The 54981-nt window shown below is 59.2% G+C and carries 58 protein-coding genes (2 of these 58 only partly in view); 27 read left to right on the top strand and 31 right to left on the bottom strand.

The window, feature by feature from the left end; all coding sequences use genetic code 11:
* Both ACCC96_RS01065 and ACCC96_RS01060 read right to left on the bottom strand, forming a co-directional pair.
* Positions 1 to 129 carry the start of a hypothetical protein gene (locus tag ACCC96_RS01065; RefSeq protein WP_007895054.1) on the bottom strand. It extends 192 nt beyond the left edge of the window, so only the first 129 of its 321 coding nucleotides appear in the window; its start codon is at positions 127 to 129; its stop codon lies off the left edge, out of view.
* Between the two features lie 161 nt (positions 130 to 290).
* Positions 291 to 533: a glutaredoxin family protein gene (locus ACCC96_RS01060; protein ID WP_019582515.1), complete on the bottom strand. Its 243-nt coding sequence runs from the start codon at positions 531 to 533 to the stop codon at positions 291 to 293.
* A 198-nt stretch (positions 534 to 731) separates the two neighbouring features.
* Here ACCC96_RS01060 and ACCC96_RS01055 point away from each other — a divergent pair, with 198 nt between their 5' ends.
* Positions 732 to 2444, top strand: coding sequence for a cation:proton antiporter (locus ACCC96_RS01055; protein WP_258672903.1), 1713 nt, complete (start codon positions 732 to 734; stop codon positions 2442 to 2444).
* Position 2445: 1 nt separating this feature from the next.
* On the opposite strand, the gene ACCC96_RS01050 is transcribed toward ACCC96_RS01055, so the two are convergent.
* Entirely contained in the window at positions 2446 to 3654 is a 1209-nt protein-coding gene (locus ACCC96_RS01050; protein WP_230139274.1) for an ammonium transporter, read from the bottom strand.
* 306 nt (positions 3655 to 3960) lie between these two features.
* Here ACCC96_RS01050 and ACCC96_RS01045 point away from each other — a divergent pair, with 306 nt between their 5' ends.
* The 9 genes from ACCC96_RS01045 (at position 3961) to ACCC96_RS01005 (ending at position 15395) form a co-directional block, all read left to right on the top strand.
* Positions 3961 to 4275, top strand: coding sequence for a DUF883 family protein (locus ACCC96_RS01045; protein WP_019650565.1), 315 nt, complete (start codon positions 3961 to 3963; stop codon positions 4273 to 4275).
* Between the two features lies 1 nt (position 4276).
* Complete coding sequence (locus ACCC96_RS01040; protein WP_019650564.1) at positions 4277 to 4666, top strand: phage holin family protein; 390 nt, start codon at positions 4277 to 4279, stop codon at positions 4664 to 4666.
* Positions 4663 to 5004: a hypothetical protein gene (locus ACCC96_RS01035; protein WP_019582519.1), complete on the top strand. Its 342-nt coding sequence runs from the start codon at positions 4663 to 4665 to the stop codon at positions 5002 to 5004. Before ACCC96_RS01040 ends, ACCC96_RS01035 begins: the two co-directional genes overlap by 4 nt.
* A gap of 124 nt (positions 5005 to 5128) precedes the next feature.
* A complete protein-coding gene (locus tag ACCC96_RS01030) occupies positions 5129 to 6292 on the top strand; it encodes an EAL domain-containing protein (protein WP_019582520.1) in 1164 nt (387 codons plus the stop codon).
* Positions 6293 to 6359: 67 nt separating this feature from the next.
* A complete protein-coding gene (locus ACCC96_RS01025; RefSeq protein WP_019650563.1) occupies positions 6360 to 7691 on the top strand; it encodes a deoxyguanosinetriphosphate triphosphohydrolase in 1332 nt (443 codons plus the stop codon).
* Positions 7692 to 7862: 171 nt separating this feature from the next.
* A complete protein-coding gene (locus ACCC96_RS01020) occupies positions 7863 to 8267 on the top strand; it encodes a response regulator (RefSeq protein ID WP_019650562.1) in 405 nt (134 codons plus the stop codon).
* A 254-nt stretch (positions 8268 to 8521) separates the two neighbouring features.
* The gene (locus tag ACCC96_RS01015) at positions 8522 to 9148 is read left to right on the top strand and encodes a response regulator transcription factor (RefSeq protein ID WP_007940027.1); all 627 of its coding nucleotides are present in this window, start codon (positions 8522 to 8524) and stop codon (positions 9146 to 9148) included.
* A gap of 8 nt (positions 9149 to 9156) precedes the next feature.
* The gene (locus ACCC96_RS01010) at positions 9157 to 12417 is read left to right on the top strand and encodes a transporter substrate-binding domain-containing protein (protein WP_413694734.1); all 3261 of its coding nucleotides are present in this window, start codon (positions 9157 to 9159) and stop codon (positions 12415 to 12417) included.
* 32 nt (positions 12418 to 12449) lie between these two features.
* Complete coding sequence (locus ACCC96_RS01005; RefSeq protein WP_413694733.1) at positions 12450 to 15395, top strand: HD domain-containing phosphohydrolase; 2946 nt, start codon at positions 12450 to 12452, stop codon at positions 15393 to 15395.
* Here ACCC96_RS01005 and ACCC96_RS01000 read toward each other — a convergent pair whose 3' ends face one another.
* Both ACCC96_RS01000 and ACCC96_RS00995 read right to left on the bottom strand, forming a co-directional pair.
* A complete protein-coding gene (locus tag ACCC96_RS01000) occupies positions 15396 to 15878 on the bottom strand; it encodes a GAF domain-containing protein (protein WP_019650559.1) in 483 nt (160 codons plus the stop codon).
* On the bottom strand, positions 15875 to 16765 hold the full coding sequence (locus tag ACCC96_RS00995; protein WP_019650558.1) for an ATP-binding protein: 891 nt from the start codon (positions 16763 to 16765) through the stop codon (positions 15875 to 15877). The genes ACCC96_RS01000 and ACCC96_RS00995 overlap by 4 nt, the downstream gene beginning before the upstream one ends.
* Positions 16766 to 16931: 166 nt before the next feature.
* Here ACCC96_RS00995 and ACCC96_RS00990 point away from each other — a divergent pair, with 166 nt between their 5' ends.
* Positions 16932 to 19253, top strand: a complete 2322-nt coding sequence (locus ACCC96_RS00990) for a response regulator (protein WP_019650557.1) — start codon at positions 16932 to 16934, stop codon at positions 19251 to 19253.
* Here ACCC96_RS00990 and ACCC96_RS00985 read toward each other — a convergent pair.
* The 3 genes from ACCC96_RS00985 to msrB all read right to left on the bottom strand — a co-directional run bounded on the left by ACCC96_RS00985 (position 19237) and on the right by msrB (position 20785).
* Positions 19237 to 19698, bottom strand: coding sequence for a MarR family winged helix-turn-helix transcriptional regulator (locus ACCC96_RS00985; protein ID WP_413694732.1), 462 nt, complete (start codon positions 19696 to 19698; stop codon positions 19237 to 19239). The genes ACCC96_RS00990 and ACCC96_RS00985 overlap by 17 nt on opposite strands.
* Positions 19695 to 20180, bottom strand: coding sequence for a glutathione peroxidase (locus ACCC96_RS00980; protein WP_413694731.1), 486 nt, complete (start codon positions 20178 to 20180; stop codon positions 19695 to 19697). Before ACCC96_RS00980 ends, ACCC96_RS00985 begins: the two co-directional genes overlap by 4 nt.
* Before the next feature lie 209 nt (positions 20181 to 20389).
* A complete protein-coding gene (gene msrB, locus ACCC96_RS00975; protein ID WP_007940018.1) occupies positions 20390 to 20785 on the bottom strand; it encodes a peptide-methionine (R)-S-oxide reductase MsrB in 396 nt (131 codons plus the stop codon).
* Positions 20786 to 21011: 226 nt separating this feature from the next.
* Here msrB and ACCC96_RS00970 point away from each other — a divergent pair, with 226 nt between their 5' ends.
* Together ACCC96_RS00970 and htpX are read left to right on the top strand one after the other, a co-directional pair.
* Positions 21012 to 22223 (top strand): pyridoxal phosphate-dependent aminotransferase, encoded by a 1212-nt coding sequence (locus ACCC96_RS00970; protein ID WP_007940017.1) that lies wholly within the window; start codon positions 21012 to 21014, stop codon positions 22221 to 22223.
* A gap of 317 nt (positions 22224 to 22540) precedes the next feature.
* Positions 22541 to 23428: a protease HtpX gene (gene htpX, locus ACCC96_RS00965; protein WP_008075669.1), complete on the top strand. Its 888-nt coding sequence runs from the start codon at positions 22541 to 22543 to the stop codon at positions 23426 to 23428.
* A gap of 106 nt (positions 23429 to 23534) precedes the next feature.
* Here the strand turns inward: htpX and ACCC96_RS00960 are convergent, their stop codons facing one another.
* The gene (locus ACCC96_RS00960) at positions 23535 to 24191 is read right to left on the bottom strand and encodes a thiopurine S-methyltransferase (protein WP_413694730.1); all 657 of its coding nucleotides are present in this window, start codon (positions 24189 to 24191) and stop codon (positions 23535 to 23537) included.
* 103 nt (positions 24192 to 24294) lie between these two features.
* Between ACCC96_RS00960 and ACCC96_RS00955 the strand changes: the two genes are divergently transcribed.
* Positions 24295 to 25062, top strand: a complete 768-nt coding sequence (locus tag ACCC96_RS00955; RefSeq protein WP_413694729.1) for a DODA-type extradiol aromatic ring-opening family dioxygenase — start codon at positions 24295 to 24297, stop codon at positions 25060 to 25062.
* Between the two features lie 183 nt (positions 25063 to 25245).
* On the opposite strand, the gene ACCC96_RS00950 is transcribed toward ACCC96_RS00955, so the two are convergent.
* Positions 25246 to 26919: a DEAD/DEAH box helicase gene (locus ACCC96_RS00950; RefSeq protein WP_007940012.1), complete on the bottom strand. Its 1674-nt coding sequence runs from the start codon at positions 26917 to 26919 to the stop codon at positions 25246 to 25248.
* 421 nt (positions 26920 to 27340) lie between these two features.
* On the opposite strand from ACCC96_RS00950, the gene ACCC96_RS00945 reads away from it, so the two are divergent.
* Entirely contained in the window at positions 27341 to 28132 is a 792-nt protein-coding gene (locus tag ACCC96_RS00945; protein ID WP_413694728.1) for a crotonase/enoyl-CoA hydratase family protein, read from the top strand.
* A 57-nt stretch (positions 28133 to 28189) separates the two neighbouring features.
* On the opposite strand, the gene ACCC96_RS00940 is transcribed toward ACCC96_RS00945, so the two are convergent.
* Entirely contained in the window at positions 28190 to 28945 is a 756-nt protein-coding gene (locus tag ACCC96_RS00940) for a spermidine synthase (protein ID WP_007940010.1), read from the bottom strand.
* A gap of 148 nt (positions 28946 to 29093) precedes the next feature.
* Here ACCC96_RS00940 and ACCC96_RS00935 point away from each other — a divergent pair, with 148 nt between their 5' ends.
* Positions 29094 to 30440 carry a class II 3-deoxy-7-phosphoheptulonate synthase gene (locus ACCC96_RS00935; protein ID WP_007899909.1) on the top strand — a complete coding sequence of 449 codons (1347 nt, stop codon included), beginning with the start codon at positions 29094 to 29096 and terminating at the stop codon, positions 30438 to 30440.
* Between the two features lie 105 nt (positions 30441 to 30545).
* Here the strand turns inward: ACCC96_RS00935 and ACCC96_RS00930 are convergent, their stop codons facing one another.
* Together ACCC96_RS00930 and ACCC96_RS00925 are read right to left on the bottom strand one after the other, a co-directional pair.
* Positions 30546 to 31775 (bottom strand): winged helix-turn-helix domain-containing protein, encoded by a 1230-nt coding sequence (locus ACCC96_RS00930; RefSeq protein ID WP_413694727.1) that lies wholly within the window; start codon positions 31773 to 31775, stop codon positions 30546 to 30548.
* Between the two features lie 64 nt (positions 31776 to 31839).
* Positions 31840 to 32055, bottom strand: coding sequence for a DUF1127 domain-containing protein (locus ACCC96_RS00925; protein ID WP_018930023.1), 216 nt, complete (start codon positions 32053 to 32055; stop codon positions 31840 to 31842).
* 96 nt (positions 32056 to 32151) lie between these two features.
* On the opposite strand from ACCC96_RS00925, the gene ACCC96_RS00920 reads away from it, so the two are divergent.
* The gene (locus ACCC96_RS00920) at positions 32152 to 33006 is read left to right on the top strand and encodes a LysR substrate-binding domain-containing protein (protein WP_019650550.1); all 855 of its coding nucleotides are present in this window, start codon (positions 32152 to 32154) and stop codon (positions 33004 to 33006) included.
* On the opposite strand, the gene ACCC96_RS00915 is transcribed toward ACCC96_RS00920, so the two are convergent.
* The gene (locus ACCC96_RS00915) at positions 32996 to 33730 is read right to left on the bottom strand and encodes a sulfite exporter TauE/SafE family protein (protein ID WP_019650549.1); all 735 of its coding nucleotides are present in this window, start codon (positions 33728 to 33730) and stop codon (positions 32996 to 32998) included. The two genes, ACCC96_RS00920 and ACCC96_RS00915, sit on opposite strands and share 11 nt — an antisense overlap.
* A 125-nt stretch (positions 33731 to 33855) precedes the next feature.
* Here ACCC96_RS00915 and ACCC96_RS00910 point away from each other — a divergent pair, with 125 nt between their 5' ends.
* The 3 genes from ACCC96_RS00910 to ACCC96_RS00900 all read left to right on the top strand — a co-directional run bounded on the left by ACCC96_RS00910 (position 33856) and on the right by ACCC96_RS00900 (position 36029).
* A complete protein-coding gene (locus tag ACCC96_RS00910; RefSeq protein WP_413694726.1) occupies positions 33856 to 34812 on the top strand; it encodes a LysR family transcriptional regulator in 957 nt (318 codons plus the stop codon).
* Between the two features lie 69 nt (positions 34813 to 34881).
* The gene (locus tag ACCC96_RS00905) at positions 34882 to 35343 is read left to right on the top strand and encodes a MarR family winged helix-turn-helix transcriptional regulator (RefSeq protein WP_026286713.1); all 462 of its coding nucleotides are present in this window, start codon (positions 34882 to 34884) and stop codon (positions 35341 to 35343) included.
* Between the two features lie 266 nt (positions 35344 to 35609).
* Positions 35610 to 36029 carry an organic hydroperoxide resistance protein gene (locus ACCC96_RS00900; protein ID WP_018930027.1) on the top strand — a complete coding sequence of 140 codons (420 nt, stop codon included), beginning with the start codon at positions 35610 to 35612 and terminating at the stop codon, positions 36027 to 36029.
* Positions 36030 to 36102: 73 nt separating this feature from the next.
* Here ACCC96_RS00900 and ACCC96_RS00895 read toward each other — a convergent pair whose 3' ends face one another.
* Together ACCC96_RS00895 and earP are read right to left on the bottom strand one after the other, a co-directional pair.
* Positions 36103 to 36672 carry an elongation factor P gene (locus ACCC96_RS00895; protein ID WP_007940000.1) on the bottom strand — a complete coding sequence of 190 codons (570 nt, stop codon included), beginning with the start codon at positions 36670 to 36672 and terminating at the stop codon, positions 36103 to 36105.
* A gap of 48 nt (positions 36673 to 36720) precedes the next feature.
* On the bottom strand, positions 36721 to 37863 hold the full coding sequence (gene earP, locus ACCC96_RS00890; protein ID WP_413694725.1) for an elongation factor P maturation arginine rhamnosyltransferase EarP: 1143 nt from the start codon (positions 37861 to 37863) through the stop codon (positions 36721 to 36723).
* 124 nt (positions 37864 to 37987) lie between these two features.
* On the opposite strand from earP, the gene ACCC96_RS00885 reads away from it, so the two are divergent.
* Positions 37988 to 38386 carry a hypothetical protein gene (locus ACCC96_RS00885; RefSeq protein ID WP_413694724.1) on the top strand — a complete coding sequence of 133 codons (399 nt, stop codon included), beginning with the start codon at positions 37988 to 37990 and terminating at the stop codon, positions 38384 to 38386.
* A gap of 14 nt (positions 38387 to 38400) precedes the next feature.
* Complete coding sequence (locus ACCC96_RS00880; protein ID WP_018929794.1) at positions 38401 to 38883, top strand: GreA/GreB family elongation factor; 483 nt, start codon at positions 38401 to 38403, stop codon at positions 38881 to 38883.
* 13 nt (positions 38884 to 38896) lie between these two features.
* On the opposite strand, the gene cysB is transcribed toward ACCC96_RS00880, so the two are convergent.
* The 5 genes from cysB to ACCC96_RS00855 all read right to left on the bottom strand — a co-directional run bounded on the left by cysB (position 38897) and on the right by ACCC96_RS00855 (position 42853).
* Entirely contained in the window at positions 38897 to 39871 is a 975-nt protein-coding gene (gene cysB / locus ACCC96_RS00875) for an HTH-type transcriptional regulator CysB (RefSeq protein WP_007899921.1), read from the bottom strand.
* A gap of 113 nt (positions 39872 to 39984) precedes the next feature.
* Entirely contained in the window at positions 39985 to 40488 is a 504-nt protein-coding gene (locus ACCC96_RS00870; RefSeq protein ID WP_007939995.1) for a universal stress protein, read from the bottom strand.
* Positions 40489 to 40584: 96 nt separating this feature from the next.
* A complete protein-coding gene (locus ACCC96_RS00865) occupies positions 40585 to 41490 on the bottom strand; it encodes a 5'-nucleotidase (protein ID WP_018929795.1) in 906 nt (301 codons plus the stop codon).
* A gap of 23 nt (positions 41491 to 41513) precedes the next feature.
* A complete protein-coding gene (locus ACCC96_RS00860; protein WP_413694723.1) occupies positions 41514 to 42470 on the bottom strand; it encodes a putative 2-dehydropantoate 2-reductase in 957 nt (318 codons plus the stop codon).
* Positions 42467 to 42853 (bottom strand): thioredoxin family protein, encoded by a 387-nt coding sequence (locus ACCC96_RS00855; protein WP_258672885.1) that lies wholly within the window; start codon positions 42851 to 42853, stop codon positions 42467 to 42469. The genes ACCC96_RS00860 and ACCC96_RS00855 overlap by 4 nt, the downstream gene beginning before the upstream one ends.
* Here ACCC96_RS00855 and ACCC96_RS00850 point away from each other — a divergent pair.
* Both ACCC96_RS00850 and ACCC96_RS00845 read left to right on the top strand, forming a co-directional pair.
* On the top strand, positions 42852 to 43295 hold the full coding sequence (locus tag ACCC96_RS00850; protein ID WP_081628265.1) for a PilZ domain-containing protein: 444 nt from the start codon (positions 42852 to 42854) through the stop codon (positions 43293 to 43295). The genes ACCC96_RS00855 and ACCC96_RS00850 overlap by 2 nt on opposite strands.
* A gap of 188 nt (positions 43296 to 43483) precedes the next feature.
* On the top strand, positions 43484 to 44560 hold the full coding sequence (locus ACCC96_RS00845) for a 3-deoxy-7-phosphoheptulonate synthase (protein ID WP_018929799.1): 1077 nt from the start codon (positions 43484 to 43486) through the stop codon (positions 44558 to 44560).
* Between the two features lie 66 nt (positions 44561 to 44626).
* Here ACCC96_RS00845 and ACCC96_RS00840 read toward each other — a convergent pair whose 3' ends face one another.
* Complete coding sequence (locus ACCC96_RS00840; RefSeq protein ID WP_007939987.1) at positions 44627 to 44908, bottom strand: GNAT family N-acetyltransferase; 282 nt, start codon at positions 44906 to 44908, stop codon at positions 44627 to 44629.
* Positions 44909 to 45537: 629 nt separating this feature from the next.
* Between ACCC96_RS00840 and oprI the strand changes: the two genes are divergently transcribed.
* Positions 45538 to 45789, top strand: a complete 252-nt coding sequence (oprI, locus tag ACCC96_RS00835; RefSeq protein ID WP_003172710.1) for an outer membrane lipoprotei OprI — start codon at positions 45538 to 45540, stop codon at positions 45787 to 45789.
* A 123-nt stretch (positions 45790 to 45912) separates the two neighbouring features.
* On the opposite strand, the gene ACCC96_RS00830 is transcribed toward oprI, so the two are convergent.
* The 3 genes from ACCC96_RS00830 to ACCC96_RS00820 all read right to left on the bottom strand — a co-directional run bounded on the left by ACCC96_RS00830 (position 45913) and on the right by ACCC96_RS00820 (position 47984).
* Positions 45913 to 46884: a L,D-transpeptidase family protein gene (locus ACCC96_RS00830; RefSeq protein WP_019582546.1), complete on the bottom strand. Its 972-nt coding sequence runs from the start codon at positions 46882 to 46884 to the stop codon at positions 45913 to 45915.
* Between the two features lie 144 nt (positions 46885 to 47028).
* Positions 47029 to 47322, bottom strand: a complete 294-nt coding sequence (locus ACCC96_RS00825; protein WP_007899882.1) for a hypothetical protein — start codon at positions 47320 to 47322, stop codon at positions 47029 to 47031.
* A gap of 56 nt (positions 47323 to 47378) precedes the next feature.
* Entirely contained in the window at positions 47379 to 47984 is a 606-nt protein-coding gene (locus ACCC96_RS00820; protein WP_019582548.1) for an arylesterase, read from the bottom strand.
* A gap of 10 nt (positions 47985 to 47994) precedes the next feature.
* On the opposite strand from ACCC96_RS00820, the gene ACCC96_RS00815 reads away from it, so the two are divergent.
* Entirely contained in the window at positions 47995 to 48678 is a 684-nt protein-coding gene (locus ACCC96_RS00815; RefSeq protein WP_007939984.1) for an ABC transporter ATP-binding protein, read from the top strand.
* Positions 48678 to 51182 (top strand): ABC transporter permease, encoded by a 2505-nt coding sequence (locus ACCC96_RS00810; RefSeq protein WP_413694722.1) that lies wholly within the window; start codon positions 48678 to 48680, stop codon positions 51180 to 51182. Before ACCC96_RS00815 ends, ACCC96_RS00810 begins: the two co-directional genes overlap by 1 nt.
* 99 nt (positions 51183 to 51281) lie before the next feature.
* Here the strand turns inward: ACCC96_RS00810 and greB are convergent, their stop codons facing one another.
* From greB to ACCC96_RS00780, 6 genes are all read right to left on the bottom strand, one after another.
* Complete coding sequence (greB, locus tag ACCC96_RS00805) at positions 51282 to 51755, bottom strand: transcription elongation factor GreB (RefSeq protein WP_258672882.1); 474 nt, start codon at positions 51753 to 51755, stop codon at positions 51282 to 51284.
* 13 nt (positions 51756 to 51768) lie between these two features.
* On the bottom strand, positions 51769 to 53058 hold the full coding sequence (locus ACCC96_RS00800) for a type II toxin-antitoxin system HipA family toxin (RefSeq protein WP_413694721.1): 1290 nt from the start codon (positions 53056 to 53058) through the stop codon (positions 51769 to 51771).
* Positions 53055 to 53351, bottom strand: a complete 297-nt coding sequence (locus ACCC96_RS00795) for a helix-turn-helix domain-containing protein (RefSeq protein WP_019650537.1) — start codon at positions 53349 to 53351, stop codon at positions 53055 to 53057. The genes ACCC96_RS00800 and ACCC96_RS00795 overlap by 4 nt, the downstream gene beginning before the upstream one ends.
* A gap of 242 nt (positions 53352 to 53593) precedes the next feature.
* Positions 53594 to 53902 carry a hypothetical protein gene (locus ACCC96_RS00790; protein ID WP_007939981.1) on the bottom strand — a complete coding sequence of 103 codons (309 nt, stop codon included), beginning with the start codon at positions 53900 to 53902 and terminating at the stop codon, positions 53594 to 53596.
* 261 nt (positions 53903 to 54163) lie between these two features.
* The gene (locus tag ACCC96_RS00785) at positions 54164 to 54598 is read right to left on the bottom strand and encodes a DoxX family protein (RefSeq protein WP_018929804.1); all 435 of its coding nucleotides are present in this window, start codon (positions 54596 to 54598) and stop codon (positions 54164 to 54166) included.
* Between the two features lie 103 nt (positions 54599 to 54701).
* A protein-coding gene (locus ACCC96_RS00780; RefSeq protein ID WP_413694720.1) for a transglycosylase SLT domain-containing protein crosses the window boundary here: on the bottom strand, positions 54702 to 54981 show its 3' end. 1142 nt of this gene lie beyond the right edge of the window; only the last 280 of its 1422 coding nucleotides appear in the window; its start codon lies beyond the right edge, outside the window; the stop codon is at positions 54702 to 54704.

Raw genomic sequence — 54981 nt, 5'->3', positions numbered from 1 at the left:
ATGCAGTTTGTTGAAAGGCGTTTTTCCTTCCGTGACCAGACCATCCAGACGCAATTCGAGGACCGCCTCGCGCACCACGTCTGCCGACATCCGGTTCACGCTGTTCTTCAATTGTTCGACATTGACCACATTTCATCCCTCTGACGTCCGGGATCATCTGCCCAAACCCGAACAGGGAGAAGCATGGCAGGCAACCCGAATAACTGTATGCACATACAGTAACCGAATAACCAACCTTTCGCCAACGAATGAAACGAGGATCGCGACAGATGGGGGCATCGCCAGCAGTGTCAGGATTCCCGCAGGAACGCCACCACCTGCTCGGCACTAAACGGCCAGCCCAGTTCAGCGCCGGTATCGACCCGACGCAGCACCGGAATACGCAGGCTGTAGGCTTCGAACCAGGTTTCATCGTCAGCGATATCCACCAGCTCCACCAACAGACCACGCTCGACAAACTCCATCAGCATGGCTTCGGCGACTTCACAAAGATGGCAACCAACGGTGCCGAACAGCTGACATTCAGGAGGCATGACGACAAGACCAAACGAGTAAGCGCTCATTCTAGGCCCACCATCAAACGCAGTCGAGCCGACGTCCGAGCAACGGTGATTTCAAGAGTTTTCGGCAAAATTCTGACGCAAATCATTTGCGTCGCCGGTCATTTGCGCGATGCTCGCGTCTTTTTTGCCTCTACGCTTGAGTAGCCATAACCCTCACCGGAGTTTTTTGTGTTTGCCAACTTGTTGATCATCCTCGCCTCCTCCCTGGTGGTGATTGCACTGTTCCAGCGCCTGCGTTTGCCACCGGTGCTGGGCTACTTGTGCGTAGGGCTGATGATCGGGCCGACAGCGTTCAACTGGGTGAATGAAAACGAAGACTTGCCCGATCTGGCTGAATTGGGCGTGGTGTTCCTGCTGTTCTCCCTGGGGCTTGAGTTTTCCCTGTCGAAGATGCTCGCACTGCGCCAGGTGGTGTTTGGCCTGGGCAGCCTGCAAGTGCTGGGGTCCGGGATCTTGCTGGGAGCTTTGCTGATGCTGTTCGGCATGCCGATCACACCGGCCCTGTTACTCGGCGCCGGTCTGGCGCTGTCGTCTACCGCCATTGTCAGCAAGGAATTGAGCAGCCTCGGCGAAATATTCAGCCGTCACGGCCAGAATGCCATCGCAGTGCTGTTGTTCCAGGACGTGATTGCGGTGTTGCTGCTGACGCTTGTGCCGGTGTTCGCCGGCAGCAGCGACCAGGCCTGGTATTGGGCGCTGCCGCTGACGCTGGCCAAGACCCTGGTGCTGTTCGTCGGTTTGCTGCTGGTCAGTCGCTGGTTTCTGCCACGGCTGTTCCATGAAGTCGCCGCGGCCCGGTCCGCTGAGCTGTTCGTGCTGTTGGCACTGGTGATTGTTCTGCTGACGGCCTGGCTGACGCACCTGCTCGGCCTCTCTCCTGCCCTGGGCGCCTTTCTTGCCGGCATGCTGCTGGGGGAAAGCCATTACCGACATCAGATCGAGGCCGACATCCGTCCGTTCCGCGATATTCTGCTCGGAGTGTTCTTCGTCAGTATCGGCATGCTGATCGACTTGCGCCTGTTTGCCAGCCACGGTCTGCTGATTCTAGGTCTGACGTTGGGGTTGCTGCTGATCAAGGGCACCCTGGTCGCACTGCTGGTCAAATGGCGCGGCAGCGATGGCGAAACCGCCTGGCGCAGCGGCCTGGCATTGGCCCAAGGGGGTGAGTTCTGTTTTGCCCTGATGGCGCAGATGCAACAGAACAAATTGATGCCCGCCGACCTCGGCGGCCTGCTGCTGGCCGCCACGTTCTGCTCGATGCTGGTAACGCCTGTACTCCTGCGCGCCGCTCCCCGCATCGCCATGCGTCTGCACCGCAAACCCAACAAAGCAGCCGAACTCGAAGAAATCAGCGCGCTCAACGCCGGCCTGCACAATCACGTGGTGATCTGTGGCTACGGCCGCGTCGGTCAATCCATCGGGCGTTTCCTGCGTCATGTTCAGCAACCGTACATCGCGTTGGACACCGATCCGGTGCGGGTCCAGGAAGCCGTGGTCAATGAAAGCAGTGTGCACTACGGCGACTCACGCCGCGGCGAGCTGCTGATCGCGATAGGGCTGGAGCGCGCAAGACTGTTGGTGGTTGCCGTGGACAAGACGGACATCGCCCTGCTGATTCTCAAGGAAGCACGGCGGTTCAACCCGACCGTGCCGATCCTGGTGCGCACCCGGGATGACAGTCAGTTGGCCGAGTTGAAGGCGGCCGGCGCCAGCGAAGTCGTACCCGAGTTGCTGGAGTCCAGCCTGATGCTCGCCTCCCACGCGCTGATCATGCTGGGCATACCCGGCCAGCAGGTGCAGGACCGGGTCGACCAGGTACGGCATGACCGCTATCGCCTGCTGCACGACTTTTACCCCGGCGCCGACGATGAAGAACGCTGATTCAATCCTGGCTCACGGCGCCGATCTTGTGCACCGACAAGTCCGCGCCGTAATACTCTTCTTCCTGGCTCAGGCGCAGGCCATGGACCGCCTTGATCGCGCCATACACGGCAAAACCACCGGCCAGCGCCACGACTACCCCCAAAGAAGTGCCGATCAACTGACTGATCAGGCTCACGCCCCCCAATCCACCCAAAGCGATTTGCCCGAAGATGCCGCAAGCGATCCCGCCCCAGACACCACACAGCCCATGCAAAGGCCAGACACCCAGCACATCGTCGATACGCCATTTGCCTTGAGCTGCGGTAAAGCACCAGACAAACAGTGCTCCGGCGATGGCGCCGGTCACCAATGCGCCCACCGGGTGCATCAGATCCGAACCGGCGCAGATCGCCACCAATCCGGCCAACGGGCCGTTATGCAGGAAGCCCGGGTCATTGCGCCCGACGATCAACGCCGCCACCGTGCCGCCGACCATGGCCATCAACGAATTCACCGCCACCAGCCCGCTGACTCCTTGCAGGGTCTGGGCGCTCATCACGTTGAAACCGAACCAGCCGACGATCAGGATCCACGACCCCAACGCCAGGAAGGGAATGCTCGACGGCGCGAATGCCACCAGTCGCCCGTCGCGATAACGACCTTGCCTCGGCCCCAGCAGCAACACCGCCGCGAGTGCCAGCCAGCCGCCCATGGCGTGAACCACCACGGAGCCGGCGAAGTCATGGAAACTGGCGCCAAAACGTGCCAGCAACCAGGCTTGCAGACCGAAGTTGCCGTTCCAGACCACGCCCTCGAAGAAGGGGTAGATAAACGCCACGATCAGCGCCGTCGCGCACAACTGCGGGACGAACCGGGCGCGTTCGGCGATGCCTCCGGAAATAATCGCCGGTATCGCCGCGGCAAAGGTCAGCAGAAAGAAAAACTTCACCAGCCCATAGCCATGATCGGCGGTGATCACCGCCGCCGGTTGCATGAAACTGACCCCATAGGAAATCCAATAGCCTATAAAGAAGTAGGCCAGGGTCGAAATGGCGAAGTCGCTGAGGATCTTCGACAAGGCGTTGACCTGATTCTTTTGGCGAACCGTACCGACCTCAAGAAAGGCGAAACCGGCGTGCATGGCAAGAACCATGACCGCACCGATAAGGATGAACAACGTGTTGGAGCTATGGACCAGACTGTCCACAGCACTTTGCAGATTTTCCATGGATTGGCAGACCTGAAGGCTGAAAAAAAGCACCAAAGCAGTTCGCACAGATGGTCGACGCACCAAGTTGCAGCTCATCCAGACCGCAACGCTGATCCGGATGAACCGCTTTGGCGCACAAGACCGCCGCCTCTGCGCGAGTTTTGATTGTTTGAGTTAGGGTTTTCCTGAAATCATGCCCGGCAACAGCGCAATAGCGCCGGCTGACGCACCACGACGTAGCAAAAGATGTACCAGTCATTTGTACTGAACCTTCGCGCAAGGCTCATACTCGAACGCTTCAGAAGCCACTTACGGAGATCACCAATGGCACGCACCAAGGCAAAGACTGCTCAAGAAATTCTGATGGAAGATTTTCAGACACTGGTCAGCGACACCGAACGGTTGCTGGAACACACCGCCTCCCTGGCCGGTGATCAGGCCGATGAGCTGCGCGAACAGATCCGCGACAGCCTGCTGCGTGCCCGGGAAACCCTGAAGCTGACCGAAGACGCCCTGCAAGAGCGCGGCAAAGCGGCTGTCGCCGCCACGGAAGATTACGTCCAGGCCAACCCATGGCAATCGGTCGGGATTGCAGCCGGCGTGGGTTTCCTGATTGGTCTGCTGGCCACTCGGCGCTGATATGGCGATCGATGAATCCGGCTCGTCCGCGACGGGCACCCGCTCTTCATCGCGGCGCCTGGGTGCCGCGTTTCTTGGATTGCTGCATAGCCATGTCGAACTGTTCGGCATCGAACTGCAGGAGCAAAAAGCACGTACCGTAAGCCTGTTGCTGTTTGCAGGCCTGACGCTGGTCTTTGCCTTGTTGTTGCTGGTGGGGTTGTCGACGCTGGTGTTGATCCTGTTCTGGGACACCTATCGCCTGGCGGCGATCATCGGGCTCTGTGTGTTCTACACCCTCGCCACGTTGTTCTGCGCGATGCGCTTGAGGGCGGCGATTTTCGATGAATCCTCACCCTTCCATGGCACCCTCCAAGAGCTGGCCAATGATCGGGAGCGTCTGTTGCCATGAGCATGCCTGAACTTCCCCGCAATAGTTCGCGAACTGAAATGCGCAAGGCACTGATCCGTCTGCGCATGGAAATGCATCGCCAGGAAATTCGCCACGAATCCCAACAACTGCTGCAGCCCCTGCAACGGGTGCGCGGCATGACACAAAGCCTGCAAGACGGCTTCGGCATCAAACACGCCCCGCTCTGGGGCATCGCCGCCGTGCTCGGGTTGGGTTTTCTGACCGGCAAGGGTGCCAAGGGCGGCGGTCTCGGCAGCCTGACCAAGCTGGTTAGCCTGGGCGCCGCACTAGGGCCGCTGATCAAGCTGGTCATGCAGAGCGCTTCGCGCAAACACTAATCAGTCTTGTCTGGCTGCATTCTTGCAATACCACCGGGATTAACCTCTTTATCGAGAGGTTGATCCTGCGTGCCTACCTGGCGACCAGGTTTTTTCCAGAACAACACCTTACTAAGGAGGCCTCGTGATCGACGGGCAACCGCTCGCCTGTTTTCAGCCATTCATCGATACCGCCACAGGCCGTATCGCGGGTGTCGAAGCGCTGGGCCGACTGCGCCAGGCCGATGGTCAACTGATCTCGGTAGGTGCGCTGTTCGCCGATCCGCGAACCCCGGCCATCGCCCTGCGACGTCTCGATCGCCAGATTCGCGACAACGCCCTGAGCCGTCTGCATGAAGCGCCCGCGGACTGGTTTCTCAGCCTGAACATCTCACCCCGCTGGATCAGCCGTTTGCGCCGGGACCAGGCACTGCCGAGCCTCAAGCAACTGAGCAGGCATGGTGTCGATGCACAGCGAATCGTCTTCGAGATCACCGAATTGGGCGGCGACAGCCAGCGTCTGGCTGAAGTCGTGGCCCGCTACCGGCAAGCCGGGGCGCGGATCGCCATCGATGATTTCGGTGCCGGTTACTCTCAACTCGATCGCGTGCTGGCCCTGCAACCGGACATTCTCAAACTCGACATGCGACTGTTCCAGGCCGCCGCGTTGGGCGGCCCCAGCAGCGATGTGGTCAAGGCACTGGCGCAAATGGCAGAGAAAACCGGTTGCTGGATCATCGCCGAAGGCGTGGAGACCGAAGCTCAACTGAATTTTGCCCTGGAGTGCGGCTCACGCTACGTACAGGGCTTTCTGTTCGCCCGAGCGCAAGCGGATTTCTTCGCCACCGACGCCTTTGTCGAGCGCTTCGCGCAACTGCGCCAGCGTTACGTTCAGCAAAAGCTGACTGAACGCGCTCGCCTGATGATCATGCGCCAGCAACTCAGCGAACTGATGACCATCCTGCAAGCCTGGGCTCAAGCCAGCGCCCCCCTCAGCGCCTTGCCGCAACTCCAGGCGTTTCCCTGGCTGCTGCGTTTTTATCAGTGCGACCGCCACGGCACGCAACTGACCCCCAACCTGGAATGGCGCAACAACGGCTGGGAAGCTGATAACCGCTACCTGGGCCATAACTGGTCATGGCGCCCCTATTTCTATCACTTGCTGGCTGAGGGTTGGGATGAGCGCCGTCTGACGCTTTCCAACACTTACCGCGACGCCACCAGCAATCAGTACTGCCTCACTGCGGGGCAGTTTTTCGATAACGGCGAACGGCTACTGCTCATCGATATCGACGCCGCAGGGTTGTAGTTCTCCTTGCAGGTACCGGCGCGAAACGGGAAGCTAGGGGTTCAGTCACCTGACGGAGAAACCAGCCTTGGATTGGCACACCCTGCTTACCCGCGAACGCCTCGGAAAACCTGTGCACAGCCCGGAAGAACTCGGCCGCAGTCCTTTCCATAAAGACCACGACCGGATCATTTTCTCAGGCGCGTTTCGCCGTCTCGGGCGCAAGACCCAGGTCCATCCGGTCTCCAGCAACGATCACATTCATACGCGCCTGACCCACTCGCTGGAAGTCAGCTGCGTCGGCCGTTCGCTGGGGATGCGCGTCGGTGAAACCATCCGCAGCGCGCTGCCCGACTGGTGTGAACCGAGCGACCTGGGGATGGTGGTGCAATCGGCTTGCCTGGCCCATGACATCGGCAACCCACCCTTCGGCCACTCTGGCGAAGACGCGATCCGCCACTGGTTCCAGCAGGCCGCCGGCCGTGGCTGGCTGGATGCCATGAGCGAAGCCGAACGCAACGACTTCCTCAACTTCGAAGGCAATGCCCAAGGTTTCCGGGTGCTCACCCAGCTTGAATACCATCAGTTCGAAGGAGGCACCCGGCTGACCTATGCCACCCTGGGCACCTACCTGAAATACCCGTGGACGGCCCGGCACGCCGACTCACTGGGCTACAAGAAGCACAAGTTCGGCTGCTACCAGAGTGAACTGCCGCTGCTGGAACAGATCGCTCATAAACTCGGCCTGCCCCAACTGGAAGAACAGCGCTGGGCGCGCCATCCGCTGGTGTATCTGATGGAGGCCGCCGACGACATCTGCTACGCGCTGATCGATCTGGAAGATGGCTTGGAGATGGAGCTGCTGGAGTACGCCGAAGTCGAGTCCCTGCTGCTGGACCTGGTGGGCGACGATCTCCCGGAAACCTATCGCCAGCTCGGTCCACAGGATTCGCGGCGGCGCAAACTGGCGATTCTGCGGGGTAAAGCCATCGAACACCTGACCAACGCAGCAGCCCGAGCCTTTGTCGAGCAACAGGACGCACTGCTGGCCGGCACGCTGCCGGGCGACCTTGTCGAACACATGCATGGCCCGGCCAAACGCTGCGTCTTGAATGCCAAGGACATGGCACGCAAAAAAATCTTCCAGGACAAGCGCAAGACGCTCCACGAAATCGGCGCCTACACCACCCTGGAAATCCTGCTCAATGCTTTTTGCGGCGCAGCACTGGAGCAGCACAACGGTCGTACGCCCTCCTTCAAGAACCGGCGCATACTCGACCTGTTGGGCAACAATGCACCCGATCCCCATGGCCCGTTGCACACCTCGTTCTTGCGCATGATTGATTTCATCGCCGGCATGACCGACAGCTATGCCGGTGAAATGGCGCTGGAAATGACCGGTCGTTCAAGCCACGGATAACAGCGCATCGATCAGCCGCGTCAGCGACGTCTGAACGGCTGATCGAGTGTCTAGACATTCATCTGTATTTCAACATCGACAGAATCGCCCTACACCTTGTGCAGAGCTGACTGATCGATTGTTCGGCCATCTCGCGAAACAATTGCACACCCACTGCTCGACAGATGACGCATGAAAACTCCTACGTTCAAACACGATTGGCACATATTGCTGGTGGAAGATCATCCGTTTCAGCTGAGAGCGACTCAATACCTGCTCGAGAGTTACGGCTTCACCCAACTGACCACCACTGACAGTGCCGAAGGCGCCTTGCAACAAATGCTCAAAGCTGCGCAACCGTTCGATATTCTTCTGTGCGACCAATGCCTGCCCGACCTTCCCGGTCTTGATTTGATCGAGCTCGCCAGTCACCGGGGAATGATCAGACAGGCAATACTGCTGAGCAGCCTGACATCCGCCGAACTGGAAAAACTTAAAACAGTAGCCTACGAACACGGACTTCCCTTGCTGGGTTACTTGATCAAGCCATTGAAACAATCAGACTTTAGAAGCTTGTTGACCTTAGCCTCACAATAAAACAGGCCAATCCCCACACACTAAAACCACATCCAAAACACAGATTAAAACTTATAACCCAACGCTTTCACCCTCTTGACTACATCATCCAAACTTTACCCCTTCCTCATTCAAAACCTAGTTGGTACGTAGTCCGTTTCTTTTTCAATTGTAGGACTTTTCCTATATTGCTGCTATCGACTTGTCAGTCCATGCGCCCCCTCAACTACTGAGCTAAGGTGCGCGCTTTATTTGTGCACGTATGGGATTTGATTATGAACTCCGTTTTTATTGTCGACGATCACCCTGTCATCCGCCTTGCCGTTCGAATGCTGCTGGAACATGAAGGTTACAAAGTCGTCGGTGAAACTGACAATGGTGTCGATGCCATGCAGATGGTGCGCGAATGCATGCCCGATCTGATCATCCTCGACATCAGCATTCCCAAACTGGATGGGCTGGAAGTGCTCTCCCGTTTCAACGCAATGAGCACGCCATTAAAAACACTGGTGTTAACTGCACAATGCCCGAAACTTTTCGGTATTCGCTGCATGCAGTCAGGTGCATCAGGGTATGTATGCAAACAGGAAGAGCTCAGTGAACTGGTGAGTGCGATCAAAGCAGTATTATCAGGTTACAACTACTTCCCCAGCGAGGCCTTGAACCCGGTTCGTTGTGACGACGCACAGTGGGCGGACCTGGACTTGTTCAAATCCGTAAATGATCGAGAGTTGATGGTATTACAACTTTTTGCCCAAGGTCGCACCAACAAGGAAATTGCCAAGGGCATGTTCCTCAGCAACAAGACTGTCAGCACCTATAAAAAACGACTTATGCAGAAACTCAAAGCCAAATCTCTGGTTGAACTCATCGATATGGCAAAACGTAACGCGTTAGTGTGAGGAACAGGATGCCCAGTCGTTTGAAGGATTTTCCAAGACTCATGATCGCGGCTTTATGCCTGAGTACCCCGGTGCTCGCGGCGCAGACGCCCAGTGAAAACTACGCACTGCTCAGTCGCTCAACGACCGGGCACATGGAAGTCCAGCTGGATACCTCACAACGACAATGGGTCAAAGACAAACGTGAATTGATCCTGGGCACGTCAGGCCCGGATTATCCGCCTTTCGACCTGACACTCAGCGGCCACGACTACGAAGGTTTCACCGCCGACTACGCCGGCATCCTCGGCAAGGTTACGGGGTTGCCCGTCAAGGTTCAGCGCTTCGCGTCCCGAGGGGCTGCGATCGAGGCGCTGGAAAAGGGTCAGGTCGACATGCTCGGCACCGCCAATGGGTTCGAGGCCGACAATGCCGACATTGCGCTGTCCACACCTTACGCCGTGGATCAACCCGTGCTGGTGACACGGGAAGGAGAAACCAGGTCTCTGACCGATGGTCTTGCCGGCCTGCGGCTTAGCATGGTGTATCACTATCTGCCTCTGGACGAAGTCAGGGCGCTGTACCCCAAGGCAATCATCACCTCCTACCCGTCCTACCAAAATGCAATCAACGCGGTTGCCTTCGACCAGGCCGACGTTTTTCTCGGTGACACCATTTCAACTCATTACATGATCAACAAGGGGTATCTGAACAACATCCGCATGGCCAACTTCGGTAAACACGAAGCCCATGGTTTCAGCTTTGCCGTACAGAAGGGCAACCCGGACCTGCTCGGGATCATCAACGCGGTACTCAAGGCCATCCCCACCAGCGAACGGGAAAACATCGCCAAACGCTGGAGTGCCGGCAGCGACATTCTTCTCACCGATCAAAAACTGCAACTCACCCACCACGAAGAACGCTGGCTGGCGCAACATCCGGTTGTGCGGGTGGTGGTTAATGAAGCGTTTGCGCCGCTGACGTTTTTTGACAGCGACGGCAACTTTCGGGGTGTCACGGCTGACCTGCTCGAACTGATCAGATTGCGCACCGGTTTGCGCTTCGAGATCCAGCGCAGCCGAAGCGATGACGAGATGGTCGAGCAGATCGCTAACCAGCAGGCCGACCTGATCGCCGCCCTGCTCCCCAGCGCACAGCGTGAAACGATGTTGAACTTCAGCCGCCCATATCTGGAAAACTCCTTTGTCCTGCTGACACACAAAGCGGCCGACAGCCCGACAAACCTCAACCAGCTGCAGGACAAACGCCTGGCCATTGCCCAGGGCAATCCACTGGTGGATTACCTGCGTAGCGAGTTTCCGCGGATCAACCTGGTTGAAACTCCAGACACGTTCAGTGCCGTGGAGTTGCTCGCCGAGGGTAAGGCAGAAGGCGCGGTGAACTCATTGGTGATCGCCAACTACTTCATCTCATCGCGGATCTTCGAGCGGACACTTCAGATCACCACCACCATCGGCACCCAACAGGCGGCATTTTCCCTGGCGACCGGGCGCGACGCCAAAGAACTGAATGCCATCCTCGACAAGGCGCTGTTGAGCATCACACCGGAAGAGCTGGGCATCATCAACAACCGCTGGCGTGGCTATTCGGCGGCCTCGCAAAGTACCTGGCGCAACTATCACCGAGTGTTCTATCAGATCGTTACCGGCGCGGGTGTACTGCTGCTGATATCCGTTGCCTGGAATGCCTATATGAGACGCCAGATAAAACAGCGGCAGGCGGCGAAAGAACGTGCCGATGAAGCCAACCGGGCTAAAAGCACCTTTCTGGCAACCATGAGCCATGAGATCCGCACGCCGATGAACGCGATCATCGGCATGCTGGAGCTGACACTCAAACGTATTGATCCTGACCATCCGGATCGACCGGCCATCGACGTCGCGTATCACTCGGCAAAAGACCTGTTGGAACTGATCGGGGACATTCTCGACATTGCGCGCATCGAATCCGGACGTCTGAGCCTGAGCCCGGAGCGTGTCAATCTGGCTGAAACCGTAGCCTCGGTGATGCGGATCTTCGACGGGCTGGCCCGGCAAAAAAATCTCGGACTGCACCTGGCATTCAACCCTGCCAAACCTGCGACCGATGTCCTGTTGGACCCGATGCGTTTCAAACAGGTGCTGTCCAACCTGGTCAGCAATGCAATCAAGTTTACGCAACAGGGTCAGGTCAGGATCAGCCTCGAGTTGCAACCGACCGACGGACCCGACCGCGTGCAGCTGCAGTTGCTGGTTGAGGACAGTGGCGCCGGGATCAGCGAGCAGGATCAGCAGCGACTGTTCGAGCCTTTCGTCCAGGCCAATAACTCCAGCCAGTTAGCCAGGGGCGGTGCGGGGCTGGGCCTGGTGATCAGCCGCAATCTGTGCGAAATGATGGGCGGCAACCTGCAATTGAGCAGCCAGCCCGGGGTCGGCACTCAAGTTCGGGTTTCGCTGAATCTGGCAACCCTGCCGCCTGTACAGATGCCGGAAATTGCCGAGCCACCGATTCACCAGAGCGCAGCCCCCTTGAACGTTCTGGTGGTCGACGATCACCCGGCCAATCGCTTGCTCATGTGCCAGCAACTGGAGTTTCTGGGGCATCGGTTCAAGGTCGCAGCGGATGGCGAGGCGGGATTGCAGACGTGGAAAGATCAGCCATTCGACCTGGTGATTGCCGATTGCAACATGCCGATCATGAATGGATATGAGATGGCTCGTGCCATTCGCCAACATGAACAGCGCATGCAGCGCCCTGCCTGTACCGTTCTGGGTTTCACCGCTAATGCGCAACCGGAGGAAAGACAACGCTGCAAACAAGCCGGGATGGACGATTGCCTGTTCAAACCCCTCAGCCTGACAGCCTTGAGCCAATGGATCGAAGGCATTGCACCGACGGTCCGCGACCCTGCGTTCAGTCTGGAGGGGCTGCACCTGTTGACCGGTGGCAATCCGGCACTGAACCGGCGATTGTTGACCGAGCTGCTGAATAGCAACCACCTGGATCGGCAAACGCTGCTGACGTTGTCCCGGTCAAACGACCGGCAGTCACTCCTCGACATTGCCCACAAAATCAAGGGAGCGGCGCGAATCGTCCAGGCCTCCCGACTGATCGACAGTTGCGAGGCACTCGAAAAGGCCTGCCATAGCAGGCCCCGCCACGATCAAGTGGCCGATTGCAGCAAGTCCATGGAGCGCGCCATGCTCGAACTGGATCACGCGTTGCAACAACAGCTCGCACGACACGACAAACAGCAGAATGACGGAGCGTTAACTATGCTGGAAGGCTGAGCAGTGTGTTCATTGTCATGGAGAAAGCTGCAATGCCCAGCCCACTGCGCCCGGACCAGCGCCGGTTTCCCCTGCACATCCATATCAGCGTGATGTTCACGTTCCTGCTGTTGCTGACCGGGGTGGTGCTGGGCATTTTCAACTATCGGCAAACCACCCGGATCATTCTTTCCAGCAGTGAAAAGCTCTTCAACCGCATCGAGCAGGATGTCCGTCTGGACCTGCATCGCACCTATGAGCCGATTCGTCATCTGCTGAGCCTGCTGGCGGACAATCCGGCAACCCAGGCACCCGACCTTGAGCAACGCCTGGCGTTGCTCAAGCCCTTCAGTCAATCGCTCACGGACAACCCCGATCTGGCCTCGCTGTACCTGGGCTACAGCAATGGTGACTTCTTCATGGTTCGCCCCCTGCGCAGCGTCGCCCTGAAAACGCAGCTCAAGGCACCGGACACCGCGGCGTATCAGGTATGGAGCATCGAGCATCCAGGCGGCGGTCAGGTCCGCTCCCAATCCTTGTTTTTCGATCAGAAGCTGGCCCTCGTCAGCCGCCTGGACAACCCCGACGAAATCTACGATCCACGCACCCGCGCCTGGTTCTCCAGCGCCCGCAGCGACCGTGATCAGATCACCACCGAGCCCTACCTGTTTTTCTCCACCCACAATGTCGGCACAACCCTGGCGCGGCGCAGTGGTGAGCAAGCGGTGATGGGTGCCGACCTTACACTGGCGGAACTGTCGGCTACCCTGGCCAAACATGTGGTGACGCCCGGCACCGAAATTGTGCTGCTCGATGCCGAGGGCAATGCCGTCGCCTACCCCGACAGCAGCAAACTGATCGTCGACGACCAGACAGCCCGGCTGATCAAAGCCGCCGACCTGAGCCCCAGCCTCGCGGCCCTGCTCACCAGTCCCCCTGAGATCAATCGCCTGAACGCCGCGGGTCGTCAATGGATCGTGGCGCGCAGCAGCATGCAGGAGGGTGGGCCCCAGGGGCTGCAACTGGCGCTGCTGGTGCCAGAGGACGAATTGCTCGTCGATGCCTACCGCATGCGCTGGCAAGGCGCGCTGATTACCCTGGCAACGCTGCTGTTGTGCCTGCCCATGGGTTGGCTGACCTCGAGGGTCCTGGTCACCCCCCTGCGCGCGCTGGTGCGGGAAGCCGATGCGATTCGTAGTTTCGATTTCAATTTTCCGGCCAGCCGTCGCTCGCCGGTGCTGGAAGTCGACCAACTGAGCGTGTCGATGGCGCGCATGAAAGACACCCTGGCGAGTTTTTTCCGGATCACCGACAGCCTGAGCGCGGAAACCCGTTTCGCCCCCTTGCTGCAACGGGTGTTGTTTGAAACCGTGCAGATCGGCCAGGCCCAGGCCGGTCTGATCTACCTGCGCGAAGGTGATGAAAATCGCGTGGAACCTCATGCGCTAGTCATCAACGGCAGTTCACAGGCCTTGCTGCCATTCGACATTCAAGGACACGTACCCCAGGATCCGCAGAGCCCTCAGTGGATGCAAACACTGTCGACCGCCGACAATGTCGTCACCTCCCTGGGCTTCGAACAGGCGGGGGATCTGCAGAAAGTCTTGCTCGCGCTGGAGTGCCCGCGGGTTCATCTGATCGGTATTCGGCTGCACAATCGCCATAACGAAACCGTGGGGCTGCTGGTCCTGCTGCTGGCCGACAGCGGCACGCAAGACGATCTGGAAAAACTGCGCCCGGATCGCATCGCGTTTCTCCAGGCGGTGTCTGGCGCGGCCGCCGTGAGTATCGAAAGTCAGCGCCTGCAAGCCAGGCAAAAACAGCTGCTGGACTCATTCATTCAATTGCTGGCCGGAGCGATCGATGCCAAGAGTCCCTACACCGGCGGACACTGCCAGCGAGTGCCGGTACTGACGCTGATGCTGGCACAGGCGGCCGCCGCCAGTCAGGACCCGGCCTTCAGCAGCTATCAGCCCAGCGAAGATGAATGGGAGGCGCTGCACATCGCCGCTTGGCTGCATGATTGCGGCAAGGTCACCACCCCTGAATACGTGGTCGACAAAGCCACGAAACTTGAGACCCTGTACGACCGCATCCACGAAATCCGCACCCGTTTCGAAGTCCTCAAGCGTGATACCTGGATCAATTATTGGCAGGCCATCGCCCTGGGGGGTGACGAGTCGCATCTGGCGCAATTGCGCAATGCGAGCCTGGCGGCCCTGGATGATGATTTCGCGTTCGTGGCGCGCTGCAACCTGGGCAGCGAGACCATGGCCGAGGCCGATCTGCAGCGGCTGAACACCATCGCCCAGCGTACCTGGACCCGAACCCTGGATGATCGGCTTGGCGCTTCGTGGGAAGAGAACCGGCGCCAGGCCCGGACCCCGGCGCCGACCCTGCCGGTCAGCGAGCCGCTGTTGGCGGATAAACCCGAGCATCTGCTCGAGCGCGCCGACAGCGAACTGATCCCGGACGACAACCCATGGGGGTTCAAGCTCGACGTACCGCGCTACAAGTACAACCGGGGCGAACTTTACAACCTGAGCATCGCCCGAGGCACCCTGACCCGCGAGGAGCGTTACATCATCAATCACCACATGGTGCAGACGATCCTGATGCTCAGTCACCTGCCCTTCCCCGGCCACCTCAATAACGTCGCGGAGATCGCCGGCGGCCACCACGAAAAAATGGACGGCACCGGTTATCCCAAACGCTTGAAGCGCGAAGACATGAGCCTGCCGGCGCGGATGATGGCGATTGCCGACATTTTCGAAGCGCTGACCGCCGCCGATCGCCCCTACAAGAAAGCCAAGTCCTTGAGCGAAGCGCTGGGCATCATGGCCACCATGTGCCGTGACGCCCACATCGACGCTGAATTGTTCGGGCTGTTCATCAACGACGAAATCTACTTGCAGTACGCCAGCCAATTCCTGGAGCCACAACAGATCGATGCCGTCGACCCGACAAGCCTGCTGATCAAGGCTGGCTTGAAAGCCTGATCAGCAGTCGGTCAGACGCAGGAAAATCGCCGCCAGTTGCTCGATTCCGGCCTGATCGTCAGTGGTAAAACGCGCCAGTTTCGGGCTGTCGAGGTCCAGCACGCCGATCAGTCGACCGTCCTTGACCAACGGCACGACGAGTTCACTGTTCGATGCGCTGTCGCAAGCGATGTGGCCGGGGAATGCGTGTACGTCTTCGACCCGCTGGGTCTGCAAGGTGGCAGCGGCAGCCCCGCACACGCCGCGACCGAATGGAATCCGTACGCAGGCGATCTGCCCCTGAAACGGGCCAAGCACCAGTTCTTCGTTGCGATTAAGGTAGAAACCGGCCCAGTTCAGGTCATCGAGCTGGTTGAACAGAAACGCGGAAAATTGTGCGGCGTTGGCGATAAAATCACGCTCGTCCGCCAGCAACGATTCCAGCTGTGCCCATAGCATGCCGTAGCCCTCAAGGCCCTGGCCGCTCTTTTGTAAATCGATCATGCCTTTTGCTCCAACAGCTTCAGCCCGACCCAATAGCGGGCAAATTGATACGCGCAACGTCCGTTGCGATTACCCCGGCCCGTGGCCCAGCGCACCGCGAGGATGTCCAACTCTTCGTCACGCTGCCACTTGAGGCCAGCTTTGTCGGCCAATTGGCCGATCCAGTGCTCGACGACGTTGAGGAAATGTTCCTGAGTAAACGGATAGAACGACAGCCACAGGCCAAAACGGTCCGACAGCGCGATCTTGTCTTCCACCGCCTCATTGGGATGGAGCTCGCCATCGACCCTTTTCCAGTTTTCGTTATCGCTTTCCTTTTCCGGCACCAGATGGCGACGGTTGGAGGTGGCGTACAGCAGAACGTTGTCTGGCGCCTGCTCGAGAGAGCCATCGAGTACGCTCTTGAGCACGCGATAATCGCCCTCGCCCGACTCGAACGACAGGTCATCGCAGAACAGCACAAACCGTTGAGGCAGCTTGGCAATCTGCTCGACCACTCGCGGCAAGTCCGCCAGGTGATCGCGCTCGATCTCGATCAGCCGCAGGCCGTTCCTGGCGTGTTCGGCCAGCAAGGCGCGCACCAGCGACGATTTACCGGTGCCCCGCGAACCCCAGAGCAAGGCGTGATTGGCAGGCATGCCGTCGAGGAACTGTTGAGTATTGCGGCCCAATTGCTCAAGTTGCCGGTCAACGCCGATCAGGTCGGACAGGCGCATGTCGAGGCTGACTTGCAGCGGCAACAGAAAACCGTTGCGACCCTCGCGTTGCCAGCGTGCGGCCAGGCAATGTGTCCAGTCGACCGTTTGCCGAGGCGCCGGCAGCAGCGGTTCGATACGGGCCAGAACGGCATCGGCGCGTTCAAGAAAAGCATTCAATCGGGAATCCACGTCTTCTCCTCGGGCACGTTCACAGTGATGATGGCGGTACAGCGACGAAACACAGCATCCGATGCCCGGCCAACACCCCGTACAGGTGTTTTGCGAGAACATCGGTATCCATTGATGATCGACTATGCTTGAGCAGCGAAGGGAAACGGAAGTGGTTCAACATCCCATGGATATCAAGTTCAGCCAGCGGCTGTCGTACAAGCAAGCCAAGCTTACGGTGCTGGTCGGTTTCATTCTGGGCACGCTGCTCAGCCTTGTGCAAATAGGCATCGATTATGCCAGCGAAGACGCCTCCATCAACCGCGAAATCCTGTCGTTGCTGGAAATCAGCCATAACCCCGCGTCTCGCATCGCCTACAACATCGATGCCGAACTCGCCCAGGAACTGATCCTGGGCCTGCTGCGCTCCCCGGCGATCATCGGCGCGAAATTGACCGACAACAACAATACCGTGTTGGCCAGCGTCAAACGCCCGGGCCTGGAAAACAATTACCGGATGCTCAGCGACTTCCTGTTCGGCGCCAACCGACAGTTTGAAGACCGTCTTTACCTCGACCACTTGCCGGACGAGTCCCTCGGGACCTTGCATCTGGATGTCGATACCTACACCTTCGGCAGTCGTTTCCTGCGCCGGGCCGAAGTGACCCTGCTCAACGGCTTCGCGCGCAGCCTGATCCTCACGGGCATTCTGTTGGCGCTGTTTTACGTGATGCTGACCAAACCGCTGGTGCGGGTCATCCGCGAACTCAGTGGTCGGGATCCACGCAGCGCGGAGCCGACCTGGCTGGAGTATCCGGCGGGGCATGAAAACGATGAAATCGGCGTCCTGGTCAAGGTCGCCAATCAACAGTTCGATAACATTGCCACCGAGATCCAGCAGCGGCGCAATGCCGAAAACCGCCTGACCGACTACCTCTCGCAACTGGAAAATATCGTCTCGGCCCGTACGGCGGAACTCAAGGCCATCAACTCCCGGCTCAGCCAGTCCAACGAGGAACTGGAAGTCGCCCGCCGCACCGCCCTGGACATGGCCGAGGCACGCTCGGTGTTCCTGGCCAACATGAGCCATGAAATCCGCACGCCTCTCAACGGCCTGCTGGGGATGATCGCGCTCTCGCTGGACGGCCCGCTCAATGCCGAGCAGCAGCAACAGCTGTCCATCGCCCATGACTCGGGCAAAGTGCTGGTGGAACTGCTCAACGATATTCTCGACCTGTCGAAATTCGATGCCGGCCAGCTGGAACTCGAACACATTCCATTCGACCTCGGCTCGCTGATCGAAGACACCGCCAACCTGCTGTCCCAGAACGCCGCGCCTAGCGTCGAGCTGACGTGCCTGATCGACCCGCAATTTCCCGCGCTGGTGCTCGGCGATCCGACCCGGGTCCGGCAGATCGTCAGCAACCTGTTGTCCAACGCCCTCAAGTTCACCCGCTTCGGGCGGGTCGATGTGCGTCTTTCAACGTTCGAAGACGGCGTGCGAATCGAGGTCTGTGACACTGGCATCGGTATCGCCCAGGATGCGCAGGTCAAAATCTTCCAGCCGTTTACCCAGGCTGGTGCCGGCATTACCCGGCAATTCGGCGGTACCGGGCTGGGCCTGGCGCTGACTTATAACCTCTGCGAAGCCATGCAGGGGCGCCTGACGATCAGCTCGGAAGCAGGCTTCGGCAGTCAGTTCTGCGCCGACCTGCCGCTGCCCTGCCACACTCGCGCCATCCCGCCAGCAGCTCTGCAAGGCAACATCGTCGCGATCACGGCCGCCAGCAGCGGACTGGCAGAACTGCTACAGAATCTGTTGCCCGAATGGGGGCTCGGCTATCAACAGCGTTCCATCGATGACCGATTGATCGGCCTGAAACCGGATGTGTTGATCACCGACTGCCCCGAATGCCTGTTTGGCCTGCGCCCTACTTTAACCGCACCGATTCTGCTGGTGACCGCTTACGGCAGTTTCCTGCCCAGCGAGCAAGCCAGCGCCCTGGCACCTTTGCAGCAACAGGCGCGACCGTTGGCACGCAATGCGCTTTACCAGACATTGCGACGGATCCTGCAGCCGGAACTCAACACGATCAACGGTGCCCGGGTCGAAGTCCTCTCACCCCAGCGACGCGGGCGCATCCTGCTGGTGGAGGACAACCCGGTCAATCAGTTGGTGGCCAAGGGCATGCTCGGCAAACTCGGCTGCGAGGTGAGCGTCGCGGCCCATGGCGCCGAAGCCCTGGATCAGCTCGAACACAGCGAATTCGACCTGGTGCTGATGGACTGCAACATGCCGGTGATGGACGGCTATGAAGCCAGCCGGCAGATCCGTCGTAGCGGGCGCTGGCCACAACTGCCCATCGTCGCCCTGACCGCCAACGCAATGTCTGAAGAACGCGAACGCTGCCGTGCGGCGGGTATGAGCGACTACCTGGCCAAACCCTTCCGCCGGGAAGAACTGGCGGCCCTGCTCGACTTGTGGATACCCACTACGACAGCGATTTGATGTGCCCCAACAGGTGATCGAGACCATCGCGCAGCTCATTCAGGCGATCCAGATCGACACCGCTATCGCACAACAGGCGGGCCTTGAGTGGCCCGACCTGATCGCGCAAGGCCTTGCCGGTGGACGACAGGCTCAAGTGCACCTCACGCTCATCGCGCGCCGAACGCTGACGCTGCACCAGTTGCAGTTGCTCAAGACGCTTGAGCAGCGGCGTCAGGGTCCCGGAATCCAGCGCCAGGCGCTCACCCAGCGCCTTGACCGTCGGCTGCTCCGGCGCCACCTCCTGCCATTCCCACAGCACCAGCATCGCCAGGTATTGCGGGTAGGTCAGGCCCAGTTGATCGAGCATCGGCTTGTAGGCACGGATCACCGCCCGAGAAGCGGCATACAGCTTGAAGCAGAGCTGACTGTCGAGTTTCAGCGAATCGACTGACAACGTGTTCATTTGAGCAGGGCTTCGATCTCGCGGCGCAGCGCTTGCGGCTTGGTGGCCGGAGCAAAGCGCTTGACCAGCTGACCGTCCTTGCCGATCAGGAACTTGGTGAAGTTCCATTTGATGCCCTGGGAACCCAATACACCTGGCGCGCGTTTTTTCAGCTGAACGAACAGCGGATGGGCGCCGGCACCGTTGACTTCGATCTTCTTGAACAGCGGGAAACTCACCCCGTAATTCAGCTCGCAGAACTCGGAAATCGCCCCTTCGTTGCCCGGCTCCTGCTGGCCGAACTGATTGCAGGGAAACCCGAGCACCACCAGGCCTTGATCCTTGTAGGTCTTCCACAGTTCTTCGAGGCCTTTGTACTGCGGGGTAAAACCGCATTTGCTGGCGGTGTTGACCACCAGCACCGCTTTACCGGCGAAATCGGCCAGGGTCTTTTGCTCCCCCTTGATGGTGGTGCAAGGGATGCTCAGCAGGTTGTCGCTCATGGCACGAACTCCGAATGAAGGAATATCAAACATAGCGAGCAATTGAATTGTGTGCAATTTAATAAATCAATAACCACCCACACACGAACACCCCTGTAGGAGCTGCCGAAGGCTGCGATCTTTTGACTTTGTTTTTAAAAGACAAGATCAAAAGATCGCAGCCTTCGGCAGCTCCTACGCACGCAAATTACATGCGCGACATCAGCAGATTATTCGCGGGGAACGAGGTCCAGGCACACCGAGTTGATGCAATAACGCAAACCGGTTGGCGGCGGACCGTCCGGGAACACATGCCCAAGGTGCGCATCGCATTTGGCGCAGACCACTTCGGTACGGATCATGCCGTGGCTGATATCACGGATCTCAACCATCGCGCTGTCGCCGATCGGCGCATAGAAGCTCGGCCAGCCGCAGCCGGAATCGAACTTGGTTTTGGAGTCGAACAGCGGTGCGTTGCAGCAGATGCAGTGGTAAACACCGTCGGTTTTGGTGCCGTTGTATTTACCGGAGAACGGCCGTTCGGTGCCCTTGAGGCGGCAAACGTTGTACTGCTCCGGATCAAGCATGGCCCGCCATTCTTCCAGGGTTTTTTCCAACTTTTCCATTGATACACCTCAGCAGCTGAAAAAGCCCGATCTGTACCTTTTCCACGGATCGGGCGGCACGTATGATTGCGCCTCGTCAAACGCCAGTCTGGCAGCCAGACCACGCGCATTCAAACGGATTTATGAGTGCCGCCACTCAAGGCGTCAGGCCTGTGTGAATACGCAGGATTCCCAGCACGGTCGTTCACACGCCGCCTGGATCGTTCATTTTCGGGAACACATCGCCATGCAGGTCAGCAAATCGAACAAGCTCGCCAACGTCTGCTACGACATTCGCGGCCCAGTGCTCAAGCACGCCAAACGCCTGGAAGAGGAAGGTCATCGCATCCTCAAGCTGAACATCGGCAACCCGGCGCCCTTTGGTTTCGAAGCGCCGGACGAAATCCTTCAGGACGTGATCCGCAACCTGCCGACCGCCCAGGGCTACAGCGACTCCAAAGGCCTGTTCAGCGCCCGTAAAGCCGTGATGCAGTACTACCAGCAAAAGCAGGTGGAAGGCGTCGGCATTGAAGACATTTACCTGGGCAACGGCGTTTCCGAGCTGATCGTGATGTCGATGCAGGCCCTGCTCAACAACGGCGACGAAGTGCTGGTGCCGGCCCCCGACTATCCGCTGTGGACCGCCGCAGTGAGCCTGGCGGGCGGCAACCCGGTGCATTACCTGTGCGATGAGCAGGCCAACTGGTGGCCGGACCTGGCCGACATCAAGGCCAAGATCACCCCGAACACCAAGGCCCTGGTGATCATCAACCCGAACAACCCGACTGGCGCGGTGTATTCGAAAGAAGTCCTGCTGGGCATGCTGGAGCTGGCCCGTCAGCACAATCTGGTGGTGTTCTCCGACGAGATCTACGACAAGATCCTGTACGACGACGCCGTGCACATCTGCACCGCCTCGCTGGCACCGGACCTGCTGTGCCTGACCTTCAACGGCCTGTCCAAGTCCTATCGCGTGGCCGGCTTCCGCTCCGGCTGGATCGCCATTTCCGGCCCGAAACACCACGCCCAGAGCTACATCGAAGGCATCGACATGCTGGCTAATATGCGCCTGTGTGCCAACGTGCCGAGCCAGCACGCGATCCAGACCGCACTCGGTGGCTATCAGAGCATCAACGACCTGGTATTGCCCCAAGGGCGCCTGCTGGAACAGCGTAATCGTACCTGGGAACTGCTCAACGACATTCCGGGCGTGAGCTGCGTCAAGCCAATGGGTGCGCTGTATGCGTTCCCGCGGATCGATCCGAAAGTCTGCCCGATCCACAACGACGAGAAATTCGTGCTCGACCTGCTGCTCTCGGAAAAGCTGCTGGTGGTACAAGGCACGGCCTTCAACTGGCCATGGCCGGACCACTTCCGCGTGGTCACCCTGCCACGGGTCGACGACCTGGATCAGGCCATTGGCCGGATCGGCAACTTCCTCAAGTCCTATCGCCAGTAAATGGCCTGTCACCGTGCGACGCGGATAAAAGTCGCACGGTGATTAATTCAGCAACACTTCTGTGCGCCCTGCCCTGCCTCGTTGTTTCAAGCGCTGACTGACGACACGCTTCATGCCCACGCCCAATAACGGCGGGGGCCTGTGAAGCTAATCGGCTGACAACCGTTTCCCATGTCGACGTCGGAAATGCCCTTCAAGCAGCTAGACTGTTGCCGTAGGACACAGTTTGAAATAGTCACCCGGTTGAATAGCCCGGTGCAGCACCTTATATACCCCGCAGTACGCTACATCTTTAGCACGAGGAGATTTCTACAACCATGATGCGCATTTTGCTGTTTTTGGCCACTAACCTGGCGGTCGTGCTGATTGCCAGCATCACCCTGAGCCTTTTCGGCTTCAACGGGTTCATGGCGGCCAACGGGGTTGATCTCAACCTCAATCAGCTGCTGATTTTCTGTGCGGTCTTTGGTTTCGCCGGTTCCCTGTTCTCGCTGTTCATCTCCAAGTGGATGGCGAAAATGAGCACCAGCACCCAGATCATCAGCCAGCCGCGCACCCGGCATGAGCAATGGCTGCTGCAAACCGTCGAGCAACTGTCCCGCGAAGCCGGGATCAAGATGCCCGAAGTCGGGATTTTCCCGGCCTATGAAGCCAACGCCTTCGCCACCGGCTGGAACAAGAACGACGCACTGGTCGCGGTCAGCCAGGGCTTGCTCGAGCGTTTCTCGCCGGATGAAGTGAAAGCCGTTCTGGCCCACGAAATCGGTCACGTGGCCAATGGCGACATGGTCACGCTGGCGCTGATCCAGGGCGTGGTGAACACCTTCGTGATGTTCTTCGCCCGGATCATCGGCAACTTTGTCGACAAGGTGATCTTCAAGAACGAAGAAGGCCAGGGTATCGCCTACTACGTGGCGACCATCTTCGCTGAACTGGTCCTGGGCATCCTGGCCAGCGCCATCGTCATGTGGTTCTCGCGCAAGCGCGAATTCCGCGCCGACGACGCCGGCGCACGCCTGGCCGGTACCAGCGCAATGATCGGTGCCCTGCAGCGCCTGCGTGCGGAACAAGGGCTGCCGGTGCACATGCCGGATACCCTGAATGCCTTCGGCATCAACGGTGGTCTCAAACAAGGGTTCGCCCGCATGTTCATGAGCCACCCGCCGCTGGAAGAACGCATCGACGCTTTGCGTCGTCGGGGCTGACAGTCTCCGCACTAAAAGAAAAGGCCCGCAGTGAATGCGGGCCTTTTTTTTCTGTTTGATTAATGCGGTGCTCTTCAGGTCTCTTCGCGGGCACGCTCAACACACCTTAATGGCTGGAAACCCGATAAACCCGCTCCTCAAGCCGAGTGACGCCGGCCTCGAGAAACTTCCAGCTCTCACCCAGGACGTCCTGGTCCTCCAGGATCTTCAGCTCCCACGCCCTCCCCAGCAGCCGTTGCACTTCGTCATCAAGCACAGCAAACGGCGGCCCGGCCATTTGTTCCTGGTCGTAATCCAGCGTAATCAAAAGCCCTAAAGAATCCTTCGGCAAAATTCGAATCAGATGAGCCGCGTATTGCTCACGCATCGCTGGCGGCAACGCGATCAGCGCCGCACGGTCGTAAAGCGCGCTGCAATCGGCAACATCGCCTGCCGTCAACTCGAAGAAATCGCCGCACCACAGCTCGATCGACCCGGCCCGATAGACGTTGAAAGGCCCCTGCTCGCTGATTGCCGGGTCCAGTTGATGCTCATTGAAAAAGTCCTCGATGGCCTTTTCCGAAAGCTCGATACCCAGCACCTCATGACCGCAGTGCGCCAGCCACAACAGGTCCAGGCTCTTGCCACACAACGGCACCAGTACGCGAGAACCTTCATCAAGGCCCAGTTGCGGCCAGAACCGTTGCAGATAGGGATTTACTTCCGGCAGATGAAAGCCGATCTGATTCGACGCCCATCGTTTGTGCCAAAACTCCGGTTGCATAATTAACCCCGAAAAATTCGATCAAAAGACTCTAAAACTTATATTAGATTTAGATCAATGATCTGACTGAAGATGCTGCCATCTTACTCCCAGGAGCTCAATTATGTTCCCCAGCCTGTATATCTCTCATGGCTCCCCCATGCTGGCCCTGGAACCTGGCGCCAGTGGGCCGGCCCTCGCGAATCTGGCCGCGACAATGCCGAAGCCCAAGGCCATCGTGATCGTTTCTGCGCACTGGGAAAGCAGCGAACTGCTGGTCAGCGGCAATCCTCAGCCCGAAACCTGGCACGACTTCGGCGGTTTTCCGCGGGCCTTGTTCGAGGTGCAGTACCCGGCACCCGGCAATCCGCAACTGGCGACGCAGGTTGTCGAACTGCTGCAGGGCGATGGCTTGCCTGCGCGCATCGACGCCAAACGTCCGTTCGACCACGGCGTTTGGGTGCCCTTGTCGTTGATGTACCCGCAGGCCGATATCCCGGTGGTGCAGGTCTCGCTGCCCACCCGTGGCGGCCCGGCGCTGCAAACCCGCGTCGGTCATGCCCTGGCCAGCCTGCGTGAGCACGGCGTGCTGTTGATCGGTTCTGGCAGCATCACCCACAACCTGCGCGAACTGGACTGGCACGCCGGCCCGGAAAGCGTTGAACCCTGGGCCAAGGCGTTCCGCGACTGGATGATCGAGAAGCTCGAAGCGAACGATGAAGCCGCGCTGCACGACTATCGCCAGCAAGCGCCGAACGCGGTGCGCAACCATCCGAGTGACGAACATCTGTTGCCTCTGTACTTCGCCCGCGCGGCCGGGGGCGAGTTCAGCGTTGTGCACCAGGGGTTCACCATGGGGGCGCTGGGCATGGATATTTATCGCTTCGGATAACGTCAGGATCAAAAGATCGTCCGAACGCGGCCCGAGCCTTCGGCAGCTCCTGCATCGACCGTGTTCGACGAAATTCCTGTAGGAGCTGTCGAGTGAAACGAGGCTGCGATCTTTTTTCAGGCAAAAAAAATCCCCGAACCAGTCGGGGATTTTTTATGTGCGATCAATCAGCCCGGGGGCGGATCAATCTTCGCGGTAGCGACGCAGCTTCAACTGCTTACCGGCAACGCGAGTGTCCTTCAGCTTGGTCAGCAGACGCTCCAGACCATCCTCCGGCAGCTCGACGAGGCTGAAGCTGTCACGCACCTGAATGCGACCGATGGCTTCACGCGCCAGACCACCTTCGTTGAGGATGGCGCCCAGCAGGTTCTTGGCAGCGATACCGTCACGCGCGCCCAGCGCGGTACGGCAACGAGCACGGCCTTCGGCCAGCGGGATCGGAGCACGACGCTCGCGGTCACCACGGTCCGGACGATCACCGGAACGCTCTGGACGATCGCCACGTGGTGCATTGTTCGGCACCAGTGGACGCTCTTTCTCGATGGCGGCCAGGGTCAGCGCTTGACCGTTGGTAGCCTTGCGCAGCAGGGCTGCGGCCAGGGCACGCGGGCTGCAACCGATGTCGGCAGTCAGACGATCCAGCAGATCACCGTGAGTCGACTCGGCATCACCTACCAGCGGCGACAGGCTGTTGGTCAGTTTCTTGATGCGGGCATCGAGAACAGCTTGAGCGTCCGGCAGGCGAACTTCGGCAACTTTCTGACCGGTAACACGCTCGATCACTTGCAGCATGCGGCGCTCACGAGGAGTGACCAGCAGCAGCGCGCGACCTTCGCGACCGGCACGGCCGGTACGGCCGATACGGTGAACGTAGGATTCCGGGTCGTACGGCATATCAACGTTGAACACGTGAGTGATACGCGGAACGTCCAGGCCACGAGCGGCAACGTCGGTCGCCACAACGATGTCCAGACGGCCATCCTTGAGGGATTCGATTACGCGCTCACGCTGGTTCTGGGCAATGTCACCGTTCAGCGCAGCGGCTTTGTAACCTTTGGCTTCCAGGGCACTGGCCAGGTCCAGGGTCGCTTGCTTGGTGCGCACGAACATGATCAGGGCGTCGAAATCTTCCACTTCCAGCAAGCTGAGAACGGCAGAAGTCTTCTGGTCAGCGTGAACCAACAGGTGAGCCTGTTCGATCGCGGTAACGGTCTGAGTCTTGCTCTGGATCTTCACGTGCTTCGGATCGCGCAGGTGGCGTTCGGCGATGGCACGGATCGATTGCGGCAGGGTGGCCGAGAACAATACGGTCTGACGGGTTTCCGGCATGGCCTTGAAGATAACTTCCAGGTCGTCCATGAAGCCCAGTTTGAGCATTTCGTCCGCTTCGTCGAGAACCAGGTGGTTCACGGTAGTCAGGACTTTTTCGTCGCGACGCAGGTGGTCGCACAGACGACCCGGAGTGGCGACAACAATCTGTGCGCCATTACGGATTGCTTTCAATTGTGGGCCCATCGGCGCGCCGCCGTAGACAGCCACAACAGTTACGCCCGGCATTTGCTTGGCGTAGGTTTCGAAAGCGGTTGCAACTTGTAGCGCCAACTCACGAGTTGGGGCCAGGATCAGAGCTTGCGGCTCGCGCTTGGACGGATCAATGCGGTGCAGGATCGGCAGGGCAAAGGCAGCGGTTTTACCGGTACCGGTTTGCGCCTGGCCAATCATATCGTGACCGGCGAGAATGATCGGGATCGACTGCTGCTGAATGGCCGAAGGCTCTTCATAGCCGGTAGCGACTACTGCAGCGACAATATTAGGGTGAAGTTCAAGAGCGGCGAAGCCGCCGATTTCCTGGGTCATGGGTCTGCCTCTAAGTGCATCCGCAAAGACCCATGCTCCAAAGCTGCGCATGCCGTGTTGAGACTCAAGAGTCGCCCTGGCAGCTTTGTCGGCGGGGATTTGCGAAAACGAATGAATGAAAAGAATCGTCAAGGAAGAGTCCGCGGGGCGGACGTGCAGCCGAAGCTGGCTTCGGGGAATTGCGCTACCTAAACGCGGCCCGGTTAAAGGCCGGCGCGCACTATACCGGAATTCGGCAAAAAAGGGAGCTTTTTTTATCGGAAAAAACCGGCATACGCCGTTGTGTCACGGGCTTTGCGGATAATCGTACAACCGTCTATTTTGCAAAGGCCCGGCCCTGCTGACGATGGCGCTAAAACGGTTCACCCTTGCGACGCAGACCTTTGGTCTGACGCACCCTTCCCGCCCGAGGAAATGCTCCATGAATCAGCCCACCCCCAGTCGTGTAACCCGTGAAAGACACGGTCATGTCCTGATGATCGGCCTGGATCGGGTGGCCAAGCGCAATGCCTTCGACCTCGACCTGCTCAACGCACTCAGCCTGGCCTATGGCGAATTCGAAGCCGACAGTGAGGCGCGGGTCGCGGTGGTGTTCGGCCATGGCGAGCATTTCACTGCCGGGCTCGACCTGGTCAGCGCCGGCGCAGCCCTGGCCGAAGGCTGGCAGGCACCGCCCGGCGGCTGCGATCCCTGGGGCGTGTTCGGCGGCCCCCGCGTCAGCAAACCGGTGATTGTCGCGGCGCAAGGCTACTGCCTGACCGCGGGCATCGAATTGATGCTGGCCGCCGACATCAACCTGTGCGCCAGCAATACCCGTTTTGCCCAAAAGGAAGTGCAGCGCGGACTCCTCCCGTTCGGCGGCGCCACCTTGCGCCTGCATCAAGTCGCCGGTTGGGGCAACGCCATGCGCTGGCTGCTCACCGGCGATGAATTCGATGCACATGACGCCTTGCATCTGGGCCTGGTGCAGGAAGTCATGGCCAGCGAGGACTTGCTGCCACGGGCGATCGAGTTGGCTGAGAGGATTGCGAGGCAGGCACCGCTGGGGGTTCAGGCGACGTTGATGTCTGCGCGACAGGCGCGCTACGAGGGTGAAATTGCTGCGGCCCAGGCATTGCCGGCGCTGGTGAAGAAACTGCTCAACAGCGAGGACGCCAAGGAGGGTGTGCGGTCGATGATCGAGAAGCGGCCGGGCGTCTTCAAAGGCTGCTGACAGATCGGCTTTTGTGGCGAGAGAGCAAGCTCCCTCGCCACGGATGACCTCACCGCATTAAGTCGCCGGCCGAATATCCTTGATCAACGATTGCAACGAATACCCCAACCGCGGCGCCAGGCCTTCTGCGCGGGCGATCAGCCCTTCCATGTCCAGCTCCTGATCCAGCTCCGATGGCACGATCAGAATCACGTTGCCCTCCTTCACCGGCAGTTCCCAGTAATGCCGGTGATAGAGACCGCGCAACAACGCTGCGCCCAACGGCTTGCCGTCGTCGGTGGCCCACTGGTTGATCACCAGCCAGCCACCCGGATTCAAGCGTTTCTGACAGTTTTCCAGAAAGCTCCAGGCCAGGTGCCCGACACCCGGCCCGACATCGGTATACAGGTCGACGAAAATCAGATCGGCCGGTTCAGCCGTATCGAGCAACTCCAGCGCATCGCCGACGCGGATGTACAGCCGCGGATCGTCATCCAGGCCCAGGTATTCGATGGCCAGGCGCGGTACGTCAGGGCGCAGCTCGATGGCTTCGACATCTTCCAGTGGCAGGAACTTCAAGCAAGCCTGGGTCAGTGTCCCGGCGCCAAGGCCGAGGAACAGCGCGCTTTCCGGCTGCTCGTGGCACAGCGCACCAATCAGCATCGCGCGGGTGTAATCGTACTCGAGCCAGCTCGGGTCGGCGGTGAACACGCAGCTCTGTTCGATGGCGTCACCGAACTCCAGAAAACGGTAGTCGGCCACTTCCAGCACGCGAATCACGCCGAACTCATCCTGTACCTCGGCGAGCAGATGCTCGACGCGCTCCTCAGTCATTTCGTCTCCTGATCGTTACCGGCCCCGGCAACACGATAAACCGCAACATAAAGCGGCAAAGGCGCGATTGTCCGCGAAGCGACGGGAGCAGGTCACGCACTAATTGCTGATAACATAACCGTCCGAGCGTAAAACACTAGAGACTGCGATGAGCCAACCCTGGAGCCCTGACAGCTGGCGCGCCCTGCCGATCCAGCAACAACCTCAATACCCCGACGCGGCGCATTTGCTGCACGTCGAGCAAACCCTGGCGAGCTATCCGCCACTGGTGTTTGCCGGTGAAGCGCGGGAGTTGCGCCGTCAGTTTGCCGAAGTCACCCAGGGCCGGGCGTTTCTGTTGCAGGGCGGCGACTGCGCCGAAAGCTTCGCCGAATTCTCCGCCGCGAAAATTCGCGACACCTTTAAAGTGTTGCTGCAAATGGCGATCGTCATGACTTTCGCCGCCGGTTGCCCGGTGGTCAAAGTCGGACGCATGGCCGGTCAGTTCGCCAAACCCCGTTCGGCCAACGATGAAACCATCAACGGCGTGACGCTGCCGGCCTACCGTGGCGACATCGTCAACGGCATTGGCTTCGACGAAAAAAGCCGCGTGCCGGACCCGGATCGCCTGCTGCAGTCCTACCACCAGTCCACCGCGACCCTGAACCTGCTGCGCGCCTTTGCCCAGGGCGGCTTTGCCGACCTGCATCAGGTGCACAAATGGAACCTGGACTTCATCGCCAACTCGGCACTGGCCGAGAAATACAGCCACCTGGCCGATCGCATCGATGAAACCCTGGCCTTCATGCGCGCCTGCGGCATGGACAGCTCGCCGCAACTGCGCGAAACCAGCTTCTTCACCGCCCACGAAGCGCTGCTGCTGAACTACGAAGAAGCCTTCGTGCGTCGCGACAGCCTGACCAACGACTACTACGACTGCTCGGCCCACATGCTGTGGATCGGTGACCGTACCCGTCAACTGGACGGCGCTCACGTCGAATTCCTGCGTGGGGTGCATAACCCGATCGGGGTCAAGGTCGGCCCGAGCATGAACCCTGAAGACCTGATTCGCCTGATCGATGTGCTCAACCCAGACAACGACCCGGGTCGCCTGAACCTGATTGCGCGGATGGGCGCGAACAAAGTCGGCGATCACCTGCCACAGCTGATTCGCGCAGTGCAGCGCGAAGGTAAGCAAGTGCTTTGGAGCTCCGATCCGATGCACGGCAACACCATCAAGGCCAGCAGCGGCTACAAGACCCGCGACTTCGCGCAGATCCTTGGCGAGGTGAAGCAGTTCTTCCAGGTTCACGAAGCGGAAGGCAGTTATGCCGGCGGCATCCACATCGAAATGACCGGGCAGAACGTCACCGAATGCATCGGCGGCGCGCGGCCGATTACCGAAGATGGGTTGTCGGATCGTTATCACACCCATTGCGACCCGCGGATGAATGCCGATCAGTCGCTGGAACTGGCGTTTTTGATTGCCGAGACCCTGAAACAGGTTCGGCGGTGAGTGCAGGAGCTGCCGCAGGCTGCGATCTTTTGATCTTGATCTTGTTTTGACTCAAGACCGCTAAAAGATCGCAGCCTGCGGCAGCTCCTACACGAAGGCGTCAGCTCAATCACCACCCATTTGAGCCAACGCCCCCCGCAACCTCGCCGCACTCGCCCGCGGGCAATTCAGCTGAAGCCGCTCAAGCCCCAACCAGCCCGCCATCCGCCGCAGATTGACCGCCAAAGCCCGCATCCCTTCATCATCCAGCCCCGGCTCTTCCTCATGCACGGCATGCACCGCCAACCGGCCCGACGCTCGTTCGGCTCGCAAGTCGACCCGCGCAGCAATCCGCTCATTGTGCAAAAATGGCAAGACGTAATAGCCGTAGACGCGTTTGTGCTGCGGCGTATAAATCTCCAACCGATAACGGAAATCGAACAATCGCTCGGTACGGCCGCGCTCCCAGATCAACGAATCGAATGGTGAAAGCAGCGCACTGGCCTCGACCTTGCGCGGCACTTTCGGCTCAGCCAGGCAATAGGCCGGTTGCCGCCAGCCTTCAACTCCACAGACCAGCAGCTCTCCGCTCTCGACCAGTTCCGCCAGACGCGGCCGGCTGTCTGCCGGGTTCAAGCGAAAATAGTCCCGCAAGTCCTTTTCCGTGCCGACGCCCAACGCCGTGGCCGCATGCAGCAACAACCCGCGCTGGGCTTCGGCTTCACTGAGCAAGGGCTGCTGCAGAACCGTCGCAGGAAGCACCCGCTCCGGCAAATCATATAGCCGTTCGAACCCGCGCCGACTGGCCACGGTCACTTCACCGGCGGCGAACAACCATTCCAGCGCATGCTTTTCAGCGCTCCAGTCCCACCACGGCCCTGCCCGTTCCTGACGGGTCGACAGGCTGCCCGCCCCCAGCGCACCAAGCTCCTGGACCGACGCTAAAACACGGCGAATCGTGTCCTGCTGCTCACGACCGAAACGCGCCAGTTGCTGGTAGATATCTTCGCCACGGGCTGCGCGCTGCATGCGCCAGCGCATCAAGGGGTACATCGACAACGGTAATAACGAAGCTTCGTGGCCCCAATACTCGAATAACGTGCGCCGGCGGCCCTGACTCCAGGCAGCCTGATCGAGCAAGTCGGTTGAATAATTGCCAAGTCGGGAAAACACGGGAAGGTAGTGCGAACGCACCAATGCATTGACCGAATCGATCTGCAGAATGCCGAGCCGTTCGATCAGCCGGTTGAGCTGAACCGGTTTGATCGCCGCCGGCGGCTGGCGCCCGTTGAACCCTTGGGCAGCCAGCGCCAGACGCCGAGCCTGTTTGAGGGAAAAGGACAGTGTGGCGGGCATGAGCATCTCCTTGTCTGCTCGCAACCTACCTCACCCGAAAGTGGTTTGTGTAGCGATGGCATCATCATTTGTGCATCGGATCATCCCAGAACGGTCTTACTGCCTCATGCTCCACATCTGCGCGGCTCACGCCGATATCCTTCAGTGCTTCGTCGCTCAAGCTCGCCAGTAATTCACGTTCACGGTGAAGTTCGTACCAGCGACTAAACTTGTGCAGCAGATCGGATACCGCGTGGATTGAGAATTTTTGTTCCGTTACATGCTCGTTGTGACCTTTCATCGTGTAGCCCTCCTTTAGGGATGGATCCAGTCTCGCTGCAGCGCTAAGATCAATCCAACGAATGTTTCTGATGGCATACATCTCGGAGATTGATGAATGTCCGCCTATCCCAGTATCGACACCGATGTACTGCGCACCTTCGTCGCGATCGCCGATCAGGGCGGCTTTACCCGCGCAGGGGAAATGGTCAACCGCACCCAGTCGGCGGTGAGCATGCAGATGAAACGTCTGGAAGAGGACGTGTTGCAGCGCCAGCTGTTCGAACGCGACGGGCGCCAGGTCAAGCTGACCGCCGAAGGCCAGGTGTTGCTCGGCTATGCGCGGCGCATACTCAAACTCCACAGCGAAGTCTTCAATACCCTGCGCGAGCCGCACATGGTCGGCACGGTGCGCATCGGCACGCCCGACGATTACGTGATGCGCTTTCTGCCGGGCATCCTGTCGCGCTTCGCGCAGTTTTACCCGCTGATCCAGATCGAGGTTCATTGCGAATCGACCCGGCAACTGTTGCAGCGCCAGGACCTGGACCTGTCCATCGTCACCCGCGAGCCGGGTAACGAGATCGGCCAGTTGTTGCGCAAGGAGCGTTTTGTCTGGGCCGAAGCCCAATGCTTCAACGCCCACGAGCAGACGCCGCTGCCGCTGGCGATGTTCAACAGTGATTGTTTCTGCCGCGTCTGGGCGTGCAATGCGCTGGACGCCATGGGCCGCGATTACCGCATTGCCTACAACAGCTCCAGCCTGTCGGCATTGATGGCGGTGGTCAGCGCGGGGCTAGCGATCACCGCGCAACTGGAAAGCCTGATCACGCCGGACATGCGCATCCTCGGCGCCGACCAGGACCTGCCCCTGCTGCCGGAAGCCAGCATCATGCTGATCCGCAACCTGAACAACCCTTCACCGATCACCGAATGCCTGGCCGAACACATCATCGAAGGCTTCAAACTTTAAAGGCGAGCATCACCGCGCAGCACACCAGAAACCCACAGAACAGCCCGCGCAACAGCCGCTCCGGCAGTGCGTGGGCGATTCTCACGCCCCAACTGATGCTCATCAATCCACCGACCGCCAACGGTATACCGATCGCCCAGTGCACCTGATGGTGCACCGCATAAGTCGCCAACGTGACGCCCGTGCTCGGCAATGCCAGCGCCAGCGACAAGCCCTGGGCAACCACCTGGCTGGTGCCAAACAGACTGGTCAACACCGGCGTTGCCACCACCGCCCCGCCCACGCCAAACAACCCACCCATGGTCCCGGAAGCCGCGCCGAGCACACCCAGCCACGGCCATGAATAATGCATCTGTGAAGACGCCGGCGCGGTGGCGGTGAACATTCGCATCAGGTTGTAGGCCGACAGCGCGACCAGGAACGCGACAAACCCCACCCGCATGGTTTGCGCATCAACCCCCACCGCCCAGATCGACCCGATCCAGGCGAAGCAGAATCCCATCGAAGCCAATGGCAGCGCATGACGCAATTCGATGCGATTGCGCTGGTGATAGCGCCACAGCGCCAGCATCACGTTCGGCACCACCATCACCAGCGCCGTGCCTTGGGCGACCTGCTGATCGAGACCGCACCACACGCCCAGCAGCGGAATCGCCACCAACCCGCCACCAATGCCGAATAGCCCGCCAAGGGTGCCCAGGGCAGCGCCAAAAACCAGGTACATCACGAACTCAATCACAGGCGGTATTCCTCTTGTCAGGCTGTTCATCCTACGCAGTCGGCTCTGGCGGGGAAACGCACAGCAACGCACAATGGCTGTGCCAAATTCGCACAAGCGTTGACGAAGCCATGAACCCCAATCAATTGACCGAACAACTCGGGCTGTTTCTGGATGTGCTGGAAACCGGCAGTTTTTCCGCCGCATCCCGCCACCATCCTCTGACACCATCAGCCGTCGCGCGACGCATCGACAGCCTGGAAAGCGCCGTCGGCAGTCAGCTGTTCATTCGCAGCACCCACGCGGTGCGGGCCACCCCGGCAGGCTTGGCCTTTGCCGAACGCGCGCGGCGGATCGTCGCGGAGCTGCGGCTGGCCCGGGCGGAAGCGGTGTCCCTGAGTAATGCGCCGGAAGGCTTGATTCGGGTCGATGCGCCGGCAGCGTTCGGACGACGCCATCTGGCACCGGTGATTGCCGACTTCCTGACCCTTTACCCCGGCCTCGACGTGCAATTGCACCTGATCGACAGCTTTGTCGACATGCAGGGTTCGAACCTGGGCAAGGTCGATCTGGTGCTGCGTGCCGGGCAAATCGCCGATACCCGGCTGGTGGCCACGCCGCTGGCGAGCATGGTGCGCATCGCCTGCGCCAGCCCCGATTACCTGCAACGCCGTGGCGTGCCGACCGAGCCGGCGCAATTGGTCGACCACGACGGCCTGGATTGGGACGGCCTGGCTCCGCCGTTCGCCTGGCGCTTCGAGCGGGATGGGCAGATGCACTTGCACCGGCCTGCGCGAATCCGCATGAGCGCCAACAACGCCGAGGCGCTGGTCTGCGGCGCACTGGCCGGGTTGGGTGTCGCGCATCTGCCGACCTGGCTGGCCAGTGAATATTTATTGCGCGGCGAACTGCTGCCCCTGTTCTGCGAAAAAGGTCTGCCACAACCGGAAAGCACCGGTATTTATGCGTTACGCCTGGAGCAGCAGCCCAGTTCGCGTAGCCGCTTGCTGCTGGAATACCTGAAGACCCGTTTCAGCCCCATCCCACCGTGGGATCTGGCGCTGCAAACCAACCTGGACCGCCACTAGTCCATAATTATCTGGCGCATTAAAGATTCGCCCGCTAGATTCATGACGATCACTGATCAAGGCTTTGAAATGAACACCGAGCGCGACACCCCGGACAACTGCGATAACCTGCTGCTGGATAATCAGGTCTGCTTCGCCCTGCATTCCACTTCCTTGCTGATGACCAAGGTCTACAAGCCGCTGCTGCAAGCGCTGGGCCTGACGTATCCGCAGTACCTGGCAATGATGGTGTTGTGGGAAAAGGACGGGCTGACGGTCGGCGAAATCAGCAGCCGACTGCTGACCGATCCCGGCTCCCTCACCCCGCTGCTCAAACGCCTGGAAGCCGAAGGCCTGCTGAGCCGCACCCGCAGCCGCGAAGACGAACGGGTAGTGATTGTCGAACTCACCGAGCAAGGCCATGCGCTGCGAGACAAAGCACGCGATATTCCGCAGTGCATCCTCGGCGCCAGCGGGCAGACGCTGGAACAGTTGAAGAAGCTGCAAGCGGATCTCCAGGAGCTGCGCAGCCACCTGCAAGACAGCCTTTAGACCGCGTTATCGTTCTTCGCGGGCAAGTCGGATCGCCCGCGAAGGCGTCCTCCCCGTCGCAAAAAAATTCACTTCGCATAAATCCCGTACGAAAGCCTCTATCTCAAGCATCTCCCGCCTGATCGAATCTCCAGGTGATGGGCAGGGTCAGTTTTTTTCAAAAATTTATCTTGCGCGCTAAATATTAGCGAGCTACATTCACTTCGCACTTACTTAGCGCGCAAACATTTAGCGCGAAACATCCAATTCAAAACGAGGCTCACACCATGCAAACTCTCTACACCGCAATCGCAACCTCCACCGGCGGCCGTGACGGTCGTTCGATCTCCAGCGACAACGTCCTCGACGTCAAACTCGCGACCCCGAAAGAACTCGGTGGCGCCGGCGGTGCGGCAACCAACCCTGAACAACTGTTCGCCGCCGGCTATTCCGCCTGCTTCATCGGCGCGCTGAAATTCGTCGCCAGCCAGACCAAACGCAAAATCCCCGACGACGCCTCGATCACCGCCCATGTCGGCATCGGCCAGATCCCTGGCGGTTTCGGTCTGGACATCGACCTGCACATCAGCCTGCCGGGTCTTGAACAAGCCGATGCACAAAGCCTGGTCGACGCCGCCCACCAGGTCTGCCCGTACTCCAACGCCACCCGTGGCAACGTCGATGTGCGCCTGCACGTTGCCGTTTAATCACTGATCTTGATCATTCGCCCACAAAAAAGCCCGACTCAATGGTCGGGCTTTTTCATTCCTCAAGCGGTGCTTATTTAGCACGGCCTTTGTAGGAACCGCCTTCGCGGGTATCGATCTCGATCATGTCGCCGATTTCGATGAAGTCAGCAACCGACAGCTCGGTACCGTTCTTCAGTTTGGCAGGCTTCATCACCTTGCCGGAAGTATCACCGCGAGCGGAGCCTTCGGTGTAGTCAACCTGACGCACGATAGTGGTCGGCAGTTCTACGGAAACCAGACGCTCTTCGAAGAAGATCGCTTCGCAAACATCGGTCATGCCTTCTTCAACGAAAGGCAGAACGGCTTCGATGTCTTCAGCGTTCAGCTCGTACATGGTGTAGTCAGTGGTGTCCATGAACGTGTAGGAGTCGCCGCTGATGAAGGACAGGGTCGCTTCTTTGCGGTCGAGGATCACGTCGTCCAGTTTGTCGTCGGCGCTGTAAACGGTCTCGGTCTTGTAACCGGTCAACAGGTTTTTCAGCTTGGTCTTCATGATCGCGCTGTTACGACCCGACTTGGTGAATTCAGCTTTCTGAACCAGCCAAGGATCGTTGTCGATACGGATCACCATACCGGGTTTCAGTTCTTTACCAGTTTTCATTGCGAATATCCGAATTTGGATGGGATTTACAAAAATCTAGGCCGCGTATCATATCCAATTTAGGTAAAACTGTACCAGCGCTGCGGCAAGATCTGCCTGCAAGGCTTGTTCCAGACACCACGCCTCGGCATGTTTTTCCAGTTCCGGCCAATGTTTGCGGGTTGATTTCCAGTACTCGCCCATTGTCTCACCTGCATTCCATGCCCGCCATAGACCGCTGATCGCCTCGCCAGCAGGCTTGGACAGGCCTTGGGTGTACAGGGTCAGGAAGGCGTCGAGCTTGTCCAGGTGGATATCTTCGTCCTGCCGATAGATGTGCCAGAGCAGTGGCCGGCCTGCCCATTGCGCGCGAACAAAGGAATCTTCGCCGCGCACGGCGTTGAAATCGCAGCTCCACAGCAACAGGTCATATTGATCCTGCCGGACGAACGGCAGCACTTGCACGGTCAGGGCATCGCGCACATGCACCGCGCCGGCCGTCAGCCCGTCCACTGCGAGCCAGCGTTCGACGTCGCCGAGAATCCGCCCCTCGGGCACCAACAGATGAGTGGGCGTCGAGTCGGCAGCCATGGCGTCGAGCCAACTGGCCAGCCCGTTATTCTCGTAGGCGAACAGCGAGATCAGCTGTGCATTCGGGGCGCGTTCAACCCCCAGGCCTTGCAGGAACTCTCGCTGAGCCTCGGGATTTTGCTGAAACTGCTGACGTCGTTCGAGCAATCCCCTCTCACGCAGCAAGCCACCGGTGCCCTTGCGGAAACCCGGGAAGAAAAAGAACTTCTGCACGTTCTTGTACTTCACCGACGGCAAGCCGTGACAACCGACGACCCAGTCTTCGGCGCTCAGATAATCGAGGTTCATCCACAGCGGCGGCTTTTCCCGCTCGGCCATCGCCTCCATATAAGCACTCGGCAACTGGCAGGCGAACGCTGCGATAACGACATCTGCGGCTTCGGTGGGTTGCCAGTGCGCTGACCACTGTCGCACCTCGACACCCTGCTGCCACTGCTGCGCGGCGTGGATGTCGATTTCTGGACACAACCGCTCGAAGGCCCGCAGGTCATCGACCCACAAGCGCACCGTCACTGAATGTTCGGCCACCAGTTGGCGGGCCAGACGCCAGGTCACACCGATGTCGCCGAAATTGTCGACCACGGTGCAAAAAATATCCCAGCGGGTTTTCATTTCAGGCATTCCAGGTTCCCGTTGGCAAAAGCGCCGATTGTCCGCATAAATTACCCCGCGCAGAAGAGCCGACGACGATTAATCTTCGTGCGACAATCGCCACTCGCCCGCGACCACCCGCCAGGAGGCAGTCATGCCCTACCGTCCCCACCCGCGCCGCTCCATGCCGATCCAGCTCAATGCGCTGCAACTGACCGGCAGCATCGCCCTCGGTTTGTGGCTGGGATTTATCGCGATCGCACTGACTTGCTGGCTCGCCTGGCGCCTGTTGTTCAACGAGCAATTGGCACCCTTGGCCCAGGCGGTGGAGCAACTGGCCAAGCCGCCGGTGATTGAACAACCCACTGCGCAAAACCCGATGTTCGAACAGTACGAGGAACACCTGCGCAGGAACGATCAGCAGCAAATGGTGGAGCAGGCCAGAAGCAGCAAACACAATCTGGCCAATCCAAAATGTCAGTTCTGGCTGCAACAGGACCAGACCGCGCCGAGCGAAAAAAGCCGCGCCAACGTCCTGCAATTCTGCGATTGATCATGAAGCTCTCTATGCACAAGCCGACCGTCCACCAACTGATTATCGACAAGCTGCGGATTGATCTCGACATCGCCGAGCGTGCCGCGCAAACCGCTTACGAAACCGCGACCCACGAAGAAAACATAGCCGAAAACAAGTACGACACCCTGGGGCTGGAGGCGTCTTATCTGGCGGCCGGACAGGCCAGGCGGGTGGAGGAAATCAGGCTGTCATTGACCCTTTGCCAGAACCTGACACTGCGGCCTTATGACGAGCGGCGCGGCATCGAAGTCGGCGCCCTGCTCGGCCTGGAAGACGAAAAGGGTCGCGAGCAATGGCTGTTCCTGGCCCCCGACGCAGCCGGATTGAAGATTGATCTGGTGGGGCAACTGATTACTGTCATCACCCCTCGTTCGCCGCTGGGTAAAAGCCTGCTGGGCAAGTTCGAAGGGGATGAAGTGGAGATACTGGTGGCGGGCGCTCGGCAACAGTTTGCTGTCACCGAGGTGGTCTAGCGTCTGTTGACGCTTAATGGACCGGCAGTTCGACGCCGTCGAACAGCTCTTCCAGTTCCTGTTTGTTGTGGCACTGAATGGCCTTGGCCATCACTTCGCGGGTCAGGTGCGGAGCGAACTTCTCGATAAAGTCGCACATGAAGCCACGCAGGAAAGTGCCGCGACGGAAACCGATTTTGGTAATACTGGATTCGAACAACTCGCTGGCATCGAGCACCACCAGGTCGCTATCGAGCTTGGTATCGACTGCCATTTTCGCCACGATACCCACGCCCAGCCCCAGGCGAACGTACGTCTTGATCACGTCGGCGTCAGCGGCGGTGAACACCACTTTCGGTGTCAGGCCACGGTGGCTGAAGGCTTCGTCGAGTTTCGAACGGCCGGTGAAACCGAATACGTACGTCACGATCGGGTATTCGGCCAGGGCTTCGAGGGTCAGCTTCGACAGCTTGGTCAGCGGGTGGCCCTGAGGCACGACCACGCAGCGGTTCCAGCGATAGCACGGCATCATCACCAGATCACCGAACAGCTCCAGGGCTTCGGTGGCGATGGCGAAATCGACGGTGCCGTCCGCAGCCATCTCGGCGATCTGCATCGGCGAACCCTGGTGCATGTGCAGGGCAACGTCCGGGTATTGCTTGATGAAATTGCTGATCACCGGCGGCAATGCATAACGCGCCTGGGTGTGGGTGGTGGCGATCGACAGGGTGCCTTTTTTCTCGTTGGAGAATTCCTGGGCGATCTGTTTGATGCTTTCAACTTTGCGCAGGATCTCACCGGCGGTGGTGATGATGCGCTCGCCGGCCGGGGTAACGCGGGTCAGATGCTTGCCGCTGCGGGCGAAAACCTCGACCCCCAATTCGTCTTCCAGCAGACGAATCTGTTTGCTGATGCCCGGTTGCGAGGTGTAGAGGCTTTGGGCTGTAGCAGAAACGTTGAGGTCGTGGTGCGCCACTTCCCAGATGTAGCGCAGTTGTTGAAGCTTCATATGAATCCCTCAAAGCAGGTAGACGCCACGGGCATCAGCGACGGTATATAACTATATTAATGGTTAGACCAATAAATCTAGAACTTTTTTGTCAAAATGCCATTATTCGTGTTCTAGCGATCCTCTTTGCGGCGACGCTCTACCAGCGGCACCAAATAGACCGGTACCCTGGCCAGTTGCAACACGCGCGCAGCGGTTCGACCCAACGGCGTTTCCGCGCCAGCACCATGGCTGTGACTCCCTACGATCAGCAAATCGACAGAGAGTTTCTGCGCCTGGTCGAGAATCACCTGCGACGGATCGCCCTGCAGCACCCGCACAGCCTGAATCCGCTGCAAATCCTGCTCTCCTTCATCCCCCAGCTCTTCGCGAAAGTTGTCGAGCACCCGTTGCTGAATATTGGCGATCACATTGTTCAGACCCTGACTGTGAAATTCGTTCAAGGCCTTCTCGTCGAGATAGCTCTGCAACACGGATTCGGCAAACAGCCCCATGGGCTCTACCGCGTGCACCACATACAAGTCGGCATTGAATGTTCGAGCCAGTTCCAAGGCATGCTGCATCACCAATGGTGCGTACAGACCCAAGTCAGTGGCATACAGCATCGAACGAATCATATGACCTCCTCGAATGCCAACATGGCGGAGATTGATTCAGCTTAGCAGTGCCGTGGCGAGTGCGGCGTCCGGCGCAACGCATTGAACCGCCGGGTTTTAAACCGACGGCTCGTTACTGATGCCATGGGGCACATGCCCGGTGGCGACCACTTCACGGGCCAGCTCGCAATGGCCTGCCTGATCGTCGAAAAATACGTCGGCGGCAAAGGCTTCGAGAAAAGCCGATTTGGTCAGGCCGCCAAGAAACAGCGATTCATCCAGACGAATGTCCCATTCGCGCAAGGTGCGGATCACCCGTTCATGGGCCGGCGCCGATCGCGCGGTCACCAGCGCGGTGCGAATCGGACAGGCATCATCGGGGAACTCACGCTGCAACAGATTGAGCGCCGCGAGGAAGCCTTTGAACGGCCCGCCACGCAAAGGCTCGCGGGCCGCCTCACGCTCGCTGGCCTGAAACGCCGCCAGGCCTCCCGACTGATAGACCCGCTCCGACTCGTCGGAAAACAGCACCGCGTCACCGTCGAAAGCAATGCGCAATTCATCGCTGGCAGCGCGACTGGCACCGCCCGATAGAATAGTCGCTGCGGCGAATCCGGCCTCCAGCGCATTGCGCACATCTTCGGCATGGGTCGAAAGAAACAGGTCGCAACCAAAAGCCTTGAGGTACGGATAAGGACTGCGCCCGCCAACGAACGCCGCACGCGAGATCGACAGGCCATAGTGATGAATCGAGTTGAAAACCCGCAGGCCGGTGTCGGCGCTGTTGCGCGACACCAGGATCACCTCGACCCGGGCACGGCCGAGACGGGTATTCAGGTTCAGGAGTTTTTCCACCAACGGGAATGCATCGCCGGGCTCGAGAATTTCGTCTTCGTGTTCGATCTGGTACTGCCGATAAGCCTCGACGCCGCTCGACAGATAGACCTTGTGGCTCTCGCTCAAGTCGAACAGCGCTCGCGAAGAAATCGCCAGCACCAGTTTGTCGTCTATGACATTTGCCATGCCCTTCCCCCTTTTTGACCGACTCAGTGGTTACGTCGGTCGATAAAACTCAAGCTGCGATACAAGGCCTCGATTCGCGGCAACTCACATCCCGCCGCCTTCGCCGCTGCCAGTGGCCGAGTGTAGATAGCGTCCAGTTCCAGTGGCCGCCTGTGCAGAAAATCGTGATGCATGCTCGGCCAGTAGTCGGGCATTTTCTCGGTCATCATGAACAGATAATCGGCGTAACCCGGCGGCATGTCATGACCGCAGGCCTTGGCCCCCTGAACCACTTCGGCCATCAAGGCCTGAATCAGCGCGCGGCTGTCGGCATCCGCCATCAACGGTGTGGTGCTGGCCCCGAGCAGCACCGACAGACCGTTGTAGGGAATATTCCAGACCAGTTTCTGCCAGCGCGCCTGTTGCAGATTCGGCATGGCCTGGGCGTCGATACCGGCAGTGCGGAACAATCCGGCGCCCTCCTCGACGATGTTCATGCGTGCCTGTGCATCGGCGGCGGGGCCACTGTGATAGCCGACATTCACCGCCCCCAGCGCTTGATGGGTGATGACCCCGGGGCCGGCGCGATGGACGCAAATCAGACAAAGCCCGCCCAGCAGGTGCAGCGAATCGGGGAGCAACTCGCGCAGATGGTCTTCGACGTCCAGGCCATTTTGCAGCAACAGCACTTTGGCATCAGGTGCGGCTGCTTGAATAATGGACGGTGCCAGGTCCGCGTTGCTGGTGGTCTTGGCGCCCACCAGCAGCCAGTCACAGGGCGGCATGTCGGCAGCCGACGAATAGGCCTGGACCGGGTTCAAGGTCAGCGGGCCCAACGACGCATGGTCGAGATGCAAGCCGCGTTCGGCCACCGCTGAAAACTCGCTGCGCAACAGAAAATGCACGTCGAAGCCGGCACGCGCCAGCATCAGCCCGTAGAAACCACCGATCGCGCCGGTCCCGATAATGCCGATTGTCGGCTTGGCCACTGTGCCTGTCATGGCAGCTCCTCTGCTGGTCGACTCAACGCCTGGTCCACAGCCTCGTTGAGCGCTGTGCGGGTCAGGCGCGACTGTAGCGCCCCGAAATACTCACCGTCGCGCACCACAAACAGTGCCGGCAAATGAAAGACCCGATAACGCTCGACCACCCCGCCATTGCTCCCGGCATCGATCCAGCACAGCCGATCGACCGCCAGTTCGAGGCTGGGCAACTGCTCGCGGGCAAAACGGCAACTGGCGCAGCCAACGCTGGTAAAAATCACCAGTGAAATGCCGCTCATCGCCAGCAACCGTTGGTCGGCGTCGAAATCGGTCAGTTCCGATTCGACCACTATACTGGGAGAAACAGTGTCAAGTGGCCGACACAGGGAGTCCGTGTTCATGAGACGTTATCTTCCTCATCCTGACGATGTGCCCGTCGAATTAACGTTGCTCAAACATGAGTGTATTTCGCGGCAAGAGCTGCACACTATCAGCCTCGGCGGCATGGCTTGCAATTACCACCGCGCGTGGCGCCACGGTACGGCGCTGGAAATACGCATGCCGACCCTGAACCCGGACTTGCGTTTCCTGGGTTATGTGGCGTGGTGTTTGCGACGAAAACGCGGCTATCTGGTGGGGATCGCCTTCGTCGACGAACAGACGCTGTTTTGCGCGCGGATGGGTGAGCAGATCTGCCAGATCGAACGTTACTGCCGTCAGCATGAACCCCAAAGCCAACAGCAGAGCAATGAGACCCTGGCCCTCGAATGGGTCCAGCAGCACGCCGACGAGTTCTCCCACGATACAGTCAGCAAGGCATTTGCGCAGCCAATGGCCGGTTAGGGTGCATTCCCCATCAGTTTCCCCGCCACGGTGGGGAAACTGATGGGGAATGCCCATTAAACCGGTGTCTGCCCATTGTCGAGCCACGGTGTAACGCGCTAAGGTTCTGCTCCCCGACGCGCTTAATTTGCTGTGCTCCGCCGCGCGGGTTCGCTGGCGGCCGGCACCCGTGACCTGACGAGTAAACGATGGCTGATTTACCGATCAACGACCTAAACGTCGCCTCCAACGAGACTCTGATCACTCCCGATCAGCTCAAGCGTGATATTCCTTTGAGCGACGCTGCCCTGCGCACCGTCACCAAGGGCCGCGAAGTCATTCGCAACATTCTTGATGGCACCGACCACCGCCTGTTCGTCGTGATCGGGCCGTGCTCGATCCATGACATCAAGGCTGCCCACGAATACGCCGAGCGCCTGAAAGTGCTCGCGGCCGAAGTGTCCGATACCCTGTATCTGGTCATGCGCGTGTATTTCGAGAAGCCACGCACCACCGTTGGCTGGAAAGGCTTGATCAACGATCCGTACCTGGACGACTCGTTCAAGATTCAGGATGGCCTGCACATCGGTCGTCAGTTGCTGCTGGACTTGGCCGAGATGGGCCTGCCGACCGCAACCGAAGCCCTCGACCCGATCTCCCCGCAATACTTGCAGGACCTGATCAGCTGGTCGGCGATCGGCGCACGCACCACCGAATCCCAGACGCACCGTGAGATGGCTTCCGGCCTGTCTTCGGCCGTCGGCTTCAAGAACGGCACCGATGGCGGCCTGACGGTGGCCATCAACGCCCTGCAATCGGTTTCCAGCCCGCACCGTTTCCTGGGCATCAATCAGGAAGGTGGCGTGTCGATCGTCACCACCAAGGGCAACGCCTATGGTCACGTGGTACTGCGCGGCGGCAACGGCAAGCCGAACTACGATTCGGTCAGCGTCGCGCTCTGCGAGCAAGCGCTGAAAAAGGCCAACATCAAGCCGAACATCATGGTCGATTGCAGCCACGCCAACTCCAACAAGGACCCGGCCCTGCAACCGCTGGTGATGGAGAACGTCGCCAACCAGATCCTCGAAGGCAACCAGTCAATCATCGGCCTGATGGTCGAAAGCCACCTGAACTGGGGCTGCCAGGCAATCCCGAAAGACCTCGCCGACCTGCAATACGGCGTGTCGATCACCGATGCCTGCATCGATTGGACTGCCACTGAAAACACCTTGCGCAGCATGCATGCCAAGCTCAAGGACGTATTGCCTAAACGCAATCGCAGCTGATCGCCGTTTCGCGCATAAAAAAACGCCAGGTTTGAACCTGGCGTTTTTTTTATGCGTTGGTTTTGCTCACAGCTTGGCGGCATGCCGCTGATGACGCTCCATGTAGCGCTCCACGTAGGAGCACGATGGAATCACCGTGTAGCCCATTTCATCAGCATATTGCAGCGCCTGCTCGGTCAAAGCCGCCGCGATGCCGCGGCCACGCAACGCGTTGGGCACAAAAGTGCGATAGATATCCAGGGTCTGTTTTCCCAGATCCATATAGGTCAGGTAGGCACGATAACCGTCCACAGTGGTCTCGAACTGATGACCAGCCTGGTCATGGTGGATGGACAACGCCTCGCTCATCACTACTCCTCGCGGGTCTTTAATTCTGACCCCTACCTTACCGATGTTTTTCCGGCGAAGGAACAACTACGCCACCCCGTGCCTGAATGGACACCGAGAGAGCCGCACCAATCTCGCGCAACCGAGCACGTATCAAATAGTAGGCACCATTGGCAAAAATGCTCAAGGGACGCTCGTCATTGTGCATCGGGTGGCGGGTGTTGCCGCGGATTACGCAGGAACGGCTCGACCGAACGGGTCAAAGCCTGAACATTGCCGGATATTGAGACTTAAGACGAGCGCCCTTTGTTTAAGTCACCTCAACATGGATAAAGATATGCGAGCGGCTGCGCAAAATTCGAACACAAGTGTAGACAAACCCATCTAGACGGACTTTGGGCGAGACCAAAAAACAGCTGCCGGGCCAGGGAACTTTTTCCCGACGGATCGCTCAGTTAGGGCCTCGTAGCTGGATATTTTTTATACAACGCAGTTAAAAGTTGCTCGAAAAAGAATCAACGCCTACAATTTTTTTTGCTTCTTGCGCTACGTCAGTTTACTTACTACAAGTAATGGGTAGTATGTACGCCGGCTATTTCCTCACTCTGAGGAGACAGCTACTTAATAGAAAGTCCTTGAAGGGGAACACGATGAACAACGTTCTGAAATTCTCTGCTCTGGCTCTGGCCGCAGTTCTGGCTACCGGTTGCAGCAGCGTATCGAAAGAAACTGAAGCACGTCTGACTGCTACTGAAGACGCAGCAGCTCGCTCCCAAGCTCGTGCAGACGAAGCTTACCGTAAAGCTGATGAAGCTCTGGCTGCTGCTCAAAAAGCACAACAGACTGCTGACGAAGCTAACGAGCGTGCTCTGCGCATGCTGGAAAAAGCTAGCCGCAAGTAATAATCCTTCGGGATTGTTATCAAGCCGATCCATTTTTTGGGTCGGCTTTTTTATTGCCTGAGGTTTCTGCAGGCCATAAAAAACCCGCCGATGCGGCCTGCATCGGCGGGTTGCTTTAACGCGTTACTGCTGCAGGTCGATCGGCGCACTCGAGACCATCGGTGCCGACGTATTCGGCACGGCGATTTCCACCGGCAGGCCATCCTCAGCGGCGACCACGTCGCGCACTACATCCCAGTTCATGCGCAAGTTGTTGGTGATGTCCTCACGCTTGAGCATCGCATTGATCACGGCGGTGTGCTTGTCGACCACCGAAGGGTTGCCCTTGTCATCCAGCGGCGTGTGCGCTTCCAGATAAACCTTGCCGCCACTGAGGCCGAACTTGTACGGATCGTTGAGGATGCGAACCGACGTCCCTACCGGCACCATGCTGGCCATTTCCAGCACGTTGTTGTTGAACATGCGGAAGCAACCGTGGCTGGTACGCATGCCAATGCCGAACTTCTTGTTCGAACCGTGGATAAGGTACCCCGGAGTGCCCAGGGTGAATTTGAATGGCCCCAGCGGGTTATCCGGGCCGGCCGGCACTACGTTCGGCAGTGGGTCGCCATCGGCGGCGTGCTCGGCCTTGATCGACGCTGGAGGGGTCCAGGTCGGGTTCGGCGTCTTGGCGACGATGCTGGTGTGGGCAATCGGCGAACCCCAGCCTTCACGGCCGATACCCAGCGGGAAGGTGTACACCACGTTCCGGCCTTTCGGGTAGTAGTAGAGGCGGTATTCAGCCAGGTTGATGACGATGCCTTCACGCGGGCCAGGCGGCAGGATGAAGCGCGTCGGCAGGACGACTTCGGTACCGGCGCCCGGCAGCCATGGATCGACGCCAGGGTTGGCCGCGACCATTTCCAGATAGCCCAGGTCGTAGGTGGTGCCAAGGTCGGCGAAGGTGTCTTCGTATTTGGCCTTGATCACTTGCACCTGGCCGACAATGTCTTCACCGGGTGGTGGCAGGGGCAACTCCAATGCTGCAACGGGACCCGCCACGCAGAGCGCAGCAAGAGACAGGCAGCGGGTGACGGCGGGAAAGCGCGGCAACATCCGGAAAATCCTTCGCATGATCGACAAGGGTATAAAAACCCGATTGTACACCGCCGCCCGTTATTTCGGGGAGATGCAAGACCTGTGGCGAGGGGGGATTGCCTGTGGTGGAAGCTTTCCTGTGGCGAGCCCCCTCGCCACGGGCTATAGCTCGAACCGCAACTCAGGCCAGATCGGCGAGGTGCCGCGTTTTTGCGATTCCAGAATGGCCCGGCACAGCGAGCACAGGCGCTGGTCCTGGAACACCGTGCGATCGACGCTCGACCAGCGTGGTTGCGCCGGCAAAAGGCTGCCGCACAAGGTTCGATCGGCCGAGCCGCCCAGCTCCAGCTGACGGGTCACCAGATGCACCCGCACTTCCTGGCAGGCGAACAGATCCAGCTGTTCGTCAGGCTCGATCAGTTGATAGGCAAAAAGGGACCAGGCGGGACGCGGCATCGGGGCCTCCAAATCGGGGGCGCCACCTTAGCCGAAACGCCGCCGCTAGAAAAGCGTCAAAGCAGCGGTTTCAGTGTCGGCCAGACATTTTCCAGCAACTTGCCCTGAGCCCCCGCCGCCGGGTGCAGGCCGTCGGATTGCATCAGGTCCGGATGACCGCCCACGCCGTCGAGAAAAAACGGCACCAGCGGGATTTTTTTCTCGTCGGCCACCTTGGTGAAGACCTCGGCGAATGCCTGGGTGTAACGCACACCGTAATTGGGTGGCAATTGCATACCCAGCAACAGCACCTTGGCGCCACTGACGCGGGAGCTGTCGATCATCGACGCAAGATTTTGTTGCAATTGTGTTGGCGGCATTCCGCGCAAGCCGTCATTACCTCCCAACTCGAGTATGACGAGCTCAGGTTTATGCTCTGCAAGCAGCGCCGGCAGGCGTGCCCGGCCTCCGGCACTGGTGTCGCCGCTGATGGACGCATTGACCACCTTATCGTCGAAACCTTCGCGCTTGAGCCGTTGCTCGAGCAACGACACCCACCCCAACCGGGTATCCAGGCCGAAACCGGCGCTGATACTATCGCCAACGATCAGGACTGTACCCGCCGCTGCGTTCTGGGCCATGCACATCAAGGCCAGGCCAGCACTCAAAAACCACACACGCATCGGATTCTCCATGGGCGCAAGCATTCTCACCGCGAAGAACCTCAGCAAAGTGGTTCCCAGCGCGGAAGGTGAACTGACTATCCTGCACGAACTCAGCCTGGAACTGAACAAGGGCGATAGCCTGGCCATTGTCGGCGCCTCCGGTTCCGGCAAATCCACCCTCCTCGGCCTGCTTGCCGGCCTCGACCTGCCGAGCAGCGGCGAAGTCACTCTCGCCGGCCAAGGCCTGAGCAATCTCGACGAAGACCAGCGCGCGCGCATTCGCGCCGAGCACGTGGGGTTTGTCTTCCAGTCCTTTCAACTGCTCGACAGCCTCAACGCCCTGGAAAACGTCATGCTGCCACTGGAACTCGATGGCCGCAAAGACGCCCGTGAGCGTGCCACCGAGCTGTTGCAACGGGTCGGCCTGGGCCAACGCCTGACCCACTCGCCGCGCCAGCTTTCCGGTGGCGAACAGCAGCGCGTGGCGATTGCCCGTGCCTTCGCCGCCGAGCCCGATGTGTTGTTCGCCGATGAGCCCACCGGCAACCTCGACAGCCACACTGGCGAGCGCATCAGCGATCTGCTATTCGAACTCAACAAGGAACGCGGCACCACCCTGGTGCTGGTAACTCATGACGAACGCCTGGCACATCGCTGCCGGCGCCTGATCCGCCTTGAAGCCGGCCTGCTGGTCGCCCCTCTGGAGCCTTGATGGCACGCCTGCCGCTGTTGCGCCTGTTCAGTCTCGCCATTCGCCAACTGCTGCGCGATGCCCGCGCCGGTGAGTTGCGCGTGTTGTTCTTCGCCTTGCTGGTGGCCGTGGCGGCGAGTACCGCCATCGGTTACTTCGGCGCCCGCCTGAACGGCGCCATGATGCTGCGCGCCACAGAGTTTCTCGGCGCCGACCTGTTGCTGGAAGGCAGTTCGCCGGCGCGGCCGGAACAGATCAACAGTGGCACCGAGCTGGGCCTTGAACATGCTCAGGTGGTGGAATTTTCCAGTGTCATTGCCACCGACAACGGCATTCAGCTGTCCAGCATCAAAGCCGCCGATGACGTCTACCCGTTGCGCGGCGAACTGAAAAGCGCCCCCGCGCCGTTCGCGCAAGAAGCACCCGGTGGCGGTCCGAAACGCGGCGAAGCCTGGGTTGAAGCGCGACTGCTGACTGCACTGGACTTGAAGATCGGCGACAGCATCGATGTCGGCATGAAAACCCTGAAACTGGCGCGGGTGCTGACCTACGAACCGGATCGCGCCGGTAACTTCTACAGCCTGACGCCACGGGTGCTGATCAATCTCAGCGACCTTGAGGCCACCGGCGTGGTGCAACCCGGCAGCCGGGTCAGTTACCGCGAACTCTGGCGCGGCAACGCCCAGGCGCTGGAAACCTATCGTCAATTGATCAAGCCAGGCCTGGCCGCCAACCAGCGCATCCAGGATGCCCGCGATGGCAATCGGCAGATCGGCGGTGCCTTGGGCAAGGCCGAACGTTACTTGAACATGGCCAGTCTGGTGGCGGTGCTGCTGTCCGGCGTGGCGGTGGCGTTGTCGGCGACACGCTTCGCCACCCGCCGATTCGATGCCAGTGCTTTGCTGCGCTGCCTGGGCCTGTCCCGCCGGGAAACCATGGTGCTGTTCAGTCTGCAACTGACGGTTCTCGGACTGCTCGCCAGCATCAGCGGCGCCCTGCTCGGCTGGCTGGCTCAGCTCGGGCTGTTCGCGCTGCTGCATGATTTACTGCCGACAGACGTTCCACCGGGAGGCCTGTTGCCGGCCATCGCCGGGATCGGTACCGGGCTGGTCGCGCTGGCCGGTTTCGCCCTGCCGCCATTGGCCGCGCTGGGTCGAGTCCCACCGCTGCGGGTATTGCGCCGGGACATGCTGCCGATTCCGTCCAGCACCTGGATGGTTTATGGCGCGGCATTGGGCGCCCTCGGCCTGATCATGTGGCGCCTGAGCCTCGACCTGGTGCTGACCTTCGCCCTGCTCGGCGGCGGTGTGATCGCGGCGCTGGTGCTTGGCGGTTTGCTCTTGCTACTGCTCAAGAGCCTGCGCCGGATGCTGGCGCGCGCCTCATTGCCATGGCGCCTGGGGTTGGGTCAACTGTTGCGCCATCCACTGGCGGCGGCGGGTCAATCCCTGGCCTTCGGCTTGATCCTGCTGTCCATGACGCTGATCGCTTTGCTGCGTGGCGAGTTGCTCGACACCTGGCAAAACCAGTTGCCGAAAAACGCCCCGAACTATTTCGCCCTGAACATTCTTCCGGCGGACAAACAAGCCTTTAGCGATCGACTGATGGAGCTGTCGGCGCAATCGGCGCCGCTGTACCCGGTGGTGCCGGGACGGCTGATCAGCATCAATGGCGAACCGGTGCAGCAAATCGTCAGCAAGGATTCGGCCGGTGACCGAGCCATCCAACGCGACCTGAGCCTGACCTGGGCGGCAGACCTGCCGACGGGCAACAAGCTCACCGCCGGCAACTGGTGGGATCAGCAACCGGCGGATGAAGTACCCGGTGTTTCGGTGGAAGGTAAAGTCGCCGAAAGCCTCAAGCTCAAGCTTGGCGATCACATGGTGTTTAGCGTCGGCGGGGTCAATCGGGAGGCGAAAGTCACCAGCCTGCGGGAGATCAACTGGGACAACTTCCAGCCGAACTTTTTCATGATCTTCCAGCCCGGCACCCTGAAGGACTTACCGGCGACCTACCTGACCAGTTTCTATCTGGCGCCCGGTCACGATCAGCAGATCGTCGACCTGTCCCGCAGCTTTCCGGCAGTGACCATTCTGCAAGTCGAAGCCCTGCTGGAGCAGTTGCGCAGCATCCTCGCGCAAGTGACCCTGGCGGTCGAATACGTGCTGTTGTTCGTGTTGGCGGCGGGGATGGCGGTGTTGTTCTCCGGCTTGCAGGCAACCCTCGATGAACGTATTCGCCAAGGCGCGTTGCTGCGAGCGCTGGGCGCCGAACGGCAGTTGCTGGTCAGGGCGCGGCGGATCGAGTTCGGCTTGCTCGGCGCGGTCAGCGGGCTGTTGGCGGCATTGGGCTCGGAACTGGTGAGCCTGGTGCTCTACCGCTACGCCTTCGACCTGCCCTGGCATCCGCATCCATGGCTGCTGGTAATGCCGCTGATCGGCGCGCTGCTGATCGGCGGTGCCGGTGTATTCGGCACGCGCCGCGCCTTGAACGCCAGCCCGCTGACAGTCTTGCGCGAGGGTTGATAGCTCATCAAGTATTAGTCACCACGAGCCGTTATCGCCCTCCCCCGCAGGGCGATCGCTCGGAAAGCGCCGAGTACACCCTATGCCCCTACTTTCATACTATTTCGAGTATGTGATCTCGTTTATCCACCACAACATTTCTCCGCTCGGAGTCTGCACAATGACCTCATCCCCCACCTCTTTCTTCAAAAGCGCACGCGCCATCGGTGAATCGATGGAGATGTAATCGTTGCGTCCGTATATTTCGTCATACCCCACAACTCTGAACTTCTTGATTTCACCTGCCTCGTTTTCGATCTCGACCCAAGCCCCAAAAAAGACCCTGCCCTCCTGCTCAGGTGAGTACGCAACCACCCGGACATCTTCGAGGCGCTTGCGAAGGTACCGAACACGCCGATCGATCTCCCGGAGCAGCTTCTTGTTGTATTGGTAATCCGCGTTTTCGCTACGGTCGCCAAGCGACGCCGCCCAAGTGACCTTGCGCGTGGTATCAGGGCGCTTTTCCCGCCAAAGGTAGTCGAGCTCTTGCTTCAGAGCCTCATGACCTTCCTGTGTGATGATGTTCGTACTCAAGATGGATTTCTCATTAACGATTTATCTCCTCGAAGCGCACCCTGGCATCACTGAGAACCCGGTGAATTGCAGCCCCCGCAGACTTAGGGATTTTCAGTGCTCCGAGCACACGATCCCATTCATCAAGCGCCGAGAGGGTTTGGTCGATGTATTCATCAGGCTTGAGGTATTTGTAATCCTTGCACAGATCTCTGATGACCTTTCGTGTCGGTTTACCATGACCTGAAAATGCAGTGGAGTGCTCGCCCATCCCATTGGAGAAAGTAAGGTCGTACGCTGGAGACAGCCTCCAGACTCCCTGCCCATTTTTGTCCTGAGGTTCGTGATACAGGAACGCAAAGTTTTTGGTGTGATCGTCGTAGTTGTGGAACACCGCATTGAAGATCATGAGTCTTGCCATTTTCTCAACCTCGGCAGCGCTTTTCGTCAGCGCGCTTGTCACCTTGAGTATCTGGCTGTAATCCATGGTCGGTGCCCGGAAGTCTGCGTAGACCAACGCTGAGAGGGAAATCATATGAATCCTGCGATCGCCATCACGGTCGAAACGTTGGGCTGCGAAAAATCGCTCAAGTCCGCCCTGACGCATCTGCACCTCCAGCAGTGCCGTATGCGCCATATTCACCCCGGCCTTTCTGGCCATCACCGCATACGCTTGCTCGATCCCGCCAGTCTCCAAAGGCTCATTCAGAGACCTGAACTTCACAATCCAGTGAGCGTATCCAGGTGGAAGCTGGCCAAAAGCTGAAGTCGCAGTCTCAAGATCGTGTGACAGTGCTGCGATTGCTTTGGGGCGGGCACCACCGGGGGAGCCACCCGCCAAGCGTAGCCCCTTGAGCACTTTGGAGGTGCCTCCTTGTTGTACCTCGACAGATGCCTCGAATAGGTGAGCAAGATTCACTGACTCTGCGGCGACCTTTTCTGTTTTGGGATGGTACTCAAAGATTCCCATGGCTCGATCACCCATATAGGCCAGCCGATCCAGCGGACTGAGCGTCAGTGAGGTGCCTGCTCCGAAGGTCGCGTCGAAGAATCTATCCATCAGCAGAAGGCCCCAGCCGTCCGGCAAGGAATCTGCAAACGGGCCATGCAGGCCCTTGAACAAACGACTGTCACGAGCGAGCTGTGGTTTGTCGTCGAATGTCATCGTCAAGGGAGAAAGGTCGAACCCCTTGGCCAGCCATTCTTTGTCGTACACAAAGTAGATGCCTTTCCCCTCGACACGGTTCAATTCGCCCACCATTACGCCATTGGCGGTAACGCTGAGCGATTCGGTGGGTTTGAACCTGGGGATAGGCGAGCTCATTTGGTGCCTCGTTTACGCTTAAGATTTTTTAGCTCGTCGATTGAGCCTGGATGCGAGGGTTTGAAGAGACTCATCACCGGCGTCAGCTCATCGAGCGCCGTGGCCAGGAGAATCATGGACTCAAGGGTGATCGAGCCTGAGCGCTCGAACCGCTTGATGGAGGACTCAGACACTCCAGATTGCTCAGCCAGGGTTTTGCGAGAAAGGTTCTTGGACAAGCGCAACGATTCGGCATTTTTCCCCAGTTCGCGTGCGATTTCCGCTGGGCTGTACAAAAAATGCATAAGTGACATAGCTTACTCCGAGCGCACTATTGGCCATAACTGACCCATTGTTATCAATAATATCAAACAAATGGACTATTCTGACCAATTGTATCAATAACAGTGCATGTCATTTATTATATTAAATGGTCACATTTGACCAATTGATATAATAAAACACGAAGAAAAGGTCAGGTACGACCAATAGCATAAAAAACTGGCCAGTTAATACAGGCTTGAAAGATGAGTTGGACTTGCCAGCGCCCTGAGCCTCAGCAGCGGGCAATCAGCCCTTGGCGCGCAACGCGGGTCAGTTGCCTGATCACTTCAGGCGCGTCCTCGGCGCTGGGCGCCTGAATCACCGCCAGATCGAAACTGTCAGTCGCGAAGCGCTCGAGCGATTCGCCATCTTCGACAAACTGGATCAGGAATGCTGCCGGACCGCCGGTGCGACGTGGCCAGCCATCGAGGTAACGCAACAGCGTCGGCTGATGTTTACCGCCAAGCAGGATTTTTGGATTGCGTTGGGTGAGATGTGCCGTGATCGGCGCGGGGCGTACAACGGGGTTCAATGCATTCATTGTGTCGTGTCTCTGCCTCAAAAGTCTGCATGGCAGGTGAGAGGCAACACCGAACCAGCGCTTTAGCGGTATTTCGAAGCCTGTTTCAAGCTTCTATCGGCAACTGAATGAGTCACCTGGCGCCCCGCAAGTAGCTGTTTAAATCGGCGCATGAGCAGCATCCTAGAGAAGCTGACCGGACAGTGTCAAGAATCACCAGCAACAAAAAAAAGCCCGCACAGTGCATCACACTGTGCGGGCCTTTTCGTTGAGCCAGAGCGGTCAGTCGGCGATGGCGCGGTCGACCGAGAGCTTGCCTGCGCCTTCGATCAGCACTGCGAGGCTGCCACCGAGCAAGGCCAGGGCGAATTCATAACCGTTGTTGGCCATGAACAGACCGTTGCTGATGTGCACCGAGAAAATCGCAACCAGCGAGAGGAAGGTCAGCCCCAACGCCGCCGGGCGTGCCAGCAGGCCAATGATCAGCGCCAGACCGCCAAAGAACTCAGTACCACCGGCCAGGATCGCCATCAGGTGACCGGGCGCCAATCCAATGCTTTCCATGTACTGCGCGGTGCCGGCAATGCCGTAGCCGCCGAATGCCCCGAAGAGTTTCTGTGAGCCGTGGGCCGCGAAGATGATGCCGACGAAAATCCGCAGAATCGTCAGGCCGTAGCCAGCGCGGGTAGACAGTACCTTGTTGATCAGTGTGCTCATGCTGTGTCATCCATTGTGAGAGTGTGTTGGTTGGTCGCCATATTAATCGGTTTATCTCATGTTAAAAGCGCAAAAAACGCACCATAACAATCAGATTAGTCGATCATTTACGTAAGGCAACTTTCTGCCCCTGAGGCTCCAACGATTCCCGCTCCCGATCGAACGCCAGGTAATACTTGTTCACGCTATTAACATAGCTGACAGCCCCCATTCCCACCTGCTCCATGGCGATGCGCTCAACCTGGAAAAACCACTGATTAGGATTCAGGCCGCGCCGCCGAGCCTCGGCCCGCATGCCCTGGACCCGCTCCGGCCCCATGTTGTAGGCCGCCAGCACGAACGCCATGCGCTCGCGCTCGTTGAGTTTGGGGCTGGCAAAGAAT

The organism is Pseudomonas sp. Pseusp11, assembly GCF_047304405.1.
Classification (GTDB): domain Bacteria; phylum Pseudomonadota; class Gammaproteobacteria; order Pseudomonadales; family Pseudomonadaceae; genus Aquipseudomonas.
The sequence above is the reverse complement of the archived record's forward strand: the minus strand, read 5'-3'. Positions and strand labels throughout refer to the sequence as shown.

What these genes read in the sequence shown, in the direction of transcription:
- oprI (WP_003172710.1), top strand. Translation starts at nt 45,538, where the DNA reads ATGAACAACGTTCTGAAATTCTCTGCTCTGGCTCTGGCCGCAGTTCTG.
- ACCC96_RS01050 (WP_230139274.1), bottom strand. Translation starts at nt 3,654, where the DNA reads ATGGAAAATCTGCAAAGTGCTGTGGACAGTCTGGTCCATAGCTCCAAC.
- earP (WP_413694725.1), bottom strand. Translation starts at nt 37,863, where the DNA reads ATGCCTGAAATGAAAACCCGCTGGGATATTTTTTGCACCGTGGTCGAC.
- ACCC96_RS01015 (WP_007940027.1), top strand. Translation starts at nt 8,522, where the DNA reads ATGAACTCCGTTTTTATTGTCGACGATCACCCTGTCATCCGCCTTGCC.
- ACCC96_RS00915 (WP_019650549.1), bottom strand. Translation starts at nt 33,730, where the DNA reads ATGTACCTGGTTTTTGGCGCTGCCCTGGGCACCCTTGGCGGGCTATTC.
- ACCC96_RS01010 (WP_413694734.1), top strand. Translation starts at nt 9,157, where the DNA reads ATGCCCAGTCGTTTGAAGGATTTTCCAAGACTCATGATCGCGGCTTTA.
- ACCC96_RS00935 (WP_007899909.1), top strand. Translation starts at nt 29,094, where the DNA reads ATGAGCCAACCCTGGAGCCCTGACAGCTGGCGCGCCCTGCCGATCCAG.
- ACCC96_RS00820 (WP_019582548.1), bottom strand. Translation starts at nt 47,984, where the DNA reads ATGCGTGTGTGGTTTTTGAGTGCTGGCCTGGCCTTGATGTGCATGGCC.
- htpX (WP_008075669.1), top strand. Translation starts at nt 22,541, where the DNA reads ATGATGCGCATTTTGCTGTTTTTGGCCACTAACCTGGCGGTCGTGCTG.
- ACCC96_RS00865 (WP_018929795.1), bottom strand. Translation starts at nt 41,490, where the DNA reads ATGGCAAATGTCATAGACGACAAACTGGTGCTGGCGATTTCTTCGCGA.
- ACCC96_RS01045 (WP_019650565.1), top strand. Translation starts at nt 3,961, where the DNA reads ATGGCACGCACCAAGGCAAAGACTGCTCAAGAAATTCTGATGGAAGAT.
- ACCC96_RS00825 (WP_007899882.1), bottom strand. Translation starts at nt 47,322, where the DNA reads ATGCCGCGTCCCGCCTGGTCCCTTTTTGCCTATCAACTGATCGAGCCT.
- ACCC96_RS00800 (WP_413694721.1), bottom strand. Translation starts at nt 53,058, where the DNA reads ATGAGCTCGCCTATCCCCAGGTTCAAACCCACCGAATCGCTCAGCGTT.
- ACCC96_RS01005 (WP_413694733.1), top strand. Translation starts at nt 12,450, where the DNA reads ATGCCCAGCCCACTGCGCCCGGACCAGCGCCGGTTTCCCCTGCACATC.
- ACCC96_RS00920 (WP_019650550.1), top strand. Translation starts at nt 32,152, where the DNA reads ATGTCCGCCTATCCCAGTATCGACACCGATGTACTGCGCACCTTCGTC.
- ACCC96_RS00930 (WP_413694727.1), bottom strand. Translation starts at nt 31,775, where the DNA reads ATGCCCGCCACACTGTCCTTTTCCCTCAAACAGGCTCGGCGTCTGGCG.
- ACCC96_RS00990 (WP_019650557.1), top strand. Translation starts at nt 16,932, where the DNA reads ATGGATATCAAGTTCAGCCAGCGGCTGTCGTACAAGCAAGCCAAGCTT.
- ACCC96_RS00940 (WP_007940010.1), bottom strand. Translation starts at nt 28,945, where the DNA reads ATGACTGAGGAGCGCGTCGAGCATCTGCTCGCCGAGGTACAGGATGAG.
- ACCC96_RS00905 (WP_026286713.1), top strand. Translation starts at nt 34,882, where the DNA reads ATGAACACCGAGCGCGACACCCCGGACAACTGCGATAACCTGCTGCTG.
- ACCC96_RS01060 (WP_019582515.1), bottom strand. Translation starts at nt 533, where the DNA reads ATGCCTCCTGAATGTCAGCTGTTCGGCACCGTTGGTTGCCATCTTTGT.
- ACCC96_RS00945 (WP_413694728.1), top strand. Translation starts at nt 27,341, where the DNA reads ATGAATCAGCCCACCCCCAGTCGTGTAACCCGTGAAAGACACGGTCAT.
- ACCC96_RS01020 (WP_019650562.1), top strand. Translation starts at nt 7,863, where the DNA reads ATGAAAACTCCTACGTTCAAACACGATTGGCACATATTGCTGGTGGAA.
- ACCC96_RS00840 (WP_007939987.1), bottom strand. Translation starts at nt 44,908, where the DNA reads ATGAGCGAGGCGTTGTCCATCCACCATGACCAGGCTGGTCATCAGTTC.
- ACCC96_RS00845 (WP_018929799.1), top strand. Translation starts at nt 43,484, where the DNA reads ATGGCTGATTTACCGATCAACGACCTAAACGTCGCCTCCAACGAGACT.
- ACCC96_RS00900 (WP_018930027.1), top strand. Translation starts at nt 35,610, where the DNA reads ATGCAAACTCTCTACACCGCAATCGCAACCTCCACCGGCGGCCGTGAC.
- ACCC96_RS00855 (WP_258672885.1), bottom strand. Translation starts at nt 42,853, where the DNA reads ATGAACACGGACTCCCTGTGTCGGCCACTTGACACTGTTTCTCCCAGT.
- ACCC96_RS00960 (WP_413694730.1), bottom strand. Translation starts at nt 24,191, where the DNA reads ATGCAACCGGAGTTTTGGCACAAACGATGGGCGTCGAATCAGATCGGC.
- ACCC96_RS00830 (WP_019582546.1), bottom strand. Translation starts at nt 46,884, where the DNA reads ATGTTGCCGCGCTTTCCCGCCGTCACCCGCTGCCTGTCTCTTGCTGCG.
- ACCC96_RS00880 (WP_018929794.1), top strand. Translation starts at nt 38,401, where the DNA reads ATGCACAAGCCGACCGTCCACCAACTGATTATCGACAAGCTGCGGATT.
- ACCC96_RS01035 (WP_019582519.1), top strand. Translation starts at nt 4,663, where the DNA reads ATGAGCATGCCTGAACTTCCCCGCAATAGTTCGCGAACTGAAATGCGC.
- ACCC96_RS00850 (WP_081628265.1), top strand. Translation starts at nt 42,852, where the DNA reads ATGAGACGTTATCTTCCTCATCCTGACGATGTGCCCGTCGAATTAACG.
- cysB (WP_007899921.1), bottom strand. Translation starts at nt 39,871, where the DNA reads ATGAAGCTTCAACAACTGCGCTACATCTGGGAAGTGGCGCACCACGAC.
- ACCC96_RS00950 (WP_007940012.1), bottom strand. Translation starts at nt 26,919, where the DNA reads ATGACCCAGGAAATCGGCGGCTTCGCCGCTCTTGAACTTCACCCTAAT.
- ACCC96_RS00810 (WP_413694722.1), top strand. Translation starts at nt 48,678, where the DNA reads ATGGCACGCCTGCCGCTGTTGCGCCTGTTCAGTCTCGCCATTCGCCAA.
- ACCC96_RS00910 (WP_413694726.1), top strand. Translation starts at nt 33,856, where the DNA reads ATGAACCCCAATCAATTGACCGAACAACTCGGGCTGTTTCTGGATGTG.
- ACCC96_RS00795 (WP_019650537.1), bottom strand. Translation starts at nt 53,351, where the DNA reads ATGTCACTTATGCATTTTTTGTACAGCCCAGCGGAAATCGCACGCGAA.
- ACCC96_RS00870 (WP_007939995.1), bottom strand. Translation starts at nt 40,488, where the DNA reads ATGATTCGTTCGATGCTGTATGCCACTGACTTGGGTCTGTACGCACCA.
- ACCC96_RS00790 (WP_007939981.1), bottom strand. Translation starts at nt 53,902, where the DNA reads ATGAATGCATTGAACCCCGTTGTACGCCCCGCGCCGATCACGGCACAT.
- ACCC96_RS00785 (WP_018929804.1), bottom strand. Translation starts at nt 54,598, where the DNA reads ATGAGCACACTGATCAACAAGGTACTGTCTACCCGCGCTGGCTACGGC.
- ACCC96_RS00985 (WP_413694732.1), bottom strand. Translation starts at nt 19,698, where the DNA reads ATGAACACGTTGTCAGTCGATTCGCTGAAACTCGACAGTCAGCTCTGC.
- ACCC96_RS00970 (WP_007940017.1), top strand. Translation starts at nt 21,012, where the DNA reads ATGCAGGTCAGCAAATCGAACAAGCTCGCCAACGTCTGCTACGACATT.
- ACCC96_RS00860 (WP_413694723.1), bottom strand. Translation starts at nt 42,470, where the DNA reads ATGACAGGCACAGTGGCCAAGCCGACAATCGGCATTATCGGGACCGGC.
- ACCC96_RS01000 (WP_019650559.1), bottom strand. Translation starts at nt 15,878, where the DNA reads ATGATCGATTTACAAAAGAGCGGCCAGGGCCTTGAGGGCTACGGCATG.
- ACCC96_RS00815 (WP_007939984.1), top strand. Translation starts at nt 47,995, where the DNA reads ATGGGCGCAAGCATTCTCACCGCGAAGAACCTCAGCAAAGTGGTTCCC.
- msrB (WP_007940018.1), bottom strand. Translation starts at nt 20,785, where the DNA reads ATGGAAAAGTTGGAAAAAACCCTGGAAGAATGGCGGGCCATGCTTGAT.
- ACCC96_RS00925 (WP_018930023.1), bottom strand. Translation starts at nt 32,055, where the DNA reads ATGAAAGGTCACAACGAGCATGTAACGGAACAAAAATTCTCAATCCAC.
- ACCC96_RS01040 (WP_019650564.1), top strand. Translation starts at nt 4,277, where the DNA reads ATGGCGATCGATGAATCCGGCTCGTCCGCGACGGGCACCCGCTCTTCA.
- ACCC96_RS00955 (WP_413694729.1), top strand. Translation starts at nt 24,295, where the DNA reads ATGTTCCCCAGCCTGTATATCTCTCATGGCTCCCCCATGCTGGCCCTG.
- ACCC96_RS00895 (WP_007940000.1), bottom strand. Translation starts at nt 36,672, where the DNA reads ATGAAAACTGGTAAAGAACTGAAACCCGGTATGGTGATCCGTATCGAC.
- ACCC96_RS00885 (WP_413694724.1), top strand. Translation starts at nt 37,988, where the DNA reads ATGCCCTACCGTCCCCACCCGCGCCGCTCCATGCCGATCCAGCTCAAT.
- ACCC96_RS00980 (WP_413694731.1), bottom strand. Translation starts at nt 20,180, where the DNA reads ATGAGCGACAACCTGCTGAGCATCCCTTGCACCACCATCAAGGGGGAG.